56 protein-coding genes and 1 pseudogene (1 of these 57 cut by a window edge) are annotated in these 55,426 nt (G+C 70.4%); 38 read left to right on the forward strand and 19 right to left on the reverse strand.

The window, feature by feature from the left end; genetic code table 11:
• From IPJ59_RS28620 to rplQ, 11 genes are all read left to right on the forward strand, one after another.
• Positions 1-371 (forward strand): 30S ribosomal protein S5 (locus IPJ59_RS28620; RefSeq protein WP_293274150.1); only part of this gene is annotated, 371 nt, incomplete at its 5' end.
• A gap of 19 nt (positions 372-390) precedes the next feature.
• The gene (gene rpmD, locus IPJ59_RS28625) at positions 391-585 is read left to right on the forward strand and encodes a 50S ribosomal protein L30 (RefSeq protein WP_293253479.1); all 195 of its coding nucleotides are present in this window, start codon (positions 391-393) and stop codon (positions 583-585) included.
• Positions 586-598: 13 nt separating this feature from the next.
• A complete protein-coding gene (gene rplO, locus IPJ59_RS28630) occupies positions 599-1,069 on the forward strand; it encodes a 50S ribosomal protein L15 (protein WP_293253481.1) in 471 nt (156 codons plus the stop codon).
• A gap of 220 nt (positions 1,070-1,289) precedes the next feature.
• Positions 1,290-2,606: a preprotein translocase subunit SecY gene (gene secY, locus IPJ59_RS28635; RefSeq protein ID WP_293253483.1), complete on the forward strand. Its 1,317-nt coding sequence runs from the start codon at positions 1,290-1,292 to the stop codon at positions 2,604-2,606.
• A 91-nt stretch (positions 2,607-2,697) separates the two neighbouring features.
• Positions 2,698-2,931 (forward strand): hypothetical protein, encoded by a 234-nt coding sequence (locus IPJ59_RS28640; protein ID WP_293253486.1) that lies wholly within the window; start codon positions 2,698-2,700, stop codon positions 2,929-2,931.
• 28 nt (positions 2,932-2,959) lie between these two features.
• Entirely contained in the window at positions 2,960-3,073 is a 114-nt protein-coding gene (gene rpmJ / locus IPJ59_RS28645; protein ID WP_096328167.1) for a 50S ribosomal protein L36, read from the forward strand.
• Between the two features lie 10 nt (positions 3,074-3,083).
• On the forward strand, positions 3,084-3,458 hold the full coding sequence (gene rpsM, locus IPJ59_RS28650) for a 30S ribosomal protein S13 (protein WP_293253489.1): 375 nt from the start codon (positions 3,084-3,086) through the stop codon (positions 3,456-3,458).
• Positions 3,459-3,461: 3 nt separating this feature from the next.
• The gene (rpsK, locus tag IPJ59_RS28655) at positions 3,462-3,872 is read left to right on the forward strand and encodes a 30S ribosomal protein S11 (RefSeq protein WP_293253492.1); all 411 of its coding nucleotides are present in this window, start codon (positions 3,462-3,464) and stop codon (positions 3,870-3,872) included.
• A gap of 3 nt (positions 3,873-3,875) precedes the next feature.
• Positions 3,876-4,505 (forward strand): 30S ribosomal protein S4, encoded by a 630-nt coding sequence (gene rpsD / locus IPJ59_RS28660; RefSeq protein WP_293253495.1) that lies wholly within the window; start codon positions 3,876-3,878, stop codon positions 4,503-4,505.
• 12 nt (positions 4,506-4,517) lie between these two features.
• Complete coding sequence (locus tag IPJ59_RS28665) at positions 4,518-5,531, forward strand: DNA-directed RNA polymerase subunit alpha (protein ID WP_293253498.1); 1,014 nt, start codon at positions 4,518-4,520, stop codon at positions 5,529-5,531.
• Between the two features lie 3 nt (positions 5,532-5,534).
• Complete coding sequence (rplQ, locus tag IPJ59_RS28670) at positions 5,535-6,008, forward strand: 50S ribosomal protein L17 (RefSeq protein WP_293253501.1); 474 nt, start codon at positions 5,535-5,537, stop codon at positions 6,006-6,008.
• Between the two features lie 95 nt (positions 6,009-6,103).
• Here rplQ and IPJ59_RS28675 read toward each other — a convergent pair whose 3' ends face one another.
• Positions 6,104-6,709 carry a hypothetical protein gene (locus IPJ59_RS28675; RefSeq protein ID WP_293274151.1) on the reverse strand — a complete coding sequence of 202 codons (606 nt, stop codon included), beginning with the start codon at positions 6,707-6,709 and terminating at the stop codon, positions 6,104-6,106.
• Between the two features lie 140 nt (positions 6,710-6,849).
• Between IPJ59_RS28675 and IPJ59_RS28680 the strand changes: the two genes are divergently transcribed.
• The 5 genes from IPJ59_RS28680 to IPJ59_RS28700 are packed head-to-tail and all read left to right on the forward strand — an operon-like array spanning position 6,850 to position 10,185.
• A complete protein-coding gene (locus IPJ59_RS28680; protein WP_293253505.1) occupies positions 6,850-7,137 on the forward strand; it encodes a flagellar biosynthetic protein FliO in 288 nt (95 codons plus the stop codon).
• The gene (locus IPJ59_RS28685) at positions 7,127-7,744 is read left to right on the forward strand and encodes an EscR/YscR/HrcR family type III secretion system export apparatus protein (protein ID WP_293274152.1); all 618 of its coding nucleotides are present in this window, start codon (positions 7,127-7,129) and stop codon (positions 7,742-7,744) included. The genes IPJ59_RS28680 and IPJ59_RS28685 overlap by 11 nt, the downstream gene beginning before the upstream one ends.
• On the forward strand, positions 7,741-8,010 hold the full coding sequence (locus IPJ59_RS28690) for a hypothetical protein (protein ID WP_293253511.1): 270 nt from the start codon (positions 7,741-7,743) through the stop codon (positions 8,008-8,010). The genes IPJ59_RS28685 and IPJ59_RS28690 overlap by 4 nt, the downstream gene beginning before the upstream one ends.
• 28 nt (positions 8,011-8,038) lie before the next feature.
• Complete coding sequence (locus tag IPJ59_RS28695; RefSeq protein WP_293253514.1) at positions 8,039-8,734, forward strand: hypothetical protein; 696 nt, start codon at positions 8,039-8,041, stop codon at positions 8,732-8,734.
• 41 nt (positions 8,735-8,775) lie between these two features.
• Positions 8,776-10,185, forward strand: a complete 1,410-nt coding sequence (locus tag IPJ59_RS28700) for a YncE family protein (protein WP_293274153.1) — start codon at positions 8,776-8,778, stop codon at positions 10,183-10,185.
• A 6-nt stretch (positions 10,186-10,191) separates the two neighbouring features.
• Here IPJ59_RS28700 and IPJ59_RS28705 read toward each other — a convergent pair whose 3' ends face one another.
• Together IPJ59_RS28705 and lon are read right to left on the reverse strand one after the other, a co-directional pair.
• On the reverse strand, positions 10,192-11,130 hold the full coding sequence (locus IPJ59_RS28705; RefSeq protein WP_293253519.1) for a serine/threonine protein kinase: 939 nt from the start codon (positions 11,128-11,130) through the stop codon (positions 10,192-10,194).
• A gap of 231 nt (positions 11,131-11,361) precedes the next feature.
• Positions 11,362-13,800: an endopeptidase La gene (lon, locus tag IPJ59_RS28710; RefSeq protein WP_293274154.1), complete on the reverse strand. Its 2,439-nt coding sequence runs from the start codon at positions 13,798-13,800 to the stop codon at positions 11,362-11,364.
• A 482-nt stretch (positions 13,801-14,282) separates the two neighbouring features.
• Between lon and IPJ59_RS28715 the strand changes: the two genes are divergently transcribed.
• The 3 genes from IPJ59_RS28715 (at position 14,283) to priA (ending at position 17,905) form a co-directional block, all read left to right on the forward strand.
• A complete protein-coding gene (locus IPJ59_RS28715) occupies positions 14,283-14,660 on the forward strand; it encodes a hypothetical protein (RefSeq protein WP_293274155.1) in 378 nt (125 codons plus the stop codon).
• A gap of 111 nt (positions 14,661-14,771) precedes the next feature.
• Positions 14,772-15,368: a hypothetical protein gene (locus IPJ59_RS28720; protein WP_293253528.1), complete on the forward strand. Its 597-nt coding sequence runs from the start codon at positions 14,772-14,774 to the stop codon at positions 15,366-15,368.
• Entirely contained in the window at positions 15,365-17,905 is a 2,541-nt protein-coding gene (gene priA, locus IPJ59_RS28725) for a replication restart helicase PriA (RefSeq protein ID WP_293274156.1), read from the forward strand. The genes IPJ59_RS28720 and priA overlap by 4 nt, the downstream gene beginning before the upstream one ends.
• 15 nt (positions 17,906-17,920) lie before the next feature.
• Here priA and IPJ59_RS28730 read toward each other — a convergent pair whose 3' ends face one another.
• Complete coding sequence (locus IPJ59_RS28730) at positions 17,921-18,601, reverse strand: dienelactone hydrolase family protein (protein ID WP_293253535.1); 681 nt, start codon at positions 18,599-18,601, stop codon at positions 17,921-17,923.
• 457 nt (positions 18,602-19,058) lie between these two features.
• On the opposite strand from IPJ59_RS28730, the gene IPJ59_RS28735 reads away from it, so the two are divergent.
• The 3 genes from IPJ59_RS28735 to IPJ59_RS28745 are packed head-to-tail and all read left to right on the forward strand — an operon-like array spanning position 19,059 to position 22,754.
• Positions 19,059-21,161: a TonB-dependent receptor gene (locus IPJ59_RS28735; protein WP_293253538.1), complete on the forward strand. Its 2,103-nt coding sequence runs from the start codon at positions 19,059-19,061 to the stop codon at positions 21,159-21,161.
• Positions 21,162-21,168: 7 nt separating this feature from the next.
• Positions 21,169-21,933, forward strand: coding sequence for a hypothetical protein (locus IPJ59_RS28740; RefSeq protein WP_293274157.1), 765 nt, complete (start codon positions 21,169-21,171; stop codon positions 21,931-21,933).
• A gap of 11 nt (positions 21,934-21,944) precedes the next feature.
• Positions 21,945-22,754, forward strand: coding sequence for a hypothetical protein (locus IPJ59_RS28745; RefSeq protein WP_293274158.1), 810 nt, complete (start codon positions 21,945-21,947; stop codon positions 22,752-22,754).
• Positions 22,755-22,817: 63 nt separating this feature from the next.
• Here the strand turns inward: IPJ59_RS28745 and IPJ59_RS28750 are convergent, their stop codons facing one another.
• The gene (locus IPJ59_RS28750; protein WP_293253547.1) at positions 22,818-23,285 is read right to left on the reverse strand and encodes a DUF2147 domain-containing protein; all 468 of its coding nucleotides are present in this window, start codon (positions 23,283-23,285) and stop codon (positions 22,818-22,820) included.
• A 169-nt stretch (positions 23,286-23,454) separates the two neighbouring features.
• Between IPJ59_RS28750 and IPJ59_RS28755 the strand changes: the two genes are divergently transcribed.
• Both IPJ59_RS28755 and fmt read left to right on the forward strand, forming a co-directional pair.
• Entirely contained in the window at positions 23,455-25,500 is a 2,046-nt protein-coding gene (locus IPJ59_RS28755; protein WP_293253549.1) for a hypothetical protein, read from the forward strand.
• 2 nt (positions 25,501-25,502) lie between these two features.
• A complete protein-coding gene (fmt, locus tag IPJ59_RS28760; RefSeq protein ID WP_293253552.1) occupies positions 25,503-26,456 on the forward strand; it encodes a methionyl-tRNA formyltransferase in 954 nt (317 codons plus the stop codon).
• A 6-nt stretch (positions 26,457-26,462) separates the two neighbouring features.
• Here the strand turns inward: fmt and IPJ59_RS28765 are convergent, their stop codons facing one another.
• From IPJ59_RS28765 to IPJ59_RS28775, 3 genes are all read right to left on the reverse strand, one after another.
• Positions 26,463-27,308, reverse strand: a complete 846-nt coding sequence (locus IPJ59_RS28765; protein ID WP_293253555.1) for a nucleoside phosphorylase — start codon at positions 27,306-27,308, stop codon at positions 26,463-26,465.
• Positions 27,308-28,003: a deoxyribose-phosphate aldolase gene (deoC, locus tag IPJ59_RS28770; RefSeq protein ID WP_366524711.1), complete on the reverse strand. Its 696-nt coding sequence runs from the start codon at positions 28,001-28,003 to the stop codon at positions 27,308-27,310. Before deoC ends, IPJ59_RS28765 begins: the two co-directional genes overlap by 1 nt.
• Before the next feature lie 125 nt (positions 28,004-28,128).
• On the reverse strand, positions 28,129-28,578 hold the full coding sequence (locus IPJ59_RS28775; RefSeq protein ID WP_293253561.1) for a hypothetical protein: 450 nt from the start codon (positions 28,576-28,578) through the stop codon (positions 28,129-28,131).
• Positions 28,579-28,698: 120 nt separating this feature from the next.
• Between IPJ59_RS28775 and IPJ59_RS28780 the strand changes: the two genes are divergently transcribed.
• Positions 28,699-29,115 (forward strand): hypothetical protein, encoded by a 417-nt coding sequence (locus tag IPJ59_RS28780; protein ID WP_293274159.1) that lies wholly within the window; start codon positions 28,699-28,701, stop codon positions 29,113-29,115.
• Positions 29,116-29,614: 499 nt separating this feature from the next.
• Here IPJ59_RS28780 and IPJ59_RS28785 read toward each other — a convergent pair whose 3' ends face one another.
• Together IPJ59_RS28785 and argS are read right to left on the reverse strand one after the other, a co-directional pair.
• Positions 29,615-30,001, reverse strand: a complete 387-nt coding sequence (locus IPJ59_RS28785; protein ID WP_366524712.1) for a DALR anticodon-binding domain-containing protein — start codon at positions 29,999-30,001, stop codon at positions 29,615-29,617.
• 13 nt (positions 30,002-30,014) lie between these two features.
• A pseudogene (gene argS / locus IPJ59_RS38230) lies at positions 30,015-31,424 on the reverse strand (arginine--tRNA ligase domain-containing protein); the annotation flags it as partial.
• 59 nt (positions 31,425-31,483) lie between these two features.
• Between argS and IPJ59_RS28795 the strand changes: the two are divergent.
• On the forward strand, positions 31,484-31,633 hold the full coding sequence (locus tag IPJ59_RS28795) for a hypothetical protein (protein WP_293253569.1): 150 nt from the start codon (positions 31,484-31,486) through the stop codon (positions 31,631-31,633).
• Positions 31,634-31,641: 8 nt separating this feature from the next.
• Here IPJ59_RS28795 and IPJ59_RS28800 read toward each other — a convergent pair whose 3' ends face one another.
• Positions 31,642-32,160 (reverse strand): DUF2505 family protein, encoded by a 519-nt coding sequence (locus tag IPJ59_RS28800; RefSeq protein WP_293274161.1) that lies wholly within the window; start codon positions 32,158-32,160, stop codon positions 31,642-31,644.
• Between the two features lie 40 nt (positions 32,161-32,200).
• On the opposite strand from IPJ59_RS28800, the gene IPJ59_RS28805 reads away from it, so the two are divergent.
• The 3 genes from IPJ59_RS28805 to IPJ59_RS28815 all read left to right on the forward strand — a co-directional run bounded on the left by IPJ59_RS28805 (position 32,201) and on the right by IPJ59_RS28815 (position 36,176).
• The gene (locus IPJ59_RS28805) at positions 32,201-32,872 is read left to right on the forward strand and encodes an HD domain-containing protein (protein ID WP_293253574.1); all 672 of its coding nucleotides are present in this window, start codon (positions 32,201-32,203) and stop codon (positions 32,870-32,872) included.
• A gap of 84 nt (positions 32,873-32,956) precedes the next feature.
• Entirely contained in the window at positions 32,957-35,107 is a 2,151-nt protein-coding gene (locus tag IPJ59_RS28810; RefSeq protein ID WP_293274162.1) for an FG-GAP repeat domain-containing protein, read from the forward strand.
• A 106-nt stretch (positions 35,108-35,213) separates the two neighbouring features.
• Entirely contained in the window at positions 35,214-36,176 is a 963-nt protein-coding gene (locus IPJ59_RS28815) for an AEC family transporter (RefSeq protein ID WP_293274163.1), read from the forward strand.
• A 143-nt stretch (positions 36,177-36,319) separates the two neighbouring features.
• Here IPJ59_RS28815 and IPJ59_RS28820 read toward each other — a convergent pair whose 3' ends face one another.
• From IPJ59_RS28820 to IPJ59_RS28830, 3 genes are read right to left on the reverse strand one after another with little or no spacing between them, the layout of a single operon-like run.
• A complete protein-coding gene (locus tag IPJ59_RS28820) occupies positions 36,320-38,794 on the reverse strand; it encodes a thiamine pyrophosphate-requiring protein (protein ID WP_293274164.1) in 2,475 nt (824 codons plus the stop codon).
• The gene (gene atzD / locus IPJ59_RS28825; protein ID WP_293274165.1) at positions 38,791-39,891 is read right to left on the reverse strand and encodes a cyanuric acid amidohydrolase; all 1,101 of its coding nucleotides are present in this window, start codon (positions 39,889-39,891) and stop codon (positions 38,791-38,793) included. The genes IPJ59_RS28820 and atzD overlap by 4 nt, the downstream gene beginning before the upstream one ends.
• On the reverse strand, positions 39,888-40,448 hold the full coding sequence (locus IPJ59_RS28830; RefSeq protein ID WP_293274166.1) for an ureidoglycolate lyase: 561 nt from the start codon (positions 40,446-40,448) through the stop codon (positions 39,888-39,890). Before IPJ59_RS28830 ends, atzD begins: the two co-directional genes overlap by 4 nt.
• Before the next feature lie 201 nt (positions 40,449-40,649).
• On the opposite strand from IPJ59_RS28830, the gene IPJ59_RS28835 reads away from it, so the two are divergent.
• From IPJ59_RS28835 to IPJ59_RS28855, 5 genes are all read left to right on the forward strand, one after another.
• Positions 40,650-42,719 (forward strand): hypothetical protein, encoded by a 2,070-nt coding sequence (locus IPJ59_RS28835; RefSeq protein WP_463673377.1) that lies wholly within the window; start codon positions 40,650-40,652, stop codon positions 42,717-42,719.
• A gap of 169 nt (positions 42,720-42,888) precedes the next feature.
• Positions 42,889-43,086 (forward strand): DUF4169 family protein, encoded by a 198-nt coding sequence (locus IPJ59_RS28840; protein ID WP_293245959.1) that lies wholly within the window; start codon positions 42,889-42,891, stop codon positions 43,084-43,086.
• 105 nt (positions 43,087-43,191) lie between these two features.
• Complete coding sequence (locus IPJ59_RS28845; protein WP_293245962.1) at positions 43,192-44,301, forward strand: alpha/beta fold hydrolase; 1,110 nt, start codon at positions 43,192-43,194, stop codon at positions 44,299-44,301.
• A 313-nt stretch (positions 44,302-44,614) separates the two neighbouring features.
• A complete protein-coding gene (locus IPJ59_RS28850) occupies positions 44,615-45,553 on the forward strand; it encodes an SIR2 family protein (RefSeq protein WP_293245965.1) in 939 nt (312 codons plus the stop codon).
• An 18-nt stretch (positions 45,554-45,571) separates the two neighbouring features.
• On the forward strand, positions 45,572-48,103 hold the full coding sequence (locus IPJ59_RS28855; protein WP_293274168.1) for an nSTAND1 domain-containing NTPase: 2,532 nt from the start codon (positions 45,572-45,574) through the stop codon (positions 48,101-48,103).
• 159 nt (positions 48,104-48,262) lie between these two features.
• On the opposite strand, the gene IPJ59_RS28860 is transcribed toward IPJ59_RS28855, so the two are convergent.
• The 3 genes from IPJ59_RS28860 to IPJ59_RS28870 all read right to left on the reverse strand — a co-directional run bounded on the left by IPJ59_RS28860 (position 48,263) and on the right by IPJ59_RS28870 (position 51,036).
• Positions 48,263-48,640 carry a hypothetical protein gene (locus tag IPJ59_RS28860; protein ID WP_293245971.1) on the reverse strand — a complete coding sequence of 126 codons (378 nt, stop codon included), beginning with the start codon at positions 48,638-48,640 and terminating at the stop codon, positions 48,263-48,265.
• Positions 48,641-48,789: 149 nt separating this feature from the next.
• A complete protein-coding gene (locus IPJ59_RS28865; protein WP_293274169.1) occupies positions 48,790-49,965 on the reverse strand; it encodes an adenylate/guanylate cyclase domain-containing protein in 1,176 nt (391 codons plus the stop codon).
• Positions 49,966-50,025: 60 nt separating this feature from the next.
• Complete coding sequence (locus tag IPJ59_RS28870) at positions 50,026-51,036, reverse strand: NAD-dependent epimerase/dehydratase family protein (RefSeq protein WP_293274170.1); 1,011 nt, start codon at positions 51,034-51,036, stop codon at positions 50,026-50,028.
• A 101-nt stretch (positions 51,037-51,137) separates the two neighbouring features.
• On the opposite strand from IPJ59_RS28870, the gene IPJ59_RS28875 reads away from it, so the two are divergent.
• The 4 genes from IPJ59_RS28875 (at position 51,138) to IPJ59_RS28890 (ending at position 53,661) form a co-directional block, all read left to right on the forward strand.
• Complete coding sequence (locus tag IPJ59_RS28875) at positions 51,138-52,367, forward strand: FAD-dependent oxidoreductase (RefSeq protein WP_293274171.1); 1,230 nt, start codon at positions 51,138-51,140, stop codon at positions 52,365-52,367.
• 11 nt (positions 52,368-52,378) lie between these two features.
• On the forward strand, positions 52,379-52,798 hold the full coding sequence (locus IPJ59_RS28880; RefSeq protein WP_293274172.1) for an FAD-binding protein: 420 nt from the start codon (positions 52,379-52,381) through the stop codon (positions 52,796-52,798).
• A 28-nt stretch (positions 52,799-52,826) separates the two neighbouring features.
• Entirely contained in the window at positions 52,827-53,264 is a 438-nt protein-coding gene (locus tag IPJ59_RS28885; RefSeq protein ID WP_293274173.1) for a nuclear transport factor 2-like protein, read from the forward strand.
• Positions 53,265-53,379: 115 nt separating this feature from the next.
• Positions 53,380-53,661 carry a hypothetical protein gene (locus tag IPJ59_RS28890; RefSeq protein ID WP_293274174.1) on the forward strand — a complete coding sequence of 94 codons (282 nt, stop codon included), beginning with the start codon at positions 53,380-53,382 and terminating at the stop codon, positions 53,659-53,661.
• A 4-nt stretch (positions 53,662-53,665) separates the two neighbouring features.
• On the opposite strand, the gene IPJ59_RS28895 is transcribed toward IPJ59_RS28890, so the two are convergent.
• Both IPJ59_RS28895 and IPJ59_RS28900 read right to left on the reverse strand, forming a co-directional pair.
• Complete coding sequence (locus tag IPJ59_RS28895) at positions 53,666-54,775, reverse strand: methanobactin export MATE transporter MbnM (protein ID WP_293274175.1); 1,110 nt, start codon at positions 54,773-54,775, stop codon at positions 53,666-53,668.
• 1 nt (position 54,776) lies between these two features.
• Positions 54,777-55,426, reverse strand: the 3' portion of a protein-coding gene (locus IPJ59_RS28900) for an MbnP family copper-binding protein (protein ID WP_293245985.1). It continues 250 nt past the right edge of the window; 650 of the gene's 900 nt are visible here — the last part of the coding sequence; the start codon falls outside the window, past its right edge; its stop codon occupies positions 54,777-54,779.

Consider the following 55,426-nt stretch of genomic DNA (forward strand, 5'->3'; position numbering starts at 1 on the left):
GCTGGGTCGGCATCGGCTACGGCAAGGCGAAGGAGGTCCCGGAGGCCATTCGCAAGGCCAACGACCTCGCGCGCAAGAACCTCTTTCAGGTGCCGCTCGCCGGCACCACGGTGCCTCACGAGGTCATCGGCGAGCACGGCGCGGGCCAGGTCCTGCTTCGTCCGGCATCGCCGGGTACCGGTGTCATTGCTGGCGGCGCGGTGCGTGCCGTCGTCGAGTGCGCGGGCATCCACGACATCCTCAGCAAGTGCATCGGCACGAACAACCCGCAGAACGTCATCCACGCGACCGTCGACGCGCTCAAGCGCCTGCGGGCACCCGAGTCGGTGGCGCGCCGCCGTGGGTTGCCCTTGGCTGAGATGACGGCCTAGCCGGAAGGGAGCCTCCACCATGGCGCTCAAGCTCAAAGTGACCCTTGTCCGCAGCCCCATCCACCGCGAGGAGTCCCAAAAGGCGACCGTTCGCGGCCTCGGCCTGCGCCACCTCCACCACGCGCGTGTCCTCGAGGACACGCCGGCGATCCGCGGCATGATCACCAAGGTGCAGCACCTTGTCACGGTCGAGCCGGCTGACGACGCCCAGTAACCGGGAAACAACGATGGGTACTACACTCGAAACACTCCAGCCGCCGGCTGGCGCCCGTAAGCGGCGCAAGCGGGTCGGTCGCGGCATCGGCTCGCGTCGCGGCAAGACATCCACCCGTGGCGTGAAGGGCCAGCTCGCGCGCCACAACCAGATGCCGGACCACTTCGAGGGCGGCCAGAACCCGGTCCAGCGGCGGATCCCGAAGCGTGGCTTCGTCAACATTCACCGCGTGGAGATCCACGGCGTCAACGTGGGTCGCCTCGAGGGTGCCTTCGCGGCGGGTGAGTCGGTCACGGTCGACAGCCTCCACGCCAGAGGGTTGGTGCCCAAGCGCGCCAAGCTGGTCAAGCTGCTCGGCGAGGGTGAGCTCAAGACCCGGCTGGACATCCAGCTCCATGGGGTCAGCGAGTCGGCCAAGCAGAAGATCGAGGCGGCGGGGGGCTCCGTGCGGGTGCTCGCCAAGCCCGAGCCTGACGCGGCCTGAGGACCGGGCGTCTGTAGCAGCGACCGTGATCCCCGGCGAAGGCGTGGGGGTCCGGTCGATGTTCGTTTGTGGCCCAGGCTGGGCGCGGGTGACCGCGTCGACTCACGGCCTCGGGGCTCGTGGGGGGCAGACGCGGCGTGGTCGAGATTGAGGTACAACGTCGCGGGGGCTGGCTGAGGCCGTCAGATCTTCCCCGCAACCAGGCAAGCTGGAACCGCCGATGGGTGTCATCATCAACATTTTTAAGCTGCCCGAGCTGCGCAAGCGGGTGTTGTTCACGCTTGCCATGCTGGCCGTGTACCGCTTCGGCGTGTTCGTGGCTTGCCCCGGGGTCGACCGTACGGTGATGGACAGCATCGTCCGCCAAGGTGCGGGCGGCCTGCTCGGCTACCTCAACATGTTCAGCGGCGGTGCGCTCAGCAACCTGAGCGTGTTTGCGCTGGGCATCATGCCGTACATCAGCGCCAGCATCATCATGCAGCTGATGACCGCGGTGATCCCAAGCTTTGAGGCGCTCAGCAAGGAGGGCGAGAGCGGACGCCGCAAGATCAACCAGTACAGCCGGTATGGCACCGTGTTCCTCTCGGTCATCCAGGGCTGGTTCATGGCCACCTGGCTCGAGTCGCAGAACACACCCGGTCAGGCGCTGGTGCTGGAACCGGGCTTCGGCTTCAAGATCATGACGATCTTGACCCTGACCGCTGGCACCTGCTTCATCATGTGGCTGGGCGAGCAGATCACCGAGAAGGGGATCGGCAACGGGATCTCGCTGGTGATCTTTGCTGGCATCGTCGCCGACCTGCCGGTCGCCATCTATCAGCTGTGGCAGAAACAGCAGGACGACCCGGAGTCGTTCGGGCCGATGTTCCTGGCGATCCTCGTAGCGATCGTGGTGTCGGTGATCGCCTTCGTGGTCATCATGGAGCGCGGCCAGCGGCGGATCCAGGTCCAGTACGCCAAGCGGGTGGTCGGTCGACAGATGTTCGGCGGCAGCGCCAACTACCTGCCGCTGCGCATCAACAGCGCCGGCGTCATCCCGCCGATCTTCGCCAGCTCGATCCTCATGTTCCCGAGCCAGATCGCCGGCATGACTGGATATTTGCCGCTGCAGACCCTGTCCAACGCGCTGCGCTACGATGGCTGGCTGTACATCACGGTGTTTGTTGCACTCGTGATCTTCTTCACATTCTTCTACACCTCGCTGCAGTTCAACCCGGTCGATGTGGCCGACAACTTGAAGAAGCAGAACGCCTCGATCCCCGGCATTCGTCCCGGGAAACGGACCGCCGAGTACATCGACTTCATCCTGACCCGGCTGACCTTCGCGGGCGCCTTCTACATCGCCGCTGTGTGCGTCCTGCCGACCTTCCTGCAGACCAAATTCAACGTCCCCTTCTACTACGGCGGCACTTCGTTGCTGATCGTGGTCGGTGTGGCGCTGGACACGGCGCAGCAGATCGAGAGCCACCTGGTGACGCGGAGCTACGAGGGCTTCGCCGGACCTGGTGGACCTCGCATCCGGGGACGCCGGGGCTGATCCAAACTCACGAGCGGAGAGGCTCGGCGAAAGCGCCCCCGGCTGGACTTGGCCGGGGTTTTTTGCCACCCTGCGCGCTCTTTAGACCACCATGAACGATCTGCACGCCACTACTTTCGAGGCCACCGTGGTCGCTGAGTTGCCCCAGCACCTCTATCGCCTCGAGGCCGAGTATCCGGCAGGAGCTGTCCTCACGGCCAGCCTCTCGCTCGATGCGCGGCGCATCGGCGTGCACGTTCGGACGGGGCAACGTGTACTGGTCCAGCGGGCCAGTCTCGATCCAGGTCGCGGCATTATCACCGGTTTGGCGCTGCGCCAGCGTTGAGGTGTCGACGACTTCACCAGAGGAAGCAATGAAAGTCAGAGCCAGCGTTCGAAAGATCTGCGACAAGTGCAAGGTCATCCGCCGCAAAGGTGTGGTTCGGGTGATTTGCGATAACCCCAAGCACAAGCAGCGGCAGGGATAGGACAACCACCATGGCACGCATCGCTGGGGTGGACCTGCCCCGTAACAAGCGCGTGGAAATCGCGCTCACATACATCTACGGCATCGGCCGCGCCTCGGCGCGGCGGATCCTCGACAAGTCCGGCATCGGCCTCGCGCTGCGCACGGACGACCTGACCGACGACCAAGTGCAGAGCATCCGCACCGTCATCGAGTCGGATTTCCAGGTCGAGGGCGACCTGCGGCGCGACGTTCAGATGAACATCAAGCGCCTGATGGACTTGGGCTGCTACCGCGGCCTGCGTCATCGTCGCGGCTTGCCAGTCCGCGGTCAGCGGACCCACACGAACGCTCGCACCCGCAAGGGTCCGAAGCGCGGCAGCGTCGCGCAGAAGAGGAAGGCCTGACGCATGGCGAGTCCAAACCAGCAGCAGGACAACAAGGGCAAGCAGCAGAAGCGTCGCGCGAAGAAGAACGTCGCGACGGGCATTGTCCACATCAACTCCACCTTCAACAACACCCTCATCACGATCACCGACGTCAACGGGAACACCGTGGCGTGGGCTTCGTCGGGCGTGCGCGGCTTCAAGGGCTCGCGCAAGTCGACGCCGTTCGCCGCCCAGCTGGCGGCGGATGACGCGGCCCGCAAGGCGCAGGATCACGGCATGCAGTCCGTGTCCGTGCGTGTGTCGGGTCCCGGCGCCGGCCGCGAGTCGGCGCTTCGCGGTCTGCAGAGCTCGGGGCTTCGGATCACCTCGATCAAGGACGTCACCCCGATCCCCCACAACGGTTGCCGCCCGCCGAAGCGGAGGAGGGTCTGAACCATGGCACGCTACATTGGTCCCGTGTGCCGGCTCTGCCGGCGTGAAGACGCCAAGCTGTTCCTCAAGGGCGATCGCTGCTTCTCCGACAAGTGCGGCTACGAGCGGCGACAGTATCCGCCGGGTCAGCACGGTCAGGGTCGCAAGAAGCGCCCCAGCGACTACGGCCAGCAGCTGCGCGAGAAGCAGAAGGTCAAGCGCATCTACGGTCTGCTGGAGAAGCAGTTCCGCGGCTACTACTACAAGGCCTCGCGCATGCGCGGCGTGACGGGTGAGAACCTGCTCATGTTGCTCGAGCGCCGCCTGGACAACGTTGCCCTGCGCTTCGGCTTCTCATCGAGCCACGCAGAGGCGCGACAGCTGGTCCGTCACGGACACTTCACGGTCAACGGCAAGCGCATCAACATCCCGTCGTACCAGGTTCGCCCGGGCGACACGATCGAGGTCCGCGAGCGCAGCCGGAAGGTCCAGAAGATCGTCGATGCTCTCGCCAATGTCGACCGCGTGCCGCGACCGGCCTGGCTCGAGCTGGACAAGGACGGGATGCGGGGCAAGGTCACCGCGGCCCCGACGCGTTCGGATATCTCGTCGGACATCGACGAGCAGCTCATCGTCGAGCTTTACTCGAAGTAAACGGAGGGACGGATGCAGGATCAGAACACCATCGCCAGAAATTGGCGCGATCTCATTCGACCGAAGAAGCTCGAGGTCGACACTGCCACGCTCACCGAGACCTACGGGAAGTTCACCTGCGAGCCGTTGGAGCGCGGGTACGGCATCACCCTGGGTAACAGCCTCCGTCGCGTGCTCCTGAGCTCGCTGCAGGGCTCGGCGATCACGACGGTGCGCATCGAGGGTGCGCTCCACGAGTTCACCACCGTGCCCGGCGTGGTCGAGGACGTCACGGACGTCATCCTCAACGTCAAGACTCTGCTCATCCGCATGGACGACGCGACCCCGCGTACGCTCGTGATCGACAAGCAGGGCGAGGGCGAGGTCACCGCGGCGGACATCCAGTGCCCGACGGGCGTCAGCGTGCTGCGCCCCGAGCAGCACATCGCCACGATCAGCAAGGGCGGCCGGTTGCGCATGGAGATGACCAGCGCGATGGGACGCGGCTACTTCACCGCCGACCAGAACAAGGCGGAGGGCATGCCGATCGGGGTGATCCCGATCGACTCGCTGTTCTCGCCGATCCAGAAGGTGAACTACCGGGTGACCAACGCCCGCGTCGGTCACCGCACTGACTACGACCGGCTGGCCCTCGAGGTCTGGACCGACGGCTCCGTGCGTCCCGAGGACGCCGTGGCCTTCGCCGCCAAGATCCTCAAGGAGCAGCTCTCGATCTTCATCAACCGCGAAGAGATCGAGGAGGCGGCCATTCCGCAACAGAGCGAGACCGACAAGCTCAACGAGTACCTGTGGCGCTCGGTGGACGAGCTCGAGCTCAGCGTGCGCTCCGCGAACTGCCTGCAGAACGCGAACATCCACTACATCGGCGACCTCGTGCAGCGCAGCGAGGCCGAGATGCTCAAGACCAAGAACTTCGGCCGTAAGTCGCTCAAGGAGATCAAGGAGATCCTCGCGCAGATGGGCCTGTCTCTCGGCATGAAGATCGACAACTGGCAGGGGCCGCCGCCGGCTCGCGAGGAGACCTAACCCATGCGTCACCAGAACACGGGTCGCAAGTTGAGCCGTAGCTCGTCCCATCGGGCGGCCATGTTTCGCAACATGGTCACCTCGCTGATCGAGCACGAGCGCATCACCACCACCGAGCCGAAGGCCAAGGAGCTGCGCCGCTTCGCGGAGAAGACGATCTCGATCTCGCTGCGCCTCGGCGAGATCCTCGGCAAGTCCAAGGAGCAGCGCACCCCGGCCGAGCAGGGACGGTATGTCCACGCCCTGCGCATGGCCAGCCGAATGATCCGGACCCGCGAGGTCCTCCACAAGCTCTTTGACGATGTCGCCCCGAAGCTTGCCGGACGTCCTGGCGGCTACACGCGCATCGTGAAGATTGGTCAGCGCGTCGGCGACGCCGCGCCGATGGCGATCATCGAGCTCGTGTCCGCCGGTGCACCGAAGGCCAAGGGCGCCAAGCCGGCCCCGACGCCGACGGGCACCGATACGGCTGACTGAGCCACTGCAGCCTGTGGGTGCCTCCGGGCACCGACGAGCGAGCCCGCTGGAGTTCTCCAGCGGGCTCGTCTTTCTCGTGCTGGGCTGGAGCGGGTTTACATGACCTGCTCGTACACGAAGTCGTGGCCGGGATGGTCGGCGTCCTGGCCGGTCGCCATGTGGCAGCCGACGCAGAGGCCCTGACCGGGGGCCGAGCCCATGCTGCCGGGGCCGTCGGCGACGACCCCATTGTCGTCGTGCGGTGCTGGCGAGGTATCGGGGACCTGCTCGTACCAGTACCAGTCGTCGCCGGTCATGCCGGCCTTGATGTGGCGGTAGACGGCGTAGCCGACGATGTTGGCGCCGGCGTCGTCGTAGAGCTCCTTCACGGCGGCGGAGTCGACGGGGTACTCGTCCTGGGTGAGGTGGCCGCTGAGGATCGCGTTGGAGCAGATGCGCTGCTTTCCGTGCGGAGAGATCGAGATCGGCTCCTGGACGCCCATCTGGCACTTCCAGCTCTTGTAGTGACCCTCCTTCAGCCAGGCCTGCATGTCCGCGTGGCCGCTCGTCGGCGGGACCTTGGCGGGGTCGTCGACCGGATCACCGGTGGTGGGCTCGGTCGCGGCGCCTGTGTCAGCGCTGGAGCTGCCGTCTGTATCGCCCGTGTCATCTCCGCAGCCTGGCAGCAGCGCCAGCGCAACGATCCATGTCCGAATCTTCATGGGGAATCCTCTGAGTTTGAGTGAAGCGCAGCGCATGGCGCCGTCGTGGCGTAACGCGGCATCGTGGCGCCATGTTACGCACGCAGGAAACGAGGGGGCCTGTTTCTTGCGGTTTTGCCCGTCGGGGATAGTCTCGCGGCGTGTTCACCGAGCTCGACGAGAGAGCAGTCTTCGCGCTGGTTGCGCTCGGACTGTTGCTGTTGCTGCTGGTGTTGGTGCGTGTGACTCGCGGTGTCGGCAAGCTGCCCGCGAAGGTGATCCCGCTCGGCGGGGGCCATCGGCTGCAAGTGGTCGAGCTCGAGGGGCGACGTCTGCTGATCGGCACCGGGCCGAGCGGTCCGCCACAGCTGCTGACGGAGCTCGCCGAGCTGCCAGCGTGGACCCACAACGAGGTGCACGGCGACGGGCAGGTGCCCCATGGCCCTTGAGCTGCCAGTGGGGCTCGCGGCCTGGGCGGCCCTGAGCGCGGCGCCGTTGCTGGCGATCACGTGCACGGCGTTCACCAAGGCGAGCGTCGTGCTCTCGGCGCTGCGGGTTGGGCTGGGCGCCGAGCTGCTGTTGCCGTGGAGCGCCGTGTTCGCGCTGAGCCTGGCGATCACTGCGGTGGTGATGGGCCCGGTCGCGGCGGCCAGCTTCGAGGCGCTCGAGGCCGCCGGCGGGATCGAGAACCTTACTCAAGGGCCAGGCTATCAGGTTGCCGACGTGCTCGCGCCGCTGCTCGAGTTCCTGTCCCGTCACGCGGACGCGGCCGAGCTCGAGTTCTTCGGTGAGCTGCAAGGGCTGCCCCCGGAGCATCCCCTGGCGCTGATCCCCGCCTTCCTCGTGACCGAGCTGGGCGAGGCCTTGCAGATCTCCTTGCTCATCCTGGTGCCGTTCGTGCTCGTCGATCTGGTCGTCGCCCAGGTGCTCCTGCTGCTCGGGCTCGCCGGCGGAAGCTCGCAGCCGCTGGTCAGCTTGCCGCTGAAGATCGCCCTGTTCCTCGCGGTCGGCGGCTGGGACGTGATCGTCCGCGGACTCGTGGAGGGCTACGCATGAACGGGGCGCTGATCGAGGAGGCGCTGCGTATGGCAGTGGCGCAGGTGTTGCCCGTCGCGCTGGCTGCGGCGGGCGCCGTGTTGGTCGCCGGGCTGCTCGCGCAGCGATTCGGCCTGCACGACCCGACGCTGGTGCTGCTGGCCCGAGCGACGGCAGTGTTGGCGGTTCTGGCGGCCGGGGGTGCGGCGTGGCTCAGCGAGACGGCGAGCTGGACCACGACGCTGTGGCAGCAGATCGCGGCGGTCGGGCAGGGCAGGCCGCCGTGACATCGGCGCTCGGGGGAGGCGAATCGCGGTGAGCGGGGGGCTGGCGCTGCTGGGCTGGGGCGCGCTGCGGCTGTTCGGCCTGCTGCGCGCACAGGCCCTGTGGCGCGACGCGATCGGTCCGCTGTGGGAGGGCGTCGCCGCGGGGCTAGCGATCTGCATCGCGGTGGTGGTGCTGCCCGCGACCGCGCCAGAGTCGGTGCCGCTGACGCGCTGGCTGCTCGTCGCGGCGTGTGAGCTGCTGCTCGGCAGCGTGCTTGGTGTGATGCTGAGCCTCCCGGGCGCAGCGCTGCTCGGCGCTGCTGGCCAGAGCGCTGCCGGCTTGCAGCTGCGTGGTCGGAGTCTGTCGCTGCTGTTGCTGGTGGCCTGTCTCGCGGGTGGCTTGCTCGCGGGGGTCCATCGCCCGCTGCTGCTCGCGCTGCGCGAGATCCTCGGTCTGTGGCCGGTCGGTGCACCGGCCCGATGGTGGCCCGGGTTGCCGACGCTGGCCTCGTGGGTCGTCAGCGCGGGGCATGGTTGCCTCGTCCTCGCTCTGACTTTTGCGACCCCGGTGCTGCTCAGCGCGGCGACTCTCGACCTCGGGCTGCGTCTGGCGAGCCGCGGCGTGGTCGCGCCGGTGGTCGAGCTGTTGCGTCCATGGTTGGTGGTGGTGGCCGCGTTGGTGAGCCTTGGAGCAGCGTGGGCCGCCTATCCACACGCCTGGCTGCGCGCCTGGCCGCAGCCGTGACGCGGCTTGGCGGCGCAGGCTCGTGGTGCGATGCTACGAGCATGACGCACGGCCGAGCCGGTCGGTGGGGAGTCGCCCTGGCGGCGCTGCTCGCCTGCAATTCGGGCGAGCCGATGCCGCCGGAATTGCAGCGGCTGCGTCTCCCGACGGGCGCCTTGCTCACGCCTGAGAGTGAATGGTTGATGGTGACCAACAGCAACCTCGACCAGCACGAGGACGCGAGCACGCTGGTGGCGATCGATCTGAAGCGCCTCGACGCGGCGCTGCAAGCGACCCCGCTGCTGCCAGGCGCCAGGCTGACGGCCGCCAACCCGTGTCGGAGCACCGGCGATGGCGACGTCGCACCGCGCGAGTGCGAGGCACAGTGGTTCCTCGCCCGCAGACACGCGTTGCGGCTGCCGAGCGGCGCCGGCAACATCGCGCTCGATCGCCCGAGCGGCGCCGACGGTCCGCTGCGTTTGCTGATCCCCTCCAGCATCGCCCAGGCGGTGACATGGGTCGACGTCGTGCCGGCCGACGGCGGTCTGAACTTCAAGTGCGGCCAGGTTGGCGAGGGTGACTGCGACAGCGACCACGTGCTCGAGTACCTCGACAATCGTCCCGACGCAGCCCATTTGCCGGCTGACCCGGCGCGGATCTTCGTCGGTGATGGGGGCTTTCGTTACGCCTATCTGCCGCACCTCAAGGGCGTGAAGGACGGAGACAGCGCGATCACCCTGATCGCCCTGGACGCCGAGTACGGGCCCAAGATCACGGATATCGAGACGGGATTTTATCGGTCCGATCCGATCAACAGCAACACCCTCGCCGGGGGCTTCGCGGTCGCGCAGCGGGCTTGCGATCCAGCCGATCCGCCGGCCGACACACGCGGTTGCACCCGGCCGCTGCTCTACACCACCCACCGCTTCTGGCCCGGCGTGCGTATGTTCTCCGTGTTCGCCGGGCGTGACACGATCATCCCCGGGGACGACGATCCGTTGGTCGGGGTCAACCCGACACAGTCCGCAGATCGTCCGTTCATGGCCGACCTCAAATTTGAGGACCCGGAGACGGGTGAGCGCTTGCTGGTCGTGCACACCACGCCGCCCGCACTGTCGCTCGTCGACACCCGGCTCGACGACGACAAGCAGCCGGTCAATCGGCAGATAGCGACCGTCGCACTGTGTCGCAACCCCAACGTGTTGGCGATCGACCGGCCGGCGGTCGGCGAGCGGCTGGCGCTGGTCAGCTGCTACTCCGACGACCAGGTCGCGGTCGTCGGGCTCGGCGCGTTTCAGGTCATCGCCACCATTGAGGTCGACGACGGGCCCAACGAGCTGGTCATCGACGACCTGCGCCGTCGCCTCTACGTGGTGAACACGCTGGCCAGCACGGTCGACATCGTCGAGCTCGAGCGGCTTTCGCCCGACTTCTTGCGGGTGGTCGCGCGGGTCGGGCTCAAGGACGACTGAGGGTGCTCAGCTGACCTTGTTGCGGCGGGAGAACAGCTTGCGCATCCATTCGCCGAGCTGCTCGCCGCGGAAGGTGAGGCGGTTGGTGAGCACGAACTCCTGGATCGCCTCGTTGAGCGCGCTGGCCGAGGCGTAGCGGTCGTCGACGTTGCGGGTGAGCGCCTTCAGCAAGATCTGCTCGAGCTGCGCCGGGATCGCGGGGTTGAGCTCGCTCGGGCGAGGCACCCGACACTGGCGCACGGCATCGAAGGTCTCGAGGTCGCTGTCGCGGCGGAACAGACGGCGGGCCGTGAGTAGCTCGAAGAACACGATGCCGAGGGCGAACACGTCGCTGCGCGCGTCGAGCGGGGTGCCGCGGACCTGCTCAGGCGACATGTACGCGAGCTTGCCCTTGATGATGCCTGCCTGGGTCTGGATCGACGATCCGACGGCCTTGGCGAGACCAAAGTCGATCAGCTTGACCTCACCCTCGTAGGAGATGAGCAGGTTCGGCGGGCTGATGTCGCGGTGGATGATGTTGAGCGGCTTGCCGTCGTTGCCCTTCTTGTTGTGGGCGTAGTCGAGGCCGTCGCAGGCGCGGCTGATGATGTGGCAGGCCTGGGGCAGCGGGATGCCGCGACCGAGCTTCTGATGCAGGTCGAGGATGGCGCCGATGTCGCGACCGTCGACGTACTCGAGGGCGATGTAGAAGGAGTCCTCGTGCCGGCCGAGCTGGTAGATCTGGCAGATGTTGCCGTGCTGGAGCTGGACGGCCAGCTTGGCCTCGGCCTGGAACATGCCGATGAAGTTCGGGTCGCGGGCGATGTGCGGCAAGATCCGCTTGATCGCCACCGGCTTCTCGAAGTTGTCGGCGCCGGTCTGGGTCGCCTTGTACACCTCGGCCATGCCGCCAGCGCTGATGCGCTCGACGATCTGATACGGGCCGATTCGGTCGGGTACTGCCAACGCACCCCAGTTAATCGCTGTCTTCCAGGCAAGTCAACGCGAGGGCGAGGGCGAACACGCGCGATGTCCCGGCGGCGGGCGGGACTGGTCGAGTGTTTGCTGATCTTTGCGGGCTTGGGTCGATCTTTCGGGCGATTGTGTGACCAAGAAGTGGTCCGCCCGCGTCGGCGATGCACCGGCGCGGGCGAACGATCTCTCGTGACGATCTGGCCGGCTGTCGTGATTCGCAGCTCAGGCCTCGGCGCGCGGCGTCTCGTTGCTGCCGGCTTCGCGCGGCTCGACGACCTCGCTCGGGTCGAGGTCGGTCTTCGCCTTGGCGCCGAGCAGGCTCGGCTCGAGCGCCGCGGCCAGCACTTGTGACATGTCCTCGGCGAAGATGAACTCCATCTGCTCGCGGACATCGGCCGGGACATCGTCGACGTCACGGGCGTTGCGCTGCGGGAGGATGACCCGCGTGAGGCCAGCGCGGTGGGCTGCCAGCACCTTCGACTTGATGCCGCCGACCGGGAGCACGCGGCCGCGGAGGGTGCACTCGCCGGTCATGGCGGTGTCGGGGCGGACCCGGCGACCGGTGAGCAGCGAGGTGAGCGCGGTGAAGATCGTCACTCCGGCGGAGGGGCCGTCCTTGGGCACGGCGCCGGCGGGCACGTGGATGTGGAGGTCCTGCGTGCTGAGGAAGCTGGCGTCGATGCCGAGCGAGTCGGCGTTGCTGCGCACGTAGGTGAGCGCGGCGCGGGCCGACTCCTTCATGACGTCGCCCAGCTGTCCGGTGATCTCGAGGTGGCCCTTGCCGGGCATCCGCGAGGTCTCGATGAACAGGATGTCGCCGCCCACCGGGGTCCAGGCGAGGCCGGTGGCCACGCCGGGGACGGAGGTGCGTTCGGCGACCTCGCTGATGAAGCGCACCTTGCCGAGGTACTTGTGCAGGTCCGCGGGTTCGATGGCGATGCGGGCGGGCTTCTCGTCGCTGCTGCGGGCGAACTCGAGGGTGAGCGCCCGGCACAGCTTGGTCAGCTCGCGGGTGAGCTGGCGGACGCCGGCCTCGCGGGTGTAGTCGCGGATGATGGCGCGCAGGGCGTCGTCGCTGACGCTCAGCGTGCCCTCGGCGATCGCGTGGGCTTTGAGCTGCTTGGGGAGGAGGTGCTGCTTGCCGATGTGCAGCTTCTCTTCCGCGGTGTAGCCGGAGACCTCGATGATCTCGAGGCGGTCGCGCAGCGGGGCCGACAGCGTCTCCAGGCTGTTGGCGGTGACGATGAAGGTGACCTCGGAGAGGTCGAAGGGCAGCTCCATGTAGTGGTCGGTGAAGGTCTTGTTCTGTTCGGGGTCGAGGACCTCGAGCAGGGCGGCCTCGGGCGAGCCCATCCAGCCCTGGCCGAGCTTGTCGATCTCGTCGAGCAGGACCACGGCGTTCTTCTTGCCGGCCTTCTTCATGGCGTGGATGATGCGGCCGGGGAGGGCGCCGACGTAGGTGCGGCGGTGGCCGCGGATCTCGGCCTCGTCGCGCACGCCGCCGAGGGCGATGCGCACGAAGGGGCGGCCGGTGGCGTCGGCGATCGACTGCCCGAGGGAGGTCTTGCCGACCCCGGGCGGGCCGGCGAGGCAGAGGATCGTGGCGCGGCTGTTGTTGCCCGACACCTTGAGCACGGCCATGTGCTCGAGGATCCGCTTCTTCACCTCGTCGAGGCCGAAGTGGTCGTCATCGAGCTTCTTGGCGACGGCGTTGAGGTCGATCTCTGCCCCGGCGCGGACGCTCCACGGGAGGTCGGCGATCCACTCGAGGTAGGTGCGGATCACGTTGTATTCGGCCTGGGCGCTGTTCATGCCCTCGATGCGGCGTAGCTCGCGGTCGGCGACGCTGCGGGTCTCCTCCGGGAGCTCGGCCTTGTCGAGGCGCTCGCGCAGGGTGGCGAGCTCATCGCTGCGCGGCTCCTCGCCGAGCTCCTTCTGGATCGCGCGCAGCTGCTGGCGCAGGAGCACCTCGCGCTGGCCGGAGCTGAGGCCCTTGCGCACCTCGGTGTCGATCTTCTTGCGCAGCTCGGCCATGGTGCGGGCCTCGACGAGGAGGCGTGTCACGAGGCGCAGGCGCTCGCTGGCTTCGCGGGTGAGCAGGACCTGGACCTCCTTCTCAGTGTCGAGGCCGAGGGCGGCGGCGACGCGGTCGGCGAGCAGGCCGGGGTCATCGGCGCGGCCGAGCATCTCGATCCACTGGCCGAAGTTGGCGACGACCTCGGGGGCGACCTCTTGCAGCTGCTCGCGGACCTGGGTGCTGAGCGCCTCGGCGAGGGCGCGGGCCTCGGCGGGGTCGTTCACGAGGTCAGGCAGGGCCTCGCCCTCGACCATCCAGTAGGGCTTGGAGTGGAGCAGGTTGCCGAGTTGGAAGCGGCCGATGCCCTCGAGCACGACCTGGTAGTTGCGGTCGCTGGTGCGGCGCACCTGGCGGACGCGGGCGTAGGTGCCGATCGTCTGCAGGTCGGAGAGCTCCGGGTCGACGACGCGGGCGTCGCGCTGGACGGCGATGCCGAGGATCGACTTGCCGGGCTCGAGCGACTCGACCAGGGCGATCGATCGGGCGCGGCCGACGGGCACAGTGATGACCGTGCCGGGAAAGAGGACGCCGTTGCGCAGCGGCAGCAGCGGGAATGGGGACGTGGGCAGTTCTGGGTGCGTCATGGTGTTCCTCGCGCCCGGCGGCGTCGCGCCTGCAGGGGCTGTGGCGGCCTCATCTCGCGCCGCCGGTACAGGTCCGGCGGGCATCGATGGAGGGTAAAGCCGCTTCTCGGCCCGTCAACCGCGGCGTCGCAGGAGCCGGGCCGAGAGTTGTGTTGTCAGATGGACGGGGACCCGTGGTAGGGCGACGATGATGTCTGAAAGGACAGGTCGAGACCGGTCGAACGCGGATGTCCTTTGGGACATGTCAACCGGTCGATGCGACGACCAGGTGGGATGTCCGATAGGACAGGTCGCGGCGCGGAAGGGCGGTAGGAAGCGGTGGGGCGCGCCGTGAGCGGAGTCCCGTCCGGGTGCAGAACGGCGTCGGCGCGGGGCGGAAGCGCCCTGGCGACGAGGATTGCGTGGCGACAGCATGAATAGGAGACTGCAGCTCGCGGTCTTTGACCCCCGCTTTCAACGAGCAAGCCGCGAGAGGAACCACAATGTCGCTTCGTTCACGAGTCATGAAGGGGGCCGCGCTTGCGGCCGTTGTGTTGGTGCCGGCGGTCGCGTATGCGGACGCGGATGGATTGAAGGGCACGGTGGCGTCGGTGACGATCAACGAGACCTACGCCGACGACTACACCGCCGAGCGCGGCAACCTGATCGTCAACGAGGGTTCTGTGGCTCGCAAGTACCAGTGGGGTGGGACGGCCTGTAACGGCAAGAACCTGAGCGAGGCGAACATCGCCTTGCTGTTCCGGGCGCTGGAAGCGACCGACAAGCTGGAAGTCGTGCCGAGCTACAAGGGTGGCGCGGGTGGGGCACGCTGTCTGGTCGGCTTCCGCGTGCAGGTGATCGCGGCCCCGCCGGCCAACTGAGCCGTTTCAGTGTCGCGTGGCGAGCCGGCCCCGGGAGGGGTCGGCTCGTTGTGTTTTTGCGGGCGGAAGATCTCTTGGCCGGGGGGCTCGCTCGCGCTACATCTCGCTGTCTTGGCTGACGACGGCAGCATCGCCCCCGATCCACGGCGCCTGGCGCGGGCGCATCGCGCCGGGCTGCGGCCGGGGTCGCCGTGGCTGTTGCCGGGTGTGCTGTGCCTCGGGCTCGCGGGTGGGCTGCGCTGGCTCGGCCCGGGGTTGTTGCGAGGCTTGCGGGCGCAGTGGGAGGCGAGCGTCGCGGGCGTGGGGGTCGAGGTGATCGGGGTTGGTGTGTTGCAGGGGTTCGGGGTCGTGGCGGTGGTGGTGGTGATGCTTGCGGCGCTCGGTGGTCGGCTGGGTTGGGTCGATACGGCGGCGGCGCGGGGGCTCGGCGTCGGTTCACAGCGGAGTGGGTTGCGTGGGGTGCTGGCCGTGCTGGTGCCGGTCGTGGTCGTGCTGTTGCTGGCGAGCGTGTGTGCCGGGGCGGCGCGGGCGGTCGACGCGAGCGAGGCGGGGCTGCTGGCGCTGTGGTGGGCGTGGACGCAGCGGTTGTTGTTTGGCGTCGGTGCGTTGTTGTTGGCTGTCGGGGTGTTCGATCGAACGTTGGCGCGGCACCGGTTGTGGCGGTCGTTGCACCGGTCGGCGGGCGAGCTGCGGCGAGGCGACGAGTGAGTGAGCGGCTGGTCTCGGTGGCGTTGCCGGTGGGGCTGGACCGTGCGTTCACGTATTCGGTGCCGGCGGAGTGGGCGAGCGCGCCGGAGCCGGGGACGCGGGTGTTGGTGCCGTTCGGGGCGCGCGGGCTGGTCGGTGTCGTGCGCGACGTGGTGGGCGAGCCAACTGCGGGCAAGCTGCGGCGGGTCGAGGAGACGCTGGACCCGCCTGGGGCGCCGTCGCTGACGCCGGGGCTGTTGCGGCTGTGCGAGTGGGTGCAGGACTACTACGTCGCGCCGGTGGGTGAGGTGTACCGGCTGGCGCTGCCGGGTTTGCTGACGGGAGCGGATGTCCGAAAGGCCAGCTTGACGCGGGCGGGTGAGGCGGCGCTGGCGTCCTCGCGAGACTTCGTGCTGACCTCGCAGGGTGGCGGGCCGTATGTGCCGTCGGTCGCCGAGCAGCGGGTGCTCGCGGCGCTGGCGACGGCGCCGCGGCAGGAGCTTGCGGTCGAGCGCTTGACCTCGCTAAGGCCGAGGATCAACGGTGTGTTGCGGATCCTCGGCGAGCTTGCGGCGCGCGAGCTGTGCACGGTCCGCTGGGATGACGGCGCGGATGAGGCGGCGCGCGTCGAGACACACTATCGGCGCACCGATTATCTGCGGGGCGACGCGGGGGGGGAGGCGAAGATCCAGGAGATCGTCGGGCGCAGCAAGCAGCGGCGGGCGCTGCTCGACATGCTCGAGACGGCGGCGCCCGGGGTGTGGTTGCCGGCGGGTGAGCTGCGCGGGCCGTTTCCGCGGCTGCGCGAGCTGATCGTCGGGTTGCTCGAGCCGGGCCTGGTGGTGGCCGAGGAGCGGCTGCGGGCGCTCGATCCCTTTGCCGCGGGGACGCCCGAGAGCTCGACGCCGCAGGCCCCGACGAGCGATCAGCAGCGGGCGCTGGCCTCGTTGATCGCCGACATGGACGCGGGGGCCTTCGCGGTGTCGCTGCTGCACGGGGTGACGGGGTCGGGCAAGACGGAGGTGTATCTGCAGCTGATCGCCGAGGTGCGTCGACGTGGTGGCGGAGCGATCGTGTTGGTGCCGGAGATCGCCCTGACGCCGCAGCTCTCGGACCGCTTCCGGGCCCGCTTCGGCGACACGGTGGCCGTGCTGCACAGCGGGCTGACGCCGCGACAGCGCCTCGACGCGTGGCAGCAGATCCGGATGGGGCTGCGACCGATCGTGATCGGGGCGCGCTCGGCGGTGTTCGCCCCGGTCGCGGACCTCAAGGTGATCGTGGTCGACGAAGAGCACGACCCGTCGTTCAAGCAGGAGGACGGGGTGCGTTACAACGCGCGCGACGTGGCCCTCGTGCGCGCACGTGACGAGCGGGCGCTGGCTGTGCTGGGCAGCGCGACGCCGGCGCTCGAGACCTACGAGCAGGCGCGGGCCGGTCGCTATCGCTGGTTGCGGCTCGACACGCGGCCGACGCCGCGGCCGCTGCCGAAGGTCGAGCTGGTGCCGCTGGCGGTGCACCGTCCGGACCCGGACACGCTGCTGACGGCGAGGATGAAGACCGCGTTGACGGAGACGGTGGCGGCGGGCGAGCAGGCGATCTTGTTCCTCAACCGTCGCGGGTTTGCGACGACGCTGGTGTGCGGGTCGTGTGGGGCGCTGCATCAGTGTCCGGACTGCAGCGCGCCGTCGATGACCTATCACCTGCAGCGCAACCGGCTGATGTGTCATCTGTGCGGGCACATCGAGGGGCCGCCGGAGCGCTGCCGGACCTGCGGTGAGGGCGAGCTGCTGCACGGGAGCGCGGGGACGGAGCGGGTAGAGCTGGCGGTGAGCAAGGAGATCCCGCGGGCGCGGGTGTTGCGGCTCGACCGCGACACCAGCCGCGGCAAGGGGTTGATCGAGACGCTGACCCGGTTTCGCAACCATGAGGCGGACATCCTGGTCGGCACGCAGATGTTGTCGAAGGGGCACGATTTTCCGGGGGTGACGCTGGTCGGCATTCTCCAGGCGGACCACGGGCTCGGGATGCCGGACCTGCGGGCGGCGGAGCGGACCTTTCAGCTGCTCACGCAGGTGAGCGGGCGAGCGGGTCGGGGCGAGCGTGCGGGTCGGGTGTTGATGCAGGCGTACGCGGTGAGTCATCCGGCGGTCGCGCTGGCGGCCGAGCACGACTACGCCGGCTTTGCCGCGTGGGAGCTGGAGAAGCGGCAGCAGCTCGGCAATCCGCCTTTTGGTTTCCTGGCGTTGTTGCGGATCTCGGGGCCGGACGAGGTCGCCGTGCGGCGGCGGGCGGAGCAGCTCGGGGCGTTTGTGCGGGCGTGCGTGGAGGGGGTGGCGAGCAAGCAGGAGGGGCGGGCGCCGCTGGCGTTGCTCGGGCCGGTGCCGTCGCCGATCGAGCGGGTCAACCGCAAGATCCGCTGGCAGCTGTTGATCCGGGCCAGCGCACGACCGCCGCTGCGCTGGTTGCTCAAGCAGCTGCGGCCGCAGCTCGGGCTCGATGGCAGCGGCGACTTCAAGACCAGTGCGGTGCTGGACGTCGATCCGCAGACGCTGCTGTGACGCGGTGATCGGACTTCAGGTGGCGAGGTGGCGTGCGAGGAAGGTGAGGGTGCGCTGCCACGCGAGTTCGGATGCGGCGGCGTCGTGGACCTCGGGGCGGGCCTCGTTGAAGAAGCCGTGGTGGGCGTCGTAGCGGTGGAGCTCGTGTTCGATGGTGACGTCGCGCAGCTGCTCCGCGAGGTTGTTCACGACCGCGGGCGTGCACCAGTCATCGTGCTCGGCGAAGTGGGCGAGGAGCGGGACTTGCAGCTTGTGCGGGTCGGCGAGCGCGGCCGGGGGGACGCCGTAGAAGCAGACGGCGGCGGAGGCTGCGGGCAGGTGGACGGCGGCGGCGAGGGTGAGCGCGCCGCCCATGCAGAAGCCCATGACGGCGACCTTGCCGTGGTGTTCGCGGGCGATGGTGACGGCGCCGGCGAGGTCCTGGAACAGGGCGTCGGGGAAGTTGAGGCTGCCCATGAGGTGTTGCGCCTCGTCGGCGGCGCTGGCCTGTTTGCCGCGGTACAGGTCGGGGACGAGGACGTTGTAGCCGGCGTCGGCCAGGCGACGGGCGACGCCGCGGATCTGCTCGTTCAGGCCCCACCACTCCTGGATGAGCACGATCGCGGGGGCCTCGGGGCCCGGTCCGTGGAAGGCGAGGCCCGGGGCGCTCTGGCCGTCGGGGCGGGGAAAGGTGACAGCTTGGCCGGGCTGATGCATGGCCGCGATGATAACGCAGGGCTCAGCGGGCGGCGAAGCTGTAGGCGGCCCAGAAGCTCTCTCACTGGGCGTCGTCGCAGCCGACGCAGCGTTGCATGTGCACGGTACGCAGCAGCGCCGTGCCGGGCTCGGCGATGGTGAACCCGGCCGGCTACATCGCTGCTGGCGGGTTGACGGACGGTGTGGCTGCCGGCGGGGCTCGAGCCAGAAGTCTTCGGCGCGGTTGGTGTCGCTGCGAGTGCGAGTGCGAGTGCGAGTGCGAGTGTCCCATGGGACAGGCGCGCGCGAGCTTGACGACCGAGGCGTGACATGAGGTATCGTCGCGGGCATGGCGGCGAGGGGCGAGGTCTGGCAAGCGGCCGCAGTTGCCGGCGGGCGATCCAGAGCAGGCCCGTCGGCGTACGACGCGGGTACGTGACCGGTCTTGGGGGCGACGAGACACAGCTGCGGATTGTCGATGCCGCTGGCGCTCGTGCTCGTGCCGCTGCTGGGGCTGCTGTCTACGCGGGCGGCGGCGCAGGAGGTGAAGCCGCGGGAAGCCTCTGAGGAGCCGAGGGCCAAGCGGCTGGCGCCGCGGCCGAGCTTCGGCGCCTTGCCGCGCTATGCGACGCTGGTGACGACGCGGCGTCCGCCGCTGATGGCCTCGCAGCGGGTGATCGACGCGCGCGAGCTGTCGGTGGCGCCGCGTCGGCGTTCGGCCGACGACCTGCTGCGATTGGTGCCTGGTGTGTTGCTGAGTCAGCACGGGGCCGAGGGCAAGGGTCAGCAGATCTTCCTGCGCGGCTTTGATGCGGCGCACGGTTCGGACGTGGAGGTGCTGGTCGCGGGTATCCCGATCAACGAGCTGTCCAACATCCACGGGCAGGGCTACCTCGATCTCAACTTCATGATCCCCGAGGTGGTGCGGCAGATCAGCGTGAGCAAGGGGCCGTTCCAGATCAATCAGGGTAACTTCGCCAACGCGGGGACGATCCGCTTCGAGCTCGGGGTCGATCCGGCGGCTCGAGGGACGCGCGTGGGCTATGAGCTCGGGAGTACGATCCGTCACCGCGGGGTCGTGGTGCATGCACCGAAGGGGCTGCGTAAGGAGAGCTTTTTGGCGTTCGAGGCGATGCATGACCGCGGCTTCGCGCCGGGTCGGCAGGCCCAGCGAGTCAGCAGCCTCGACCAGATCCGGCTCGTCGACAGCCCGGCCCATGGCACGCTCGATCTGCTCGGCGCGGGCTACTACGCGACCTTCGGCTCGCCTGGGGCGCTGTCGGCTGCGGATGTTGCCGCCGGCAAGGTGCCCTTCGACGGGGTGTACCAGGGCGACGGCGGCGGCAGCTCGTTGCGGGCGCTGGTCAGCCTGCGGCACCAGATCTCACTCGGGCACGGGCGCCTCGATCAGCGGGTGTACGGCCAGTTTCGTCGCTTCGACATGCTCGAGAACTTCACCGGCTATCTGCAGGACCCGGTGAACGGCGACCGGCGGGCGCAGATGCACCGATTCTTCTCGGCGGGGTATCAGGTCGAGTATGCGCGGCCGCTGGTCGACACGCTGACGCTGACGGTGGGTGGCGCGTGGCAGGGCGACAGCGTGGCGCAGGAGGATCAGCGGGTCGACGCGGGGCACGCGGTGGTGCAGGAGAACTGGGATCTGGGGATCGGTCAGCACGCGGCGCACACGCGGGCCGGGCTGCGCTGGCGGCCGACGCGGTGGCTCACGCTCGAGGGCGGGGGTCGGGCCGACATGTTCGCGTACGACGTCATCGATCACCTGCACGACGAGACGCGGCGCAAGAAGGTGCTCGGGCGGGCCTCGCCGCGGCTGCTGGCGGCGTTTCAGGTCGGCGAGCGCTGGTCGCTGTTCAGCGCGTATGGTCGCGGGCTGCGGGCCCCGGAGGCGCGATCGATCCTCGCCGGGGTGACCACGCCGTCGGACGTGGTGCTCGACCGCTACAAGGGCGGCACGCCGCGCATCTTCCCGTCGGACGCGGTCGAGCTGGGGGCGCGCTACACGGGGAAGCGGTGGTTGACGATCGGGCTGGCGGCGTTTGGCACGTGGATCGACCGGGAGTTGGTGTTCGACCACGTGTCGGCGGTGAACATCGAGCTCAACCGGACGCGGCGTCTTGGGGTGGAGCTCGACCTCTCGCTGCGACCGCGGCCGTGGATCGAATTGCGGCAAGACCTCACGGTGGTGAACGCCCGCTTCGTGCAGTCGGGTGCGGCGATCCCCGGGGCACCTCCCCTGCTCAGCGCGAGTAGTTTGACGCTGGTCCACCCGAGCGGAGTGCGGGCAGGTGCTCGTCTTCAGGTGGTGGGCTCGCGGCCGCTGCCGCATGGGGCGCGGGCGGCGACTTACGCGTTGCTCGACCTCAGCGTCGGCTACCGCCGCGGGCCGCTGCAGCTTGACCTACAGGTCGACAACGTGACGAACGCGCAGTGGAAGGAGGGCGAGTATCATTACGCCTCGTACTGGGACACGAGCGAGCCGCGGAGCACGTTGCCGACGCTGCACTTCATCGCCGGTCCGCCGCTCGCGGTCCGGCTGGCGACCACGCTGTTTCTGATGTGAGGTGACCATGAGCAAGAGACATGTCCTGACGACCATGCTTGCGGCGACCGCGTGTACGCCGAGTCAGGAGTCGGTGCACGTGCAGCTCGACGTCCAGCTCGACGCCGCCGGCATCGTGCCGACGACGAATGATGGCGACTGGGTGGTGGAGCTGACGACCGTGCGGATCGCCGTGACCGACCTGCAGTTTACGATCCTCGGGGAGATGCACGGGGCGAGCGCGTCGCTCGGTGGGTGGTTGATCTCGCGGGTGTGGGCCCACCCGGGGCACTACGCGGGGGGCGACGTCACGGGCGAGCTGGCGGGTGACTTCATCCTCGACTGGACCGGCCACGATGGCATGAAGCTGGGGACCGCCGACATGTTGACCGGCGACTACAACGGCATGAACTTCAACTTCCGCGCCGCGGTGGCGGCGGACGGGCTGGAGGCGGCGGATCCGTTGCTCGGGCACACGGCCCACCTGGTCGGCACGGCCCGCAAGGGCGAGCAGGAGCTCGCGTTCACGGCGGTGCTCGACATCGCGGCGGGGACCCAGCTGGTCGGCGCGCCGTTCGAGGACACGGTCGAGGCTGCCACTCTGGACCCGATCGAGGTCCAGTTCTTGCCGACCGACCCGGTCGAGGCCAAGTCGCTGTTCGACGGGCTCGACTTCGCGGCGCTCGACCCGGACGGCGATGGCGTCGTCAGCATCGTTCCGGGCGACGAGGCCCACAACATCCTGCGGCGCACGCTGCAGACGCATGTGCACTACAACGCCACACCGAAGTGAAGGTCATGACCATGCTGCGTGGAGCTTGTATTTTCATCCTGCCCAGCCTGTGCTCCACCGCCTGCGACACGGCGCGAGACGAGGCGCTCGAGGTCCGCATCTACGGGGAGGAGTACATCGAGGAGGGCTTGCCGGTGGAGATCTTCGTCGACGGCTGGTCGCTGCGTTACGATAAATTTCTTGTCAGCGTCGGCGGGGTCGCGGTGGCCGAGAAGGGCTCGGAGCCGGGGCTCCGCGAGCCTGCGTTCCAGGTCTTTGACCTGACGCGGGCGTCGGACGGTGCGGGTCAGGAGGTCGCGTCGGAGCTGGTGAGCCTGGGCCGCTACGACGACACCAGCTTCACGATCGCGCCGGCCGCCGACGCGACGGCGGGCAACGCCAGCGCCGAGGACCTCGCGCTGATGGTGGACGGCGGTTTCTCGGTGTACGTCGCTGGCACGGCGACGAAGGGGGATGTCAGCAAGCACTTCGCGTGGGGCTTCGCCACGCACACCGACTACAGCGAGTGCGAGTCGCTGGCCGATGTGCGCGGGGGCCAGCCCGCGGTCGTGCAGCTCACGATCCACGGCGACCACCTGCTCTACGACGACCTGTACTCGAAGACCCCGAACGTCACCTTCACGCTGGTCGCCGAGGCTGACGCGGACAACGACGGGGAGGTGAGCCAGGCGGAGCTGGAGGCGGTCGACCTGCGCCCGCTGCCCAACTATCAGGTCGGCAGCACGGACATCGTCGACCTGTGGCACTTCATCGAGCACCTGACGACGACGCTCGGGCACATCGACGGCGAGGGCCACTGCAAGGGGACGCGCACTTCGTGAGGCTTAAGCACGGCAGCGACCGCGGGCAGGGCCGGCGGTCGCTGCGAGTGGCGTGAGGCGGGCTCAGCCGTGCGGGAGCCACTTCTGGGTGCGGAAGAAGGGGCCGAGATGGCCGCGGACCATCAGGTTGCCGTCCTTCAGCCAGATCGAGCAGCGGTAGGTCTTGCCCTTCTTGGGGTCGAAGATCTTGCCGCCGCTCCACTCGCCGTCGCCGTCGGAGTTCATGCCCCACATCACGACCATGCCCTGGATCGGCGCGTTGTAGTCCTCGCCCTCGCACTTGTCACACAGGGCGCCGGGGTCTTGCAGGAGGCGGTCGACGCGGCCATAGAGCTTGCCGTCGACCTCGTAGATCTTGACGATGGACTTGGCATCGCCGGTCTCGTCGTCGATCGTCTTCCAGTAGCCGACCGCGGTGGTTCGCTCGAAGAACGCGGTCGCCGTGGTGGCGACGAACAGGACAGTGGCGACGAGGGCGGCGGCGATGAGCCTGGCGGGCCGCTGGAACAGGGATACGAGAGTTGCGTGCATCGGGAGGGATCCTCAGGGCAGTTGACAGACCACAGTGTACTCCGGCCGCGCAGGACCGGGCGTGATAGGGCATCGACTCTGCCAGTGCCCGGTCTATGCAGGCCCAGGCCAACTTTTCCGGGCTCCCTGGGTCCGCGGGCGCCCGCTTGCCGGGTACACTCCGGCCGCCTTGGCCCCGGAGATCCTCATCGTCGGCGACCGCAGCCAGCGTGGGAGCCTCATCCCCCGCGTGCAGGACCTCGGTTACACGGTCACGCCGGTGCGCGAGCGCGAGCTCAGCGGTCGTGTCGCCGCGTCGCCAGCGGCCATGGCGGTGCTGGTCTGCCTCGGCGAGACCGACGCGGCCACGCTGGTCGATGCGGCGCGACGCGGTCGGGACGACGTTCCGCTGATCCTGGTCGGCAGCCTCGGCGGGGAGCTGCGGGATCTCGCGGATGTTCTGGAGCTGGGGGCCGACCACTTCCTCGCGGCTCCGGTCAGTGACGAGGACCTGTCCAGGGTGCTCGCGGACCTGGTTGGACCAGGCGCCCCCAGCCATGCGGAGGATGCTGATGCGCCCGAAGCAGTGCGCCCACTCACTGAACGAGGGGCACGGGACCCGGTGCTGGGGCAGCTGCACCGTACGCTGGAGATCCTCGCGGCGAGGCTCAAGACGCATGAGTCGAGCGAGGCCGAACCCGATGACCTCGAGTCGCTCGGCCTGGATGCGCTCCCGGACGTCGACCACGGGCTCGAGACGCCCGAGGCCGGGGGCCTGCTGGCGAGTCCTGAGCCCAGTGACCCGGCGGCGTCGCGACGGCCGGAGATGAGCGACGCGGCGCCGCCGCGGCCCGAGGCCACCCAGCGCCTGAGCAACGCGGGTGGCGGCGACGACACCCAGCGCTTACGCCAGGCCGCACGTGGGGAGGATACGGGAGCTGTCCGCGGGGACAGGTCCGAGGGGCGGGCGCCACGGGGCGGACCGGGGGACACGACGGCGCGGGTGCTGGCGCCGCGGGTCGAGCGAGTGGCGGAGCCGAGGCTGACGCGGGGCGAGGGTGGACGGGTCGAGGCGACGGCGCGGCTGGTCGCGCCGGCGCGTCCGGTGCTGCGCGACGCGAGCGACACGACGGCGCGGCTGGTCGCGCCTGCGCGGCCGGTGTTGCGCGACGCGAGCGACACGACGGCGCGGCTGGCAGCGCCTCGTGCGGACATCGGTCGCGCGCGGGTCGACCCGACGCGGGCCGAGCCGCTCGCGGGGATCGACGTGCTGCGGCGCCTGTGGCAGCTGCACGCGCGAGGGGTCGATGGCCGGCTGGTGGTCGGCTTCGCGGGCGGGGTGGTGAAGCAGGTGTGGTGGCGTCGCGGCGAGCCGGTGTACGCGGCGAGCACGGCGACAGCGGACGGCCTGCTGCAGCGCTTGCAGGCGCGTGGTCTGGTGGGTCGTGGGCAGCAGGTTGCGGCGCGATGGATCGACGGTGAGCTCGTGGCCTCTGCCCGACGTCTGGTTCAGTCGGGGCTGCTCAAGCCGCGGGAGCAGCATGAGGTGGTGCGCGACGCGGTGCAGCGGATCTGCGAGTCGTTGTGCAGCGACGCGGCCGAGCGCTGGCAGGTCGACCATGAGCCCGCGCCCGCCGAGCTCGAGCTTGGCACGCCGGTGCTGGCCCTGCTGGCCGCGGGAGCGCGGCTCGGGCTCGGTCGCGACCGCATGCGTGCGGCCTTGCCAGACTCCGCGGCGCTGCACCTCGACGTCGAGGACCTCGATGGTTTGGCCGCAGCGTTGCGCGTCCCCGGGGCGGAGGACTGGCTCGGGCTGCTCGACGGCAGTCGCGAGCTGGGCCAGATGGTCGCGGAGGACGGCATCGACGAGCGCGACCTGTGGGCGGTGGGCTGCGTGCTGCTGGCGGCAGGGTTGGCGGCGCCAGTGGCCGCCGACGCGGAGGCTGCCCTGGTGGCGATCGACCGCCGGCGGATCGACGAGCGGCTCGCGCTCGCGCGGGACTCCGACTACTTCAGCCTGCTCGGCGTGGCTCGTGAGGCGGGTCGTGCCGAGCTGTTGCGGGCGCACGCTGACCTGCGTGACACCTTCGCCGACGAGCGGCTCGAGCCCCGCACTCGCGAGGAGCTGGCCGACGCGCTCGCGGAGCTGCACGCCGCGCTCGACGAGGCCTGTGAGGTCTTGCTCGACGAGGCGCTGCGTTCCGCCTACCTCGCCCAGCTGCCCGGAGCATCATGACCATGCGTGCTGCCTTCATGGGGTCTCCCGAGTTCGCGGTCGCCAGCCTGCACGCGGTCGCCGAGGTGTGTGACCTGCGGGTGGTCGTCAGCCAGCCCGACCGGCCCGCGGGTCGTGGCCGCAAGCTGGTCGCGCCGGCGGTGAAGGAGGCCGCGCTGGTGCTCGGTGTGCCGGTGTTGCAGCCGACCAAGGTGCGCGATGGATCTCTGGCGGCCGAGCTGCGCCGGCACGCGCTGGATGTCATCGTCGTCACCGCCTATGGGCGGATCTTGCCGCGGGAGATCCTGGAGCTGCCGCGGTTTGGATGCATCAACGTGCACGCCTCGCTGCTCCCGCGCTGGCGCGGCGCGGCGCCGATCCAGCGCGCCGTGCTGGCCGGCGACGGCGAGACCGGCGTGGCGATCATGCGGATGGAGGAGGGCCTCGACACCGGGCCGATCTACCGCGAGCTGGTGACGCCGATCGGCCCGCTCGAGACCAGCGGTGAGCTGTTCGAGCGCCTCGCCCCGCTCGGTGGCCGGCTGCTCGCCGAGGTGCTGCGTGCGCTGCCGGAGCTGCCCCCGCCGACGCCGCAGGACGAGTCGCGGGTGACCCTGGCGCCGATGCTGAGCAAGGCCGAGGGCCTGACCCGATGGACATGTTCTTCAAGCCAGGTGGTCGACCACGTGCGCGGCATGGACCCGTGGCCGGGGGCGTTCACCGGGCGCGGGCCGCTGACACTCAAGCTGTTTCGCGCGGCGCCCTCGAGCCGGTCGCGCCCGGACGACGCGGCGCCGGGACAGGTGCTCGGGGTCGACCGGGTCGGCGTGCATGTGGCCTGCGGCGAGGGGGTGGTGTGCGTGCAGGAGTTGCAGGTGGTCGGGGGCAAGCGCATGCCGGCGCAGGCCTACGCGGCGGGCAAGCCCTTCGCGGCGGGCGAGCGCCTGGCGGACCCGCCGGCAGAGCCAGCGAGCTGACGCGGGTCAGCGCCGGAGCGGCAGACCTGGGTGCCAGATCGGGCTGGCGCCGCGGGCAGCTTCCATCGCGTCGAGGGTGTGCAGCGCCTCGAGGCCGCAGCGGACGCAGGCGAGCTCGGCGGCGTCCTTCTGGGCGGGGGTGATGAAGACGTTGTCGTGGCGGGTCGCGTAGATCGCACACACGGCGCCGGCAGGGAAGCCGCGCAGGGTCGCGAGGGTGAGCAGGGTCGAGGTCTCCATCTCGAGGTTCTTGACGCCCTGGGCCGCGAGGCGAGCGACGATGTCCGGCTCGCGCGGCATGAAGCCGGGGATCTTGCGGCCCTGGGCGCCGTAGAAGCCGGGCGCCGTGGCGGTGATGCCAACGTGGAAGCGCTGGCCGTCGGCCGCGGCCGCGGCCGCGAGGGCGAGCACTGCCTGCGGGTCGGCGACGGCGGGGTAACCCTCCTCGACGAAGTAGCAGGTGGTGTTCTCGAGGCGCAGGGCGGCCTGGCTGATCGCTAGGTCGCCGAGCTGCATGTCGGGCTGGAGCGCGCCGGCGCTGCCGCAGCGGATCATCACCGGGCGCTCGACGACCTGGCACAGCTCGATCACCGCGATCTCGGTGGGCCCGCTGCCCATCCCGGTGCCCATCACCGTGACCCGCAGGCCGCGGTGCTCGCCGGTGTAGGTGACGAATTCGCGGTTGCGACGCTCGAGCTCGACGCGGTCGAACAGGCCGGCGACGCGGGTGGCCCGCGCGGGGTCGCCGACCAGCATGATGTGACGCGCGACCTCGCCGGGGGCGAGGCCAATGTGGTACTGCCGACCCTCGGCGTCGCGCACTCGCTCGGCGGACTCGTAACCTTGCTGCATCAGTAACCTGTACTTCCGGACATGTTCGTGGGGACAGGGTTGTCCCACTCGGCGAGGATCTTCAGGGAGGCGCTGGCGCCGAGGCGGGTGGCCCCGGCGGCCAGCATGGCCCGCGCGCTGGCGGCGTCGCCGATGCCGCCCGAGGCCTTGACGCCGATGTCGGGCCCGACGGCGCGGCGCATGCGGGCGACGGCCTCGACGGTGGCGCCGCCCGGGCCGAAGCCGGTCGAGGTCTTGACGAAGCCGACGCCGGCCGCGACCGCGAGGGCGCAGGCGAGGTCGATCTCCGCCGGCTCGAGCAGCGCGGTCTCGAGGATCGCCTTGACCAGGCGACCGCCCGCCGCGGCCACGACGCCTGCGAGGTCGGCGATGACCTCGTCGTGGGCGCCGTCTCGCAGGGCGCCGAGGGCGATGACGACGTCGAGCTCGTCGGCGCCCTCGGCCACGGCCAGGCGCGCCTCGGCGGCCTTGATCTCCGGGCGGTTGGCGCCGAGCGGGAAGCCGATCACCGTGCACACCGGGACATGTCCCGAGAGACAGCTGCGAGCGAGGGCGACGCGCGCGGGCTGCACGCAGACGCTGGCGAAGCGGTGCTCGCGGGCCTCGGCGCACAGCGCCTCGATCTGCGCGCGCGTGGCCGCGGGCCGCAGCAGGGTGTGGTCGATGCTCGCGGCGAGTTGGGTGCGGGTCAGCATGGGGGCGGCGGACGCGAAGGCCGGGGTCGGGGTGAAGGCCGGCGCGAAGGTGAAGCACAGCGGCAAGGCCCAAGGGGACGGTCAAGGGAGGGGCCACGGAAGGCCATGGAGGGGCCCACGGAGGGTCAGTTGTACAGGCAGTCGTTGAGCTTCGCCTCGACGTCGTTGGGCAGGTCGGGGCAGGCCTGGATCTCGTCGGCGGCCTGCGTGTAGCAGTCGACGCGCATCGTGTCCGTGCAGGTGAGCGCCGCGAGGCAGCCCTTGGCCTTGCGCTGGGCGTCGGCGCGGCAGTCGAGCACGGCGCTGTAGTCGACGGTGGCGTCCTTGAACAGGCCCTCGACGCAGCCGCGTTCGGCCGAGTTGGCGGGCAGGTCCATCAGGCACTCCTCGGTGGACGGGTAGGGGGCGTGGAGGCCGAGGAGGAGCAGGGGGTTGTCGTACTCGCAGGCGCAGACCTGACGCGCGTAGGCGTCGGCGCTGTCGAGGTACTCGGCGACCGCGCCGCCCTCGCCCTCATTGCAGGCGAGGAGGGGGGCGACGACTGCGAGGAGAGCGAGGCGCTGGAGGTGGGTCATGAGGGCATGGCTCCCGGGGCACGTGGCGTGCCTGGCGGGACGATATCAGCGGGCGGCTCGAGCAACAACGCCCGTCGAGCTGCGCACACGCGGAGGGATCGCGGTTAGGATGCGGGTCTCGTGATCTCCGCGTGGTTCTCGGCATTCGTGTTCACCCAGGCGCTCGAGATGCCGATCTACATGATGGCGTTTCGCCGCCGCGTGGACGCCCGCGGCGAGCCCTTGCCGCCGGAGTCGTTGCGCTGGCGCCTCGGCTTCGCCTTCCTCGCGTCGATGGCGACCCACCCGTACGTGTGGTTCGTGATCCCGGCGCTGTTCTCGTCGCGGCTGTGGCTGCAGATGGTCGCGCAATGGCCCGGCCTGCTGGCGTGGCGCTACGAGCTGTTCTTCATCACCGCCGAGAGCTTCGCGGTGCTCTCCGAGGCGCTGCTGCTGCGCGCCCTGCGGGTGCCGCGTCCGCTGCTGTGGGCGCTGGTCGCCAACGCCACCAGCGCGGGGCTCGGGATGCTGATGCGCGAGCTCACTGGCTGGCCTTGAGGACAGATCGTGCGACCTCGCGCCGTGACAGCGCCGGGGGGTTGCGAAGAAGGGGGGGGGGGGCGGGGGGGGGGGGGGGGGGGGGGGGGGGGGGGGGGGGGGGGGGGGGGGGGGGGGGGGGGGGGGGGGGGGGGGGGGGCGGCCGGGCGGCGGGGGGGGGGGGGGGGGGGGGGGGGGGGGGGGGGGGGGGGGGGGGGGGGAGGCGGGGGGGGGGGGGGGGGCGGCGGGGAGGGGGTCCGGGGGCCCGGGGGGGGGCGGGGGGGGGGGGGGGGGGGGGGGGGGGGGGGGGGGGGGGGGGGGGGGGGGGGGGGGGGGGGGGGGGGGGGGGGGGGGGGGGGGGGGGGGGGGGGGGGGGGGGGGGGGGGGGGGGGGGGGGGGGGGGGGGCCGGCGGCGGGGGGGGGGGGGGGGGGGGGGGGGGGGGGGGGGGGGGGGGGGGGGGGGGGGGGGGGGGGGGGGGGGGGGGGGGGGGGGCGAGCTGCGGCCCCGGCGGGGCGCGCCTCACATCCGACGCAGCGCGGGGATGCCGAGCAGGCCGAGCGCGTGACGCATCGCGTTCACCGTGGCCGTGACGAGCAGCAGGCGCAGCTGCAGCTGTGCGCCCTCGCTGGGCTTGACCGGGCAGGCGGCGTTGAAGGTGTTGAAGGTCTGGGCCAGCTCGAACAGGTAGGTGCAGAGCAAGGAGGGGCGCAACTGTTGGGCGGCGGCGTGGGCCGAGGCGGGGAGGCGGTCGAGGGCCAGGAGGAGGGCGCGCTCGTCGGGATGAACCTCGGCGGGCGTCGGGACGGGGTCGCCGGGCGGGGCGACGAGCAGGGCGGGGTCGATTCTTGTCGACCTCGGCGCACTTGCCGAGGATCGACTGGGCGCGGGCGCAGGTGTATTGCAAATAGGGTCCGGTGTTGCCGGTGAGCTCGAGCCACGCGGGCATGTCGAAGACGATCTTCTGGTTCACGTCGCGGGCGAGCATGCCGTATTTGATCGCGCCGATAGCGATCATATCGGCGGCGGCGGCGAGCTCGTCCTCGGGCCATTCGCCGATGAAGTTATCGAGGTACATGCGGCGGATGTGCGCGGTCATCTGCTGGCGCAGGCTGCGAAACAGCACCACGTTGCCCTTGCGCGTCGCCATCGGCCCGTCGGGCAGCTCGACCATCTCGTAGGGCACGTGCTGGCAGCGCTCGGCCTGGGCGAAGCCCATCTTCTTGAGGGTGAGGAAGACGTGGCGGAAGTGGTCGCTCTGGCGCACGTCGACGACGTAGATCGATCGGTCGATGCGATACTCCTCGAACTTGAGGCGGGCGAGGGCGAGGTCCTTGGTGGCGTAGAGGCCGGTGCCGTCGCGCTTGCGCAGCATGAAGAAGGGCATGTGCTTGACCTCGTCGTTGACGACGCCGATCGCGCCCTCGCTGACGATGAACACGCCCTTCGCCAGGAACTCGTCGACCAGCGCGAGGCCGGGCTCGTCGACCTCGCTCTCGTAGAACACTCGGTCGAAGCGAACGCCGCACCAGGCGTAGATCTCGGCGAAGTCGTCGAGCGACCATTGCCGCGTCTCTGACCATACTCCCAGCAGCTCGGGGTCGCGGGCCTCGAGCTTCTGCAGGAGCTCGGTGGTGCGGGCCTTCGCGGCGGCCAGGCTGGTGGCGGCCTGCGTGTCGCCGGCCCTCGCTTGCTCGTCCCACAGCTCGAGCTGGCTGGTGGCGGCCGCATAGAGCTCGCCGAGCCACTCGCCGCGGTGGCTGGGCGGTGGCGTGCGGTCGGCGAGGTGGTCGAGGTACCACCACAGGCACTTGGCGATGTGGGCCCCGACGTCGCCGAGGTAGTTGGCGGCGATGACCTCGTCGCCGTCGGCGCGGAGCAGGCGGACCAGCGCGTCGCCGAGGCAGAGGTTGCGCAGGTGGCCGACGTGGAAGGCCTTGTGGGTGTTGGGCTGCGAATACTCGATCATCACGCGCGTGCCGCTGGCGGGCGGCGCGGGGACCTCGGCGCGCGCGAGCGGCGGGAGGACGAGCGCGGCGGCGCGGCCGAGATCGAGGCGGAGATTGACGTAGGGGCCGGCCGCGACGGCGCTGGCGATCAGCGAGTCGGCCGTCATGGTGGTGAGGCGCGCGGCCAGCTCCGCGGCGATCTGCGGCGGGCCCTTGCGCAGCGCCTTGGCCAGCTTGAAGCAGGGGAACGCGAGGTCGCCCATCGTCGGGTCCGGCGGGGCCACGATCGACGCGGCGACCTCGGCGAGGCTCAGGCCGGCGGCCTCGGGCAGGGCGGGGTGCAGCGCGCGGGCGGCTGCGGCGGCGAGCGAGGCGTCGAACATCGGGCGCGGAGGGTAGCCCGGGCGCGCACGCGCGGGCAATGCCGTGGTAAAACGGCGGCGTGGGGAATCTCTACGGCGTCATCGCCTTCGCGCTGCTGTGGCTGTTCCTGGCCGGCTTCTTCGTCGCGCTGCTGCGCGGGCTGCTGCGGCGCACACGCGCGCTGCGGGGGCGCCACGGCGACGGCGGCGACCCGGAGCACGGGCTTTAGGCGGACGCTCAGGTGGGCTCGTGAGCGGGGCGGTGGCTGGCGATCCACCGGTTCGTGAACTCGGCGCCGGCGCCCCAGCCCTCTTGCATCTGCTTCTCCATGCCAGATTCCATGATGCCGCCCATGCCGAAGATGCGGGCCTCGACCTCGGCGTCGGCGATGCGGCGGATGCGGTCGGGGCCGATCGGCTCGACGCGCAGGACGCCCTCGTTGCGGGTCTTGTCGGTGAAGGTGCTGAGGCGGATCTGCCAGCGAAGGATCTGGGTCGACTTGTCGAAGCGGACCTCGTCCGTGTAGCTGAAGTTGTCGCCGATCACCTTCTGGATCGCGGCGGGGGCGTTGATCCGCGGGCGGCCGGTGCTGATGCGGTGGATCTCCCGGTCGGTCTCCGCGAACTTGAGGATCTTGAAGTCGTCGACCTTGACCGCCTGGGTGATCAAGGCGGTCGTGAACTCGGGGTCGAAGTACAGCTTCCAGAAGGCTTCAGGCGAGCAGTGGATCTCGTGGACGAGGTGGACTTTCTTCATACCGGCGGCGCAGCATAGCGGAAGATCGACGGGTCGCGGTATGTCTGGCGGCATCATGCAGGCGAGCCCCGAGGACGAGGTCTTGCTGGCGCGGCTGGCCGCGCTGGCCGAGCAGGCGATGCCGGTCGACGCTGACCCGGCGCACGACATCTTGCACGTGCGCCGCGTCGCCGCGCTGGCCCGGACGATCGCCGCGGCCGAGGGCGCTGATCTCGTGGTGTGCGTCGGGGCGGCGCTGCTGCACGAGCTGGTCAATCTGCCCAAGGACCACCCGGAGTCGTGGCGCTCGGGTGACCTGTGCGCCGAGGCGGCGGGCGAGCTGCTGCGCGCCGAGGGGATCGACGCGGCTCGCGGCGCCGAGATCTGCGCGTGCATCCGCGATCATGCGTTCTCCAAGGGGGTGATGCCGACCTCTCTCGCAGCGCGGGTTGTGCAGGACGCCGACCGACTCGACGCGATCGGTGCGGTGGGCGTGGCGCGCCTGTTCGCCACCTGCACCGCGATGCGCACGCCGTTTTACAGCGAGCACGATCCGCTGTGTCGGACGCGTGAACCGGACGATCGTCGCTTCGGGCTCGACCACTTCTTTCGCAAGCTGTTGCGCATCCCTGCCGGGTTGCACACGGTCAGCGCGCGGGCGCTGGCGGGGCCGCGCGCGCGCCTGATGGACGATTTCCTCGCCCGATTCGAGCGCGAGCTCGCGGGCGCCTGACCGGCCAGCGCGGCCGGCGGCGCGGCGCACGGCTTGACAGGCCCGGTGGCCACTCGCCTAATGCCTCGCATTTGGGAGGTGGGGATGTCTGGAAACTTCAGGTGGTTGATCGCTGGGCCGTTGTTGGTGAATGCGTGTGGTGACAGTGGTGGGACGACGGCCTCGGGCGGCGCGACCGAGGGCAGCACGGGGACCGGCGGGGCCTCCAATTCCGCCTCGGCGACGGAGCCGACGGGGGGCAGCAACTCGCTGTCGGATTCGGCGACGGAGCCGACCGGCGGTAGTAACTCGCTCAGCGATTCGCAGGTGAGCCTGACCGACGCGACGGACTCGAATTCGAACTCGAATTCCAGCACCGACTCGAACTCGAACTCGAACTCGGCGACCGACAGCGCGAGCGCGACCGACAGCACGAGCGGCGGACCGATGACGGGCGACAGCGCCAGCAGCGGGGGCACGGTCGGCGTCGACACAGACACCAGCGGCAGCGGCGGCAGCAGCGGGGACACCGGGGCGCCGCTGCTGTGCGACATGCCGCCAGCGGGCTTCGACGGGCCGCAGGACCCTGACTGCGAGATCGAGCCCCAGGTGGGCGCCTTCAACCCGGTGGCCGAGTGGTCGAAGAGCACCTGGTCGGTCGGGCCGACCTTCACGCAGGTGATGGCGGCGCCGATCGTGGTGTCGCTGACCGACGATAACGCCGACGGCAAGATCAACGACCTCGATGTCCCGGACATCGTGTTCACCACCTTCGCCGGCGGCGGCTACACCTCGCCGGGCTGGCTGCGGGCGGTCAGCGGCGACGACGGCAAGGAGATCCTCAACATTGGCAACCAGAGCATCAATGGCACGGCCGGCGTGGCCGGCGGCGATATCGACGGTGACGGCATCGTCGAGCTGGTGACGGTGACGAATGGGGGCGTCGCCAAGGCCTTCGAGCACGACGGCACGCTCAAGTGGACCTCGCCTGCGCTGGGCGCGAGCATCTATTCATATCCAGCGATCGCCGATATGAACGGCGACGGCAAGCCCGAGGTCGTGGTCGGAAAGTCGATCCTCAACAACGACGGGACGCTGCGTGCGACCGTGAAGTACGGCATCGGCAGTGTCGCCGCGGTGGTGGTCGATCTCGACGGAGACGGCAACCAGGAACTGGTCGCCGGCAACGCGGTGTACGACGTCGACGGCAAGGAGCAGTGGTATAACCCCGCGCTCGCCGACGGCTGGATCGGCATCGCTGACATGGACCTCGACAGCGTCCCCGATATCATCGTGGTCGGCGGCGGCAAGGTGCGCATGCAGACCGGCAAGGGCGTGGTCAAGTGGGACGTGGTGTTCCCGGGCGGCGGCGGCGGCCCGCCGACGATCGCCGACTACGACGGCGACGGCGAGCCGGAGATCGGGGTCGCCGGCAAGACCGGATATGCGGTGTTCGAGTCGGACGGCAAGGTGTTGTGGCAGAAGCCGACCCAGGACGCGAGCTCGCAGCAGACGGGATCGTCGGTGTATGACTTCGAGGGCGACGGGGCGGCCGACGTGGTCTATAACGACGAGGTGCGCCTGCGGGTCTACGCCGGCAGCAACGGGGCCGAGAAGCTCAATATCCTCGGCCACGGCAGCGGCACCCTGTTCGAGTATCCGCTGGTGGTCGACGTGGATAATGACGGGCAGTCGGAGATCGTGGTGATCAACAATAACTATGCGTACGGGACCAAGACCGGCGTGACGGTGTACGGCGACAAGGACAAGTCGTGGCGGCCGGCGCGGAAGATCTGGAATCAACACGCGTACTACATCACCAATGTCAACGATGACGGGACGATCCCGCAGTTTCCGGCGCCGAACTACAAGGCGTACAACAACTTCCGGTCGGGCGATCTGTCGCCGCCGGACGGCAAGAAGACGCCGGATGTGGTGCTCGAGGTTTCGGCGCCGTGCGTGTTCGAGTGCAAGGACGGCAAGCTGGTGTTGTGGGTGAACCCGGGCAACATCGGCGCGTCGCCGGTGACGACGCCGACGACGATCGAGGTGCTCGGGGTGGTCAACGGGCAGAACGTGATGCTGGGCAACCAGGAACTGCCCGATATCATCGATCCGGGCAAGTACCTCGACGCGGTGGCGTTCGTGCTCGACCCGGTCGGGCTCGAGTCGATCACGGTGAAGGTGTCGGTGAAGGAGCAGGAGTGCGATCTCGCCAACAACACGGTCACGCTGCCGGGGCCCTTTTGCGAGTAGGAGGGTCGAAACGGTCGGGCTGCCGTCGGTGCGAATCGGCGGCGGCGGGGGATGCTCACGCGGAGAGGCGCCGTCGGCGGCCCCGGCCTGGCGTAAGAAGGCAGCGGTGCCCGCTGGCGACATCCTCCCGCTGCTGCTCACGCTGTTCGGGCTGACCGCGGTCGGCCAGCTGTTGCGGGTGCTCGGGGCTCTGCCCGCGAACGCCCCGGAGGTGCTCGGCCGGGTGATCGTGCAGATCACCATGCCAGCGCTGCTGGTCGTGATCCTCGCGCGCGCGCGCTTCGAGTCCGGGCTGCTGCCGGCCCTGCTGGCGGTCACCGTCGCAATGTTCGTGGCGCTCGCGCTCGGTACGCTGTGGCTGCGCCTGCTCCGTGCGTCGCGCCCGAGCCAGGGGGCGGCCGGCATCGTCGCGGCCTTCTCGAACACGGCCTTCCTCGGCCTGCCCTTCGTGCTCGCGCGTTACCCGGGTTCGGCCAGCGCGGCGACCACGGCCGTGATCATCGACACCGTCGACACCACGATCTTGCTGCTCAGCGCCGGGGTGGCCTTCGCCAACGCGATGGCCAGCCAGGCGCGGCGTGCTGCGGAGCCGCGGCTGCCCCGGGCCGCGCGCGCGCTGCTCCGCCTGCTGGCCCAACCGATGATGATCGCCGTGCTGATCGGCCTCGGCCTCGCCCTCAGCGGACGCGAATTGCCGACGCTGCTCGCCGGGCCGCTGACATCGATCGGCCAGGCCACCACGACCCTGGCGTTCCTGACGATCGGCCTCGGCCTCGACCTGCGATCGCTGCGCGGCCAGACGCGGGCGCTCGCCGGTATCACCGTGATCAAGCTGATCATCATGCCCGGCCTGGCCGCGCTCATCCTGCTCGCGCTGGGTGTGCGCGGCGAGGTCGCGCAGGCGGCCGTGCTGCAGGCGGCCATGCCCACCGCGGTCGTCGCCGCGATCATCGCCACGAACGCGGGCTGCGACGCGCGCCTGGCCTCCGCCGCGGCTGTCATCACGACGCTGCTCTCGCTGCTCACCCTGCCGATCCTCGCCGCGAGCCTGCACGCGATCGGCCTGTGATCCGTGCCGCCACCACCAGCTCCACCGCCGAGGCGACCACCACCACCAATACCACCACCGAGCCGCCACCAGCGCGGCCCGACGCACGACCTCGCTTGGTCTTTGTCGCCTCGCCGGCGACGGCGAGGCGGCGCGCCGACTTGCTAGCCGTTGCGCTCGCAGATCACGTCGAGCAGGACCAGGCGGTCGCCGGTCCGGGCCAGCGCGAGCGCGCGGCGCAGCGCGGCCTCGACCTCGCTGGTCGCTTCGACGCGAATGCCGACGCCGCCGGCCGCCTCGGCGACCGCCGCGAAGTCGACGGCGACGTTGAAGTCACACAGCGCGAAGCGATCGTCGCGGACCGCGTCGCCCCGCGGATGTGAGCCGCGCGTGCTGCTCTTGATCGTGCTCCACGCCTGATCGTTGAAGACGATGACGACGATCGGCAGGCGCTGGGCCGCGGCGACGTGGTGGGCGCTGAGCGGCGCGTTGAAGTAGTACGCGCCGTCGCCGAGGGTCGCCACGATCGTGCGCTCAGGGGCGGCGAGCTTGGCCCCGAGCGCCGCGCCGAGCGACCATCCGAGCCCGCTGGCGACCGAGTTCTCGAACCATGAATCGCTGCAGCGGCGCGGCACCAGCCACGGATCGAGGTTGTACTCGTTGACGATCACGACGTCGTCGTCGATGAGCTGGCCGATCATCCACGAGAGATACGCCTTGGTGATCCGCTCGCGGGTCCCGTCCCTCCGGGCGGCCTCGCGGGCCGCGGTGAACCGCTGCTCGTGCAAGGCGGCGAGCTCGGGCCGGATCACGGCCGGTCCGCCGATCGCGTCGGCCAGCGCCCGCAAGGTCGCGGCTGGATCGCCCGCGAGGTTGAGGTCGCAGGGGAAGCCGCGCATCGGCAGGTCGCCGAACAGCGGGTCGACGCCGATACCGATGACCCGCGGGGCCCGGGCGCGCTGGCTCTGCGAGGGGATCCACGGCACCGGACATTCGACGGCGATCACCAGATCCGCAGATTCGATGTCGGCCGCGGGATCGAAGCCGAGGTGATGCGGGTGCTCGGTCGGGAAGTTGAAGAAGTTGCGCTTGCCGTGCTCGATGACGCCGACGCCCGCGACCTGCGAGAGCCGCAGCAGCGCCTCGGGGCCGCCGACGTAGTGCCCGAGATCGGCGGTGACGATCACCGCACGCTCGGCCTCACGCAGCCACCGCGCGGCGGTCGCCAGCGCGGCCGGCTCGGGCACGCTGGCGCGGGCCCTGGTCTGGCGCGCGCGGGCCGACAGCTCGATCGCCGGGTTCTGCTCGCACAGCGGCTCCTTGGGCAGGGTCAGATAGACCGGTCCCGCGGGCGGTGACTCGGCGATCGCCAGCGCGCGCTCGACCACGACGTCGAGCGCGTGGCCGCTGCGCAGCTCGTAGTCCCACTTGGTGAATTCGCGGAAGTAGCCGCCCTGATCGAAGGTGTCCTGGCCCCATTGCACGAAGTTGCTGCGGGCTCCGGGGCGCCCCTGTTCATACCAGGGGGTGTGCCCGGCCAGCACCAGGATCGGCACACGCGCGCGCCTGGCGTTGATGATGCCCATGCCCATCGCGGCGGTCCCGACCCCGACGTGGCCCATCGCGGCCTGCGGGCGGTGGGACAGCAGGGCGTGGCCGTGGGCCAGCGAGATGACGGTATTCTCGTGCGGACAGGCGACGATGCGCAGGCCCCATCGCGGGCGCCCTCGCGCAGATCGCGCATCGGACGCGCGGTCAAGCCGGGCCAGCGCGTCGATGATCGGCGTGAAGTCGGTGCCGGAGTTCGATGCGAGCAGCTGGACGCCGTGGTGATCGAGCAGGCGCAGGAGCTGCTCCGCGCTGGTCCCCGCGGGCAGCTCGAAGGTCGCCTCGGGCGCGGGGTCCAGGCGATCGTCGCCGTGGCCACGGGCGCCGCGAAGCTGGCCGCGCAGGGCCGTGATGAACGCCTCGGGGCAGTCGAGGTTGGAGAAGTGCGAGGCGCCCGGCAGCTCGACCAGGCGCGCGCAGGCGGCCGAATCGGAGATCGTTCGCAGCAGCGAGGTCGGCGTGATCGCATCGAGTGCGCCGCCGATCAGCAGCAGCGGGACGTCGATATTGGCCAGCAGTCCGCGGTGATCGGAGACCAGCATCGCGTGCCAGCAGGCCTGATACATGGCTGGATCTTTGGCGCTCTCGACGGCGATCCCGGCCTCGACGACCCGGCGATCGGTGGTCGGCGCGAACAGGCCGGGCAGGCTCATGCGTGAGAACTCCGGCACGCTCATGCGTGCCATCTGCTCCGAGAACCACGCCCGCCGGTCGGCGGCGTCGGCGTGGAAGGCCCAGGTGTTGGCCAGCGTCAGCGAGCGCACCTTGTCGCGGTGGCGCGCGAGCAGCTCGAGCGCCACCACCCCGCCCATCGAGAGCCCGACCACGTGGGCGCGCGTGTAGCCTCGCTGCTCGATCGCGGCGGCGACGTCGTCGGCGAACCCGGCCATCGAGACCTCGGCGGCCGGCCGGACCAGGTCGAGCGCCAGCGTGGCGTAGTCGTCCGCCAGCGCGGCGAGCTGCGGGCGCCAGAAGGTCGAGTCGCCGCCCACCGCGGGCAGGAACACCACCAGTTCGCGGTCGCGGCTCATGTCGACACCTCCGGCAGGCGCGCGACGATCGCCAGCGGACCGCCGCCGAGCGGGCCATGATGTTCGGCGCGGGTCGATACATACACGCGGGTGTCGCCGAGCGTGGCGGCGAGCACCGAGCTCAGCACGCAGCGCGAATAGCGGGTGTCGCCGATATCGTCGTCGCTGAGCATGGTATGGCGTCGACCGCGAATGCGTCCGCGGGGATCGGCCTCGGACTTGGCAAATACACCGACCAGGGGGCTCGCGGATGGGTCGACGGGGAGGGTCAATCCGAGCTTGCGGGCGACGGCCCGCACGCCCTCGATGTCGAGGATGTCGGCGAGGATCCCGTGCTCGATCATCAGATCGCCGGTCCAGGTCGGGCTGTTGGCGAATACGACGATCTCGGTGCGCTCTTGCCCTGGCTTGGCCGAGCACGAGGCGACGCCCGAGTAGAGCGACCAATCGTTGCACACGACCTCGTCGGAGAGCTGCGCGCGCTCGACCTCACCCAGCGCCAGGGCCACACCCAGCGCCGAGGCGGCCCGCGATCCGACCATATCGCAGCGCAGGGCCCGACCGGCTCGTTCGGCGGCCTGGGCCTGTTCAGGCGAGAATTTGGGGATGGCCCCCTTCATCTGCACGAGGTGCACATCGGCCAGCGCGTCGAGATCGAGGGTCCCGGCGATCTCACGCACGAGCCGGGCGGTCTCCTCGATCTGGGGCATTCGCCCGATCTCCTCCGGCGCGAAGGCCCGGGTGTGGCCGATCGCCACGGCCAGGCGCTTCACCGGGCGGCGTTGGCTGGCGCGCTCGCCCTCGCGGACCAGCACCAGCATATGCGGCGCGACCACACCCTCGGTGCCGCCCGAGAACGAGAAGATCACGCGGTCCTGGACCTGCTCGGCCGCGACCCCGAGCCGCGGCGCGAAGAGGTGCTCGAGCGCCGCCATAGCGAGCCCGCGCGAGAAATCGTTGCGACCGCCGTTGCCCTCGGTCTTGCCGATCACTGCGATCACGTCGGACGCGGCGAACGCCTGCGCGTCGAGCAGGCGCCGCAGCTCGTCGACGTCGGCTGGATCGCGGGTGTCGACGGCGAAGGCCCGAACCCTCACAAGCTCACCTCGAGCACGCAGCCGGTGTGGCGAAGGATGTCGATCTTGCGCACGTCGCCGCGGTCCATCTCCTCGGCGAGCGCCTGGGTGGCGAGCGCCTCGACGACCTCGGCCGAGTTGGCGGTCAGCACGGTGACCGGGCGATCGATCGCCATCGGGAAGTCGTGCCAGGTCCCGACGTGGATCATGATGCCGTGGCCGGGCGGCAGGATGAAGGCCTTCACCTGATCGAGGTCGGGCACGTCGCGGTCCGGGTTCGGCTTGCCGAGCACCATCGCCAGCGGCGCGTCGCCGAGGCCGACGAACAGCTGGGACATTCGCAGGTGGCGCTCGAGCCAGGTGATCTTGCCGGGTCGCGGATGGATGCGAGCGGTGCGGATCACCGCGTGCTCGTGGTACACAAAGGGCAGGTTGAAGCCCTCCTCCACCGCCCCCTTGTAGAACGGGATGGCCAGGCCGGCCGCTGGCACATCGGTGCCAATGAAGATTCCATACTCGGCGGTGTTCTCGCGGGTGGCGTGAACGACGGGGACCTCGATGAGACGGGGGCTCTGCATGCCGCGAATATAGATCAGGAGCCCGCCCAGGTGTCACCGCTGAGCGCCTCCATCACTGCGCAGATCTTGCCCGAGGCCGAGGTGGCCGAGGTCCGGAAGCGAAGGTCAGGGAGGTGGTTTGGCTGCGCGGAGCGTTGACCGGGCTCGGGGCCGCGGATACGATGCGCCGTGCTTCGCCTCGCCGGTCTCGCGGTGTTCTTGATGGCCTGCGGACCTGCGGGCGATCCACCGAAGCAGAGGCAGGCGAGCGGCGGGCTGGCGAAGGTGCAGGAGCAGCAGGAGGTGCAGGAGGACGTCGCGGGCCTGGCGGCGTTGAAGGCCGAGCTGGTGACGACGCACGGCGAGCCGGCGCGGGCGCGGATCGATCGCGGCGTCGACCAGGTGGCGAGGCTGTGGCGCGCGGAGGACGGCGAGCTCGCGGCCTTCGTGCGCGAGCACTTCATCGCCGACCCGGCCCAGCTGGATGCCACCTTCGCGCGGCTCGAGCAGGTGTTCGAGCAGGTCGACGGGTACATGCACGCGGTCGGACGCGAGCTGCGGCGGGCCAGCGACGTCGACGTGGGGCCGCTGCTGGCGATCGACCCGCTGCTGACGGCGGTCGACCCGGCGGCGCACCTGACGGAGGACCTGTTCGCGGCGAAGCCGGGCTTCGTGGTGCTGCTCAACTTTCCCCTGACCACGCTCGCCGAGCGCGACGCGGACGGGCCGACCTACACGCGGCGGCAGTGGGCGGAGGTGCGGCTGGCGGGTCGCTTCGCGCGGCGAGTGCCGGGGGAGATCCGTCGCGCGGCGGCCCAGGCCAGCGCCGAGGCCGATCGCTACATCTCGCAATATAACCTGTGGATGCACCACGTCGTCGACGCGCGCGGCGACCGGCCGTTCCCGTCGGGATTGCGGCTCATCTCGCACTGGAATCTGCGCGACGAATTGAAGGGGCGTTACGGCGATCCGGCGGGGCTAGAGAAGCAGCGGATCATCGTCAAGGTGATGGAGCGGATCGTGACGCAGACGATCCCCCAGGCGGTGATCGATGACCCGCGGGTCGACTGGGAGCCGGTCAGCAATACGGTGAAGATGGCGCCGGCGGACGCGATCGAAGCCGATGCTCCGCGCCGCGAGGGGGCGCCGCAGCTGGACGGGGCGCGCGAGCCGGATCTGCGCTACGCGAGGCTCCTGGCCCAGTTCCATGCGGCTCGCCGCGAGGACCCCTTCGTGCCGATCGCGCCGACGGCGATCGCCCGCAGCTTCGAGATCGGGCGCGAGCTGCCGGAGACGCGGGTCAAGGCGCTGCTCGAGCAGGTGCTGGCATCACCGCTGGTGCCGCGGGTGGCGAAGTTGATCGAGGGGCGGCTGGGGCGGCCGCTCGAGCCGGTCGACCTGTGGTACGCGGGCTTCAAGGCCGGGTCGCGGCCGGAGGCTGAGCTCGACCTGCTCACGCGCAAGCGCTACCCCGACGCGGCGGCCTTCGCCGCTGACATGCCGCGGATCCTCGAGGGGCTGGGCTTCGCCGCGGAGCGGGCGCGCTGGCTGGCCGAGCACATCCGCGTCGACCCGTCGCGCGGGGCCGGGCACGCGCTGCAGGCGATGCGCCGCGGCGACGCGCCGCGCCTGCGCACCCGCGTGGGCGCGGGCGGCATGGATTACAAGGGTTACAACATCGCCGTGCACGAGCTCGGGCACAACGTCGAGCAGGTGTTCTCGCTCGAGAGCGTCGACCACACGCTGCTGATGGGCGTGCCGAACAACGCGTTCACCGAGGCGCTGGCCTTCGTGTTCCAGGCGCGGGACCTCGAGCTGCTGGGCCTGCAACAGCCCGACGCGGCCAGCGAGCGCGAGCGGGTGCTCGGCGACTTCTGGCAGACCTGGGAGATCGCCGGGGTCGCGCTGGTCGACCTGGCGACCTGGCACTGGATGTACGATCACCCGGAGGCGACGGCGGCGGATCTACGCGAGGCGGTGGTGCGCATCGCCGAGGAGATCTGGGACCGCTATTATGCGCCGGTGCTCGGCGGCACGACGACGCCATTGCTCGGCGTTTATAGCCACATGATCTCCTATCCGCTGTATCTCGCGGACTACCCGATCGGGCACCTCATCGCGTTTCAGATCGAGGAGCACCTGCACAAGGTCGGGCGGCTCGGGCCGGAGTTCGAGCGCATGGCCAGCTTCGGCGCGGTCACGCCGGACGTGTGGATGACCCACGCCACCGGCGCGCCGGTCAGCGCTGAGCCGCTGCTGCGCGCGACCGAGGCGGCCCTGGCGGTGCCCTGAGCCGCGCGGGCGGGGAGGCTCGTGAGATCGATGTCGCGGGTGTGTCGATCGCGTGCGCCGAGGTACATCCTCTCGGGTGATGCGCACGCGACTGCGCTATCCGGCGGGTCGGGCGCGGAGGCTCGTCGCGTCTGGTGCCGGCGCGCGAGCTTCGCTATGCTCGCGGCGCATGGGCGATGTGATCAACCTGAACCACTTTCGCAAGGCGAAGGAGCGGGCGGAGCGGACCCGGCGGGCCGAGGAGAGTCGCGTCCGCCACGGCCGTAGCAAGCCGGATCGCGAGACGCAGCGGCGCGAGGAGCAGCGGCAGGCGGAGATTCTGGCCGGCAAGCGGCTCGAGCCCGCCGAAGATCCGCCGGAGGGGTGAGCGCCAGGCGGCCGCCAGCCGGTCGGGCGCTCGGGGATCGCCGGGCGACACCGGGCGCGTGCGGGCTTCTTCGGCGCGCGCGGGCTCCGTGCTAAGAGGCGGCCCATGGCTCCTCGCGCGCTGTTCTCCTCGCTGTTCGTCTCGTTGTCACTCGCGGCCGGCTGCGCTGGTTCCACGGCCAAGCTCGACCCCGCGGAGAGCGCTCTCGGCAACATCCCGGGTCGCTGGGAGAACGCGTTCATCGAGGTCGAGGGCGCGGGCGGGAAGTTGCGGATGCACTACGTCGCCGCCGGCCGCAAGGACGCGCCGCGCCTGATTCTGCTGCACGGCTTCCCGGACTTCGCGTACACGTGGCGCGAGCTGGTGCCGATGTTGTCGGGCGACTATCGCGTGCTGGCGCCGGACCTCCGCGGCTACGCGGCCACCGGCAAGCCGAAGAAGGGCTATGACCTCGACTCGGCGGCGGCCGACGTGCTGGCCTTCGCCGACGCGACGGCGGCGGCCGACGGCGCACCGGACGGGGTCGCGACCCACCTCCTCGGCCACGACTGGGGCTCGCTGATCGGCTGGTGGTCGGTCATCAAGGCGCCGCAGCGCTTCACCACCTTCACGGCGCTCAGCGTCGCCCACCCGCGCGCCTTCGCTGAGTACCTCGAGAAGTCGCCGGAGCAGCGCAAGAAGGTCCGCTACATGCGGACCTTCACCCTGCCCGGGGTGCCCACCTTCTTCGCCGGCATGGGGGACAAGCGGCGGCGCGAGGTCTACCAGGGCGAGCTCGTGCACCGGGACGCCTTCGATGACGACGACCTCGTGTGGTACCGCGCCGCCTTCGACACCGTCGCCGAGACCCGCCCGCCGCTGCGCTACTACAAGCAGCGCTTCCGCGACGCCGAGCACAACGAGAAGACCGCGAAGGAGGCCGCCAAGATCGGCATCCCGGTGCTCGTGCTGTGGGGCGAGCAGGACAAGCACCTCATGTGGCGCATGGCCGCCGACAGCTGCAAGTACGCCCTGCCCGGCAAGTGCCACAGCCACGTGTTCGCCGACGCTGGCCACTGGCCGCACTGGGACAACCCCGCTGGTGTGGTCCAGCAGTGGCGCGCCTTCGTGGCCGCGAGCGAGACGCCGGCCAGCGACTCGCCCGCGCCGGGTCCAGCGACGCCAGCGAGCAGTCCAACGCCAGGCGCCCCGGCGACCAGCCCCGCGACGCCGTGACGGCGAGGCGCCGCGGCGCCGCGGCGGCGTGACGCTGGACGTGACGGCGACTCGCCGCGCGCGGCCGCGAGGGTCCGGGATCTTGCGCGCTGTCTCCGTGCCCGCTCGCGCGCCGTGAGCCAGCAGCGGCGCTGCGGGCGCGTCGTCGCGCGTCGTGAGCACCTGTCTCTCGGGACAGCAGGGCACCGCGCGGAACGGCGATCGGGTCCGGCTGTCGGTCGCGGCGGCGCGGCGCGGCTTCGGGCTCGCGTGCGTGTACGGCTGCAGCGGCGGGGGTGACACGCTTCTGAACCTCCGTGTATCGTCAACCGCCATGTCATCCGAGACACCTCAAGGCCAACTCACACAGGCCGACTGGACCTTGCTGCTGTCGCGGATCGAGGCCGGCGCCTGTACGCCCTTCGTCGGGGCCGGCGTGCACGACGGCCTCACGCCGCTGCCCGGCGACATCGCGATGCAGTGGGCCGAGGCCCACGCGTACCCGCTCGAGGATCGCTGGAACCTCGCCCGTGTCGCCCAGTTCATGGCGATCGAGAAGGGCTCGCGCTGGCCGCGGAACGAGCTCGCGGCCGCGTTCATCGAGGCCAAGTCGGCGCTGCCCGCCGACGCCGAAGCGGCGCCCGAGGCCGAGGCGCTGCGGGCCCTCGCCGAGCTGCCGTTTCGCACCTACGTCACCACCACGCCCGACGACCGCATCAAGCGGTCGCTGCAGGCTCACAGCGCGCGTCACGGCGGCAAGACCCACGCCCGCCGCCCGCGCGCCGATTTCTGTCGCTGGCACGAGGCGCTGCGCTCGTCGTCGCTGGCCACCACCTTCGAGGAGGACCCGCACTACGTGCCCACGGTGGAGGAGCCCTTCGTGTTCCACCTGCACGGCCAGATCGCCGTCGCCGAGTCGCTGGTGGTCGCCGAGGACGACCACTTCGACATGCTGGTCGCGACGGCCCGCCACCCCTCGCTGATCCCCCCGGCCGTGCAGCGGGCGCTCCGCGGCGGGCCGGTGGTGCTGCTCGGCCAGCCGCTGTCGGACTGGAACTTCCGCGTGCTGCTGCGCAGCCTGTGTGGCGGCGACTTCAGCGGCCTGCAGGCGGGCAGCGTCAGCGTCCACGTCAAGCCGGCCGACGCCGACGACGGGCTGCTGCGCTACCTCGAGCGCCTGTTCGCCAAGCTGCACATCAAGGTCTACTGGGGCACGCCCCACGAGTTTCTCCACGAGCTGCGCGAGCGCTGGAGCGCCGCCCAGAGCAAGTGACCCGGGAGTTTGATACGCATGGAAACCGAGACCACGAGTCCGTACCCGGGACCCCGCCCGTTCACCGCCGCCGAGAGCCAGCGCTTCTTCGGCCGCTCGCGCGAGCTGCAGGACCTCGCCGCGCTGGTGATCGCCCAGCCGCTCACGGTGCTCTACGGAGCGACCGGCGCGGGCAAGACCTCGCTGCTGTGCGCCGGCGTCGTGCCGGAGCTCGAGCGGGTCGGCTTCGAGGTGCTGCCGGTCGCGCGGGTCGGCGGCCTGCTGCCGCCCGACGTCGACGCGACGCGCCTGCGCAACGTCTTCACCTACAGCGTGCTGCTGCACTGGGTCGGGCCGGACGACGACCTCGGCGCGCTGGCCCAGCACACCCTGGCCTCGTTTCTTCAAGCGCGCCTGAAGGCCGGCGGCCGCAAGCCGCTGGCGCTGGTGCTCGACCAGCTCGGCGACATGTTCTCGGCCTACCCGGCGCAGTGGGAGCAGCGCGAGGCCTTCCTGCGCGAGCTCGCCGAGTGCCTGCCGGGCGATCGCCCGGGCAGCGTCGTCGGTGAGCGCTCGCTGCGGCCGCTGCGGGTGCTGCTGGCGATCCGCGACGAGCAGCTCGCCAACCTCGAGCGCCACGCCGCGCTGCTGCCCGACGTGCTGCGGGTCCGCTACGCGATCGAGGGCCTGCGCGTGCCCGAGGCGATGGAGGCGATCTCGGGACCCGCGCCCAATTTGTTCTCGACCAGCGAGGCCGAGCAGCTGGCCCGGTCCCTCGCCCAGCGACGCGTGCGCCTGGCCAACGGCAAACAGGTGCTGATCGCCAGCGATCGCATCGAGCCGATGCACATCCAGCTCGCCTGCGACGAGCGCTTCGAGCGAGGTGGTCGCGCCGGTCCGCTGTCGAAGCCGCTCGACCCGGAGGAGGCGCTGATCCGCTTCTACGACCTCGCCGTCGCCCGCGCGGCCTCCGGCTGGGGCGGCGAGCGCAAGCTGCGGACCTGGCTCGGCGAGCGCCTGGTCACCCCCGAGGGCACCCGCAGCTCGCAGCTCCGCGGCAAGCGCAACGTCGGCGGCCTGTCCTTCAAGCTGGTCGAGAACCTCGAGGCCGCGCGACTGATCCGCTCCGAGGAGCGCGCCGGCAACACCTGGTATGAGGTCGTCCACGACCGCCTCGCCGCGCCGATCCAGGCCTCCAACGCGGTGTGGTTCGCGGCCCAGAAGAAGGCCCGTCGGGCCTGGCGCTTCGTCGCCTTCATGCTGGTCTTCGCCGGCATCGTCGTCGGCCTCACCTACCTCGGGCAGATGGGCTGGCAGCACCTGGAGGGCATCCAGGGCGACAAGAAGGGCCTCGAGGCCCAGCTCGCCTCGCTCACCGAGGCCAACGCGAAGCTCAGCAAGCAGCTCCTGCTCGGCGCCGCCGAGCTGGCCGGCGAGCAGCGCCGCGTCCTGCTCACCCAGCTCGCCGCCGACACCCAGGCGGTCGCCGACGACGTGCAGGCGCTGCAGGGCGTGGTCCTCGACATGGGCCGCTACCGCCCGAACGCCCGCGACGTCGACCTCGAGGCCCAGACCCTCACCAACTACTTCGCCTCCGGTCAGGCCCTGATCCCCCTCGGCGCGCAGGTCGACGCGCTCATCGCCCGCCAGCAGACCCTCGCCGACGACATCAAGGCGTTCAAGAAGGCCCAGACCGACCCGTCGCTGAGGCCGCTCCACGCCTCGCTCGCCGCCGCGGCCGAGGCGCTGGAGGACCCGCTAGAGCGGGCCCAGAAGGCCGTCGCCGCCCTCGCCGCCGACCACGCCCGGCACAACCCCGCGCTGTCCGCCGCGCTCGACGGCTACGAGGCCGCGACCCGCCCCGGCGCGCCGAACAGCGCCCGCGTGCGCGAGCTGTCGCGCCTGCCCTGGCGCGAGGGCTTCCGCGCCCTCCTGGCCGGCGACGCCGCCAGCGCGAAGGACCGCTTCGAGCGCTCGCAGGCCCGCGACGCCAGCAACCCGGCCCCGGTCGACGCGCTCGCCCGGCTCGCCTGGTCGCAAGGACAGGTCGAGTCCGCGGAGCAGGGCTACCGCGCCGCGCTCGCGCTGGACCGCGACTACAGCCCGTCGCTCGCTGGCATGGCCGAGGTCTACCTGAACCGCGCCTCGCTGGCCGACGCCGAGCGCTGCGCTCGCAAGGCGCTGACCCTGCAGCCCGACTACGGCCCGGCCCACCTGGCCCAGACGGCGATCGACCGCCTGCTCGCGGCGCCCGACGCCGAGCGCGGCAAGGTCAGCAAGGACAACCCGTGCGCGAGCAAGAAGGCGGCCGCCAGCGAGCCCGTCGCCGAGCCGACGCCCGAGCCCACGCCGACCCCTGTCGCCGCCGAGCCCGAGCCCGAGCCCGCCAAGCCCGAGCCCGCGGCCAAGCCTGAGCCCGCACCCAAGCCCGTCGTCGAGCCCGCGCCGACGCCGGCCAAGCCTGAGCCGAAGCCGAAGCCCGCCGCCAAGCCGAAGCCGAAGGCCAAGCCCGCCGAGGAGGTCAAGCCGCTCAACCGCGACGTGCCCGACGCCGAGGTCGGCACGCCGTAGCAGCGCCATCGGCCCGTGGACGCGCGTCCACGGGTCGCGCGCAATCATCGTAGTTGATCGTAGCGCGCGGCCGAGGCCCAGGCCCGGCCCGGGCCTCTAACCTGGGCCCCCCCGGCGAACTCGCCGGCCAGGCTCGGAATCAACGCAGCCCGGCCGCGATCACATGCAGATGCCGAGCGCGCTCGAATCGTCAGTACACGTGCAATCGCTGCAGTTCGTGATCTTGCAGCTCGTGGTCCCGGTGCAGGCGAGCTGGCAGCCGCCGCCTGGACAGTCGAGGGTCACCGCGCCCGCCTTGTTCGCCGAGACGCTGCACCCGCCGTCGGTGCAATCGAAGGTGCATGAGTCGGTGTTGCTGCACGAGTAGGCGCAGTTCGCCCCGTTGCATTCATTCGAGCACGAGGGCTCGGCGTCGCAGGTGCAATCGCGGCCGGAGATGCAGGCGTCGTCGCCCGCGTTGTCGCACCCGGCGATCACGCCAATGCTGGCACCAAAGAGAAGAGACAGGGTGAGGATGAGCCTGGACGGATTGATCATGCTGTACTTTCCATCGCACGTGGTCGCACGTGGTCGCACGCGGCCAACACGGCACATACGCCGCGACCCGGGGCGACCGTATCACAGACCACGCCCGGACGACTCAGCGGCCTGAATCGCCGGCCTGAGCCCTCGCGCGGCCTCGCCCGTCAATGCTCGCGGTCCGCGGTGATGGCACCGAATACGCGCTGTGGGCCAGGCACGCCCTTGAGCTCGAAGGCGCCGAGCTCCTCGAGGCGCCCCGCGGGCACGTGGGCGGCGAAGTCCTCCGAGACGACCAGCGAGCGGCCGACCCGCGCCGTGAGGCCCTCGAGGCGCGCGGCGAGGTTGATCGCCGCGCCGATGGCGGTGAAGTCGAGGCGCGACGCGCCGCCGATGTTGCCGTAGGCGATCTCGCCGACGTGCAGCGCGACGCCGAAGCGGATCTCCCGGGCAGCGGCGGCGTTGCGGACCGCGAGCGCGGCGAAGGCCGCGTCGACGGCGTCGAGCGCCGCGACACTTCGCGCCGCGGCCATGTCCGTGTCCAGTTCGGGGACGGGGAAGATCGCCAGGAGCCCGTCGCCGATGAACTTCAACACCTCACCGCCGCGGGCCTCGATCGCCGGCACCTGGCACTCGAACAGCTCGTTGAGCATGTCGATCGTCTCGCGCGGGGCCTGCTGCGCGGCGATCTCGGTGAAGCCGCGGAGGTCCGAGAACCACACGACGGCGCGGATCGTCTCGATGTCGCCGCGGGAGATCCGCCCGGCGAGGATGCGCTCGCCGGCGCTGTGCCCGACGTAGGTGTCGAGCAGGTTCGACGCGATGCGACGCAGCGCGAAGATCTCGGTGACCCGTGCCAACGGGCGCAGCAGCCGGCGCAGCGCCGCGAGCTGCGCCTCGGCGAAGCCGTCCGCGTGCTGGGTGGCAAACGAGATGGCGTGCACCTGGCCGGTCGTGAACACGATCGGGAGGACCACGAAATCGCTGTAGTTCTCCGCGGCCAGCTCGCGCAGCGTCGCGTGGTCGGCGGGCGTGAGGTCGTGGAGCCGCCGGCGAAACTCGACGCCCGTGCGCCAAACCTCGCCGACCGGGCTCAGACGCACGGCGTCCGACTTCTGGGCCTGGGCGCTCAGCTCGGCGACGCGGACCGGCACCCCGGGCCGCCAGTAGAACGCCCGACCGACGATGCTCGGGTGCAGGGTCGTGACGAACACCGCGACCCGGTCAATCGGGATCTCAGCGGCCCGGGCGTCGAGGGCCAGGCGCTCGACGACCTGCGGCGCCGAGCTCGCGCCCGGCGCTCCGTCCAGCAGCCACTCGAACAGCGCGGCCATGCGGTCCATGGCCCGACTCTAACGCATCGACGCGGCCCGGAGGGCGGGCCTCGGCGCTCGCGCGGCTCTCTATCGCTTCGTCGCGGCCCGCCCGATCGTCCATTCGGCGTGGACCATCCGCAGGGCCGCGTCGAGGCCGTCGTGGCGGTAGCCGAGCTCCTGCGCGGCCTTTTGTGAGGAGATGCGGGTGTTGCCTGCGAGCTGGCGCAGGTCCTCGTGGGTGAAGGCGGGGCGGCTGCGCGTGAGCCGGGCCACCGCGCCCACCACCGGCAGCCCGGCGCGCGCGAGGCCGAGAGGGATCGATAATTTCGGCACCGGCGCGTCGCACAGCGGCCGGCTGCGCTCGAGGATCTGCGTCAGCGAGGCATGCGCGCCGCCGAGGATGTAGCTCTCGCCCGTGCGCCCGCGCTCGGCCGCGGCGATCGCCCCGGCGACGAGGTCCCCGATCGCCACTGCATTAAAACCACCGCGAAAGGTCGCCGGCAGCTTGCGGTTGAAATATGCGACCAGCAGGCTCTGCACGACGCCGATATGGTGGGTCTCGTTGGGCCCGATCACGACGGTCGGATGCACGATCACCGCGTCGAGGCCGCGCCCGACCGCGGCCCGAATCACCTGCTCGCCGACCACCTTGGAGCGCACATACGGCGAGCCCTGCGATACCGGCAGGCGCGCCCGGGTCTCGGCGAGCGGCTGGTCGAGCGGCGCCGGGTCGAACACGACGATCGAGGAGAAATACAGCATGCGCCGCGCCCCGACCTCGAGGGCGGCCTGGGCCGCGTTGCGCGGGCCCTCGACGTTGACCTGCCACAGCCGCGGGTCGTGGCGGGCGCTGGTGCTGACCATCGCGGCCAGGTGATAGATGGTATCGGCGCCGGTGAAGGCGACCCGCAGGGCCGCGAAGTCGCGGACGTCGGCGGCCACAACCTCGACGCCGTTCGCCTGCAGGCGGGCGATCGCCGGGTCATGTGGGAGCACGACGGCGCGCACTGGCTTGCCCGCGCCGCGCAGGCCCCGGCACAATTCGAGGCCGACCTGGCCGGTGGCGCCGGTGACGACGTGGATCCCGCTGGATTGCATCGCGAACTCCGAGGACCTCGCGCTGGCGTGGGCACGACTGCGGCTACCAGCGCACCCCGCTGCATCTAGCACAGACCGCGAGAAGATAGTAGACAGCCCGAATGATCGATCACGATCCGTCCTCCGAGCGCGCGCCGCTGCGGGGCGATTCCTCGGGGGCTCGCAGCGGCGGGCGGACGCACGCCTGGGACATCGAGTGCGACGTGCTGGTGGTCGGCCTCGGCGCGGCCGGGGGCAGCGCGGCGATCGAGGCGCGGCGCGGCGGCGCCGAGGTCGTCGTCATCGACCGCTTCGCCGGCGGCGGCGCGACCGGCAGGAGCGCGGGCATCATCTACTTCGGCGGCGGCACCGAGTTGCAGCTCGCGGCCGGCTACGTCGACACGCCGCAGAACATGTTCGACTACCTCCGCCAGGAGGTCGGCGACGCGGTCCCGGAGGCGACGCTGCGGGCCTTCTGCGAGACCAGCGTCGCCAACTTCGAGTGGCTGCGCCAGCTCGGCGTGCCGTTCCCGGTCAGCGGCAAGGTCAGCAAGTCGGCGTACCCCGAGAGCGACTGCACGCTGTACTTCTCGGGCAACGAGCTGTGTCACCCGTACCGCGACAGCGCCACGCCGGCGCCGCGTGGTCACCGTCCGCTGGGCGTGGGCCTGACGGGTCACCTGTCGGCGGAGGCGATGCGGCTCGGGATGCTCGAGGCCGGCGCGCTGCTGCGTCCGTACAGTCGTCTCGAGCGCCTGGTCGTCGCCAGCGACGGCGCGGTGATCGGTGGCGTGGTCTGCGAGCTAAAGGCGCCGCGCTGGCTGGTCGATGTGATGGCGACGCTCGTGCGAAATGCCGGAGGGATCAGCCCACGGCTCGGCGGGGTGTTGCAGGCCACACTGCGCGCGATCGAACGCAGCTGCAAACGTCATCATGTGCGTGCGCGTCGCGGTGTGATCCTGTGCACAGGTGGCTTCGTGTTCGACCGCAAGTTGATGCTCGAGCATGCGCCGGCCTACGCGGACTGCAGCATGCGCCTCGGCACCGCCGGGGACGACGGCTCGGGGATCGCGATCGGTCAGGCCGCGGGCGGGGTGCTGGGCAAGATGGACCGCTGCACCGCGTGGCGCTTCATCGACCCGCCGGAGGCGTGGTGGGGCGGGATCCTGGTCGGTCGCAGCGGCGCACGCATCTGCAACGAGACGCTGTATGGCGGCAAGGTCGGCGAGCATATGATCGAGGAGCACGGCGGCAAGGGCACGCTGATCGTCGACGCGTCGACGATGGCCCGCGGCCGGCGCCAGGTCATGTCGGGCAACCCCCCCCAGTGTATCAACGCGTATTTGGCCTGATCAATGGTTATGTGACCTGTCGCTCGGCGCCGACGCTGCGCCAGCTGGCCGCGCGCATGGACATCGACGCCGACGGCCTGGAGGCCAGCGTCGCCGCCTACAACGCCGGCGTGCGCGCGGGCGTCGACGGGCTCGGCAAGCGCCTCGACACCATGAGCCCGATCGACGGCGGCCCGTATTACGCGATCCCCTTCGACAAGGACGGCTTGCTGTACCCGACCCCCTGCCTGACCCTCGGCGGCCTGCGCACGGAGGGCCTCACCGCCGAGGTGCTGGGCGCGGACGGGGCGGCGATCCCCGGGCTCTACGCGGCCGGGCGGACGGCGGTCGGGGTGTCGTCCAACGGATATGTCAGCGGATTATCGGTGGCCGACGGGATCTTCTCCGGGCGCAACGCCGGGCGCCACGCGGCGCGGCGCACCACAGCATGAGTATACGCGAGTGACACGAGGAACGAACATGACGGACCCACGACAGACATTCGAGCTGGCCCTGCGCTCCCCGGCGCTGGTCGGCGCCAAGGACAAGGCGGGCTGGGTGGCCCTGTTCCACCCGGAGGGCTTCGTGGAGGACCCGGTCGAGGCCGGGCGTTATGCTGGGAGTGCCAAGATATCGCTGTTCTGGGACGTGTTCATCGGGCCCCAGCCGAGCGTCGCCTTCGAGGTAAAGCGCGACTTCTGCGGCCTCCACACATTCATCCGCCAGGCGACGGTGGTGAGCGTCACCGAGGCCGACCCGGATGCGGTGCTGCCGGTCCCGGCGCTGATCGCCTATACATTGCGCGACGGGCTGGTCGGATCGCTGCAGGCGGTCTGGGAGCCGCGCCACGTGATCGCGTGGTTCCTCGGGCGACGCTTCGCCGGCCTGCGCGCGCTCGGTCGGCACGGGCGCGGATGATGGGCCGCGCCGGGCTTGGCAACGGTCTGCGCTTCGGCATGACGCTGGCGGGCGGGCTACGCCGCGACGACGCGCGGGGGCTCGTGCTGGCGATCGCCAGCGGCGACCCGGATCAGTGGAGCTGCCGAGGACGGCGAACATCACGATCGGCTGCGAGACCGCGGAGGAGTCCTTCGACGGCGCGCCGGTGCCGGCGATCGAGCGCCTGCAGGCGCACGCGGGCGGGTCGCTCGCGCGGCTGGTGATCGACCAGCTCGTGATCTGCGGTCACCACATCGGCGCCTTCCTGGTCGACCCGGACGGCGAGGGCGGCCTGGCGCTGATGCTGCGGGTGAAGCGGGGTGAGGTCGCGGCGATGACGGCGCTGTGGTCGGGCACGCGGCGCGTGCTCGGGTGACCCCCTACCACGGGTCGGCGAGCTCGGGGTCGGTCAGGAATTCTTCGTCGGTGAGGCTCCCCAGGAATGCCAGGACATCGGCGCGCTCCTGGGGGCTGAGCTCGAAGCCGCGGATGAAGCTGCTCTTGTAGGGATTGTCGCGGCCGACGCCGGCGTGGGGGCCCTCGGCGATCGTGCGGCCGCCGGCGGCGTAGTGGTCGAGGACCTCGTCCAGGGTGGCGATGCTGCCGTCGTGCATGTAGGGGGCGGTGACGGCGATGTTGCGCAGGGTCGGGACGCGGAAGCGGCCCATGTCGGCGGGCACGCCGGTGAACTCGTGGAGGCCGGTGTTGCCGGGGGGGTAGGCGCCCTTGCCGTCGAGGTTGTAGAGGCCGGTGTTGTGATAGATGCCGTTGCGCGGGGGCTTGCCGACGTAGGCGACGCTGTCCTGGAAGTTGAAGCCGGCGTGGCAATGGAAGCACTCGAGCTTCTCGCCGTTGAACAGCTGGGCGCCGCGTCGCGCGGACTCGGAGATCGCGCTGGTGTCACCGGCGAGGTAGCGGTCGTGGGGGGAATTGCCGGAGATGAGCCGGCGCTCGAAGCAGGCGAGGGCGCGGGTGAGGTTGTGCAGGGAGATCGGTTCGGCGTCGTCGGGGAAGGCGGCGGCGAACAATTCCTGGTAGCGCGGGACCTCGCGGATGCGGGCGAGGAGCTCGTCCTCCAGGCCGCGCAGGCCGAGCTCGACCGGCTCTGCGCCGAACAGGGGGACCAGCATCTGCGCCTCGAGGTCGAGGAGGACCGGGTTGGCCCAGGTCAGGGTGGTCGCGTAGGCGACGTTGGCGAGGCTCATCGAGCTGCGCGGGGTGTGCTGCCCGGTCGAGCCCTCGGAGACGGCGAGGCCGTCGGTGAACGCGAGCTCCTGGAGGTGGCAGCTGGCGCAGGCCTGGCTGTGGTTGCCGGACAGGCGGGTGTCGTAAAAGAGATGCCGGCCGAGCTCGACCTTCGCCGTGCTCATCGGGTTGTCGTCCGGCACGAGCGGGACGGGCAGGCCGACGCCGAGCGGCCATTCGTAGTCGTCCGCTGCCTCGGCGCAGGCGCCGAGGAGGAGCATGATCAGGCCGGCGCGGCGGAGCATGTCATTGCACGCGGAACAGCGACTGTCCTGCGATGGTCTTGCCATTGGACCAGTCGAGGCCGAGCGGGGTAAACAGCGTGGTGCACAGCGGCCCGGGGTCGAAGGAGTGGCAGGCGCAGCTGGTCTCGCCGTCGACGACCTCACAAAGGTCGGGTGGTGTGGCGAGCTTCAGGTCGGCGAACAGGGCGCCCCAGTCGACGACGATCTTGCTGGTGTCGTGGTCGAAGCCGGCGAGGGCGATCTCCGGGCGATTGGCGTTGCTGCACGAGACGACGGCGCCGGCGGTCGCGTCGCCCTCGCAGCCGGTGCTGCCGACGTGGACGCCGAGGTCGAAGGGGGCGGCGCCGCCGAACACGCCCCAGGCGCTGAAGAAGATGTGGCCGGCGTTCCACGACCACGACAGGGTGGTGTCGTTGAGCGGGGCCGGGAGGGTGGTGAGGTCGGCGTGGTTTTGTTCCTCGGGGACGCCGATGCGAAAGCGGATCTCGGAGTAGCCGGCCTCGCCGTCGCCGTGGCGGGGCTGCGCGCGCACGGTGCCCTTGAGGGTCGTGTAGGTCTCGGCGGTGCCGTTGGTGCAGGCGCCGCTGCCGTCCTCGAAGTCGAGCAGGGCCACGCCGCCGCCCTGGTGGACGCCGTCGTCGTCGAGGTCGA

This window comes from Nannocystis sp. (genome assembly GCF_016714285.1).
In the GTDB taxonomy this organism is placed as follows: Bacteria; Myxococcota_A; Polyangia; order Nannocystales; family Nannocystaceae; genus Nannocystis.

Coding starts and splice junctions, on each gene's coding strand:
- IPJ59_RS28830 (WP_293274166.1), bottom strand. CDS start 40,448: ATGCAGAGCCCCCGTCTCATCGAGGTCCCCGTCGTTCACGCCACCCGC.
- IPJ59_RS28805 (WP_293253574.1), top strand. CDS start 32,201: ATGTCTGGCGGCATCATGCAGGCGAGCCCCGAGGACGAGGTCTTGCTG.
- rplO (WP_293253481.1), top strand. CDS start 599: ATGGGTACTACACTCGAAACACTCCAGCCGCCGGCTGGCGCCCGTAAG.
- IPJ59_RS28700 (WP_293274153.1), top strand. CDS start 8,776: ATGACGCACGGCCGAGCCGGTCGGTGGGGAGTCGCCCTGGCGGCGCTG.
- IPJ59_RS28835 (WP_463673377.1), top strand. CDS start 40,650: ATGGCCTGCGGACCTGCGGGCGATCCACCGAAGCAGAGGCAGGCGAGC.
- IPJ59_RS28885 (WP_293274173.1), top strand. CDS start 52,827: ATGACGGACCCACGACAGACATTCGAGCTGGCCCTGCGCTCCCCGGCG.
- rpmD (WP_293253479.1), top strand. CDS start 391: ATGGCGCTCAAGCTCAAAGTGACCCTTGTCCGCAGCCCCATCCACCGC.
- IPJ59_RS28665 (WP_293253498.1), top strand. CDS start 4,518: ATGCAGGATCAGAACACCATCGCCAGAAATTGGCGCGATCTCATTCGA.
- IPJ59_RS28740 (WP_293274157.1), top strand. CDS start 21,169: ATGAGCAAGAGACATGTCCTGACGACCATGCTTGCGGCGACCGCGTGT.
- IPJ59_RS28765 (WP_293253555.1), bottom strand. CDS start 27,308: ATGCAGCAAGGTTACGAGTCCGCCGAGCGAGTGCGCGACGCCGAGGGT.
- secY (WP_293253483.1), top strand. CDS start 1,290: ATGGGTGTCATCATCAACATTTTTAAGCTGCCCGAGCTGCGCAAGCGG.
- IPJ59_RS28810 (WP_293274162.1), top strand. CDS start 32,957: ATGTCTGGAAACTTCAGGTGGTTGATCGCTGGGCCGTTGTTGGTGAAT.
- lon (WP_293274154.1), bottom strand. CDS start 13,800: ATGACGCACCCAGAACTGCCCACGTCCCCATTCCCGCTGCTGCCGCTG.
- IPJ59_RS28735 (WP_293253538.1), top strand. CDS start 19,059: ATGCCGCTGGCGCTCGTGCTCGTGCCGCTGCTGGGGCTGCTGTCTACG.
- IPJ59_RS28840 (WP_293245959.1), top strand. CDS start 42,889: ATGGGCGATGTGATCAACCTGAACCACTTTCGCAAGGCGAAGGAGCGG.
- IPJ59_RS28870 (WP_293274170.1), bottom strand. CDS start 51,036: ATGCAATCCAGCGGGATCCACGTCGTCACCGGCGCCACCGGCCAGGTC.
- IPJ59_RS28745 (WP_293274158.1), top strand. CDS start 21,945: ATGCTGCGTGGAGCTTGTATTTTCATCCTGCCCAGCCTGTGCTCCACC.
- IPJ59_RS28820 (WP_293274164.1), bottom strand. CDS start 38,794: ATGAGCCGCGACCGCGAACTGGTGGTGTTCCTGCCCGCGGTGGGCGGC.
- IPJ59_RS28845 (WP_293245962.1), top strand. CDS start 43,192: ATGGCTCCTCGCGCGCTGTTCTCCTCGCTGTTCGTCTCGTTGTCACTC.
- IPJ59_RS28750 (WP_293253547.1), bottom strand. CDS start 23,285: ATGCACGCAACTCTCGTATCCCTGTTCCAGCGGCCCGCCAGGCTCATC.
- deoC (WP_366524711.1), bottom strand. CDS start 28,003: ATGCTGACCCGCACCCAACTCGCCGCGAGCATCGACCACACCCTGCTG.
- IPJ59_RS28855 (WP_293274168.1), top strand. CDS start 45,572: ATGGAAACCGAGACCACGAGTCCGTACCCGGGACCCCGCCCGTTCACC.
- IPJ59_RS28730 (WP_293253535.1), bottom strand. CDS start 18,601: ATGCATCAGCCCGGCCAAGCTGTCACCTTTCCCCGCCCCGACGGCCAG.
- IPJ59_RS28715 (WP_293274155.1), top strand. CDS start 14,283: ATGTCGCTTCGTTCACGAGTCATGAAGGGGGCCGCGCTTGCGGCCGTT.
- rpmJ (WP_096328167.1), top strand. CDS start 2,960: ATGAAAGTCAGAGCCAGCGTTCGAAAGATCTGCGACAAGTGCAAGGTC.
- IPJ59_RS28685 (WP_293274152.1), top strand. CDS start 7,127: ATGGCCCTTGAGCTGCCAGTGGGGCTCGCGGCCTGGGCGGCCCTGAGC.
- IPJ59_RS28775 (WP_293253561.1), bottom strand. CDS start 28,578: ATGACCCACCTCCAGCGCCTCGCTCTCCTCGCAGTCGTCGCCCCCCTC.
- IPJ59_RS28850 (WP_293245965.1), top strand. CDS start 44,615: ATGTCATCCGAGACACCTCAAGGCCAACTCACACAGGCCGACTGGACC.
- IPJ59_RS28895 (WP_293274175.1), bottom strand. CDS start 54,775: ATGCTCCGCCGCGCCGGCCTGATCATGCTCCTCCTCGGCGCCTGCGCC.
- IPJ59_RS28875 (WP_293274171.1), top strand. CDS start 51,138: ATGATCGATCACGATCCGTCCTCCGAGCGCGCGCCGCTGCGGGGCGAT.
- rpsK (WP_293253492.1), top strand. CDS start 3,462: ATGGCGAGTCCAAACCAGCAGCAGGACAACAAGGGCAAGCAGCAGAAG.
- rpsM (WP_293253489.1), top strand. CDS start 3,084: ATGGCACGCATCGCTGGGGTGGACCTGCCCCGTAACAAGCGCGTGGAA.
- rplQ (WP_293253501.1), top strand. CDS start 5,535: ATGCGTCACCAGAACACGGGTCGCAAGTTGAGCCGTAGCTCGTCCCAT.
- fmt (WP_293253552.1), top strand. CDS start 25,503: ATGCGTGCTGCCTTCATGGGGTCTCCCGAGTTCGCGGTCGCCAGCCTG.
- IPJ59_RS28865 (WP_293274169.1), bottom strand. CDS start 49,965: ATGGACCGCATGGCCGCGCTGTTCGAGTGGCTGCTGGACGGAGCGCCG.
- IPJ59_RS28860 (WP_293245971.1), bottom strand. CDS start 48,640: ATGATCAATCCGTCCAGGCTCATCCTCACCCTGTCTCTTCTCTTTGGT.
- IPJ59_RS28675 (WP_293274151.1), bottom strand. CDS start 6,709: ATGAAGATTCGGACATGGATCGTTGCGCTGGCGCTGCTGCCAGGCTGC.
- IPJ59_RS28640 (WP_293253486.1), top strand. CDS start 2,698: ATGAACGATCTGCACGCCACTACTTTCGAGGCCACCGTGGTCGCTGAG.
- rpsD (WP_293253495.1), top strand. CDS start 3,876: ATGGCACGCTACATTGGTCCCGTGTGCCGGCTCTGCCGGCGTGAAGAC.
- IPJ59_RS28690 (WP_293253511.1), top strand. CDS start 7,741: ATGAACGGGGCGCTGATCGAGGAGGCGCTGCGTATGGCAGTGGCGCAG.
- IPJ59_RS28800 (WP_293274161.1), bottom strand. CDS start 32,160: ATGAAGAAAGTCCACCTCGTCCACGAGATCCACTGCTCGCCTGAAGCC.